The sequence below is a fragment of the Aeromonas sp. FDAARGOS 1416 genome, assembly GCF_019048085.1.
Classification (GTDB): domain Bacteria; phylum Pseudomonadota; class Gammaproteobacteria; order Enterobacterales; family Aeromonadaceae; genus Aeromonas; species Aeromonas veronii.
This window is the reverse complement of record NZ_CP077301.1, coordinates 3,397,114-3,453,212: the sequence shown is the minus strand read 5'-3', so window position 1 is coordinate 3,453,212 and position 56,099 is coordinate 3,397,114. Positions and strand designations below refer to the sequence as shown.

Below are 56,099 nucleotides of genomic sequence, written 5' to 3'. Positions count from 1 at the left end.
CGGAGAAGGATATCTACTGGGGATCGGAGAAAGAGTGGCTGGCGCCCAGCGGCAAGCCGGGTGGTCGTTACTCCGGCGAGCGGGATCTGGAAAACCCGCTGGCGGCGGTGATGATGGGGCTTATCTACGTCAACCCGGAAGGGGTGGATGGCCAGCCAGATCCGCTGAAAACCGCGCAAGATATGCGGGTCACCTTCGCCCGCATGGCGATGGATGACGAAGAGACGGTGGCGCTGACCGCCGGTGGCCACACCGTCGGCAAGGCCCACGGCAACGGCGACGCCAAACAGCTTGGGCCCGAGCCGGAAGGGGCCAGCCTCGAGGAGCAGGGGCTGGGCTGGATCAATCACCACAGCCGCGGCATCGGCCGCAACACTGTGACCAGTGGCATCGAAGGGGCCTGGACCACCCACCCGACCCAATGGGACAACGGCTACTTCGATCTGCTGTTCAAGTACGACTGGTGGTTGCAAAAATCACCGGCGGGGGCCCATCAGTGGGAACCGATCAATATCGCTGAAGAGGATATGCCGGTGGATGTGGAGGATCCGTCGATCCGCTGCAAACCCATGATGACGGATGCCGACATGGCGCTCAAATTCGACCCCGAGTACCGCAAGATTGCCGAGCGCTTCCGTGATGATCCGGCGGCCTTCTCCGACGCCTTTGCCCGCGCCTGGTTCAAGCTGACCCACAGGGATATGGGGCCGAAGAGCCGCTATGTCGGCCCCTATGTGCCGACAGAAGATCTGATTTGGCAGGATCCGGTGCCTGCCGGACGTACCGATTATGACGTGGCGGCGGTGAAGGCCAGGATTGCCGCCAGCGGCCTCTCCATCAGCGAGCGGGCCACTACCGCCTGGGATAGCGCCCGTACCTTCCGTGGCTCCGACAAGCGGGGCGGAGCCAACGGCGCCCGCATCCGGCTGGCGCCGCAGAAGGATTGGCCGGGCAACGAACCGGCGAAGTTGGCGAAGGTGCTGGCGGTCTATGACAAGCTGGCGGCCGAGTGTGGCGTCAGCGTCGCGGATCTCATCGTGCTGGGGGGCAACCTCGCCATCGAGCAGGCAGCCCAGGCCGCCGGGGTGACGGTGAGCGTGCCGTTTGCGCCGGGCCGGGGGGACGCCACTCAGGCTCAGACCGATGTGGCCTCGTTCGAGGTGCTGGAACCGTTGGCCGATGGCTTCCGCAACTGGCTGAAGCAGGACTATGTGGTGACGGCGGAGGAGCTGCTGCTGGATCGCGCTCAGCTGATGGGGCTCACCGCTTGCGAGATGACGGCGCTGGTCGGCGGGATGCGGGTGCTCGGCACCAACCACGGCGGTACCGGGCACGGGGTCTTTACCGACCAAGTCGGGGTGCTCAGCAACGACTTCTTCGTCAACCTGACCGACATGGGCTACCAGTGGTTGCCGAAAGCGAGCAATCTCTACGAGATCCGCGATCGCCACAGCGGCGCCCTGAAGTGGACGGCCACCCGGGTGGATCTGGTGTTCGGCTCCAACTCTGTGCTGCGCGCCTATGCCGAGGTCTATGCCCAGGATGACAACAAGGAGAAGTTTGTCTGTGACTTCATCACCGCCTGGAACAAGGTGATGAATGCGGATCGCTTCGATCTGCTTGGCTAGTCCCCGAGCCGTTTGGTTATCTGCACCAGCCCCGCACAGCCAAGATGTGCGGGGCTTTTTACTGCCCGCTTTTCTGTGCAGCCCTACAATCCGCCGCGCTGCGACACCCGCTGGCCGGTCGCGCAGGGTCGTGGGCATCCCTGTGCTTGGGCCAGCAGTATCATGTAACATGCTGATCCGCTGGTGATGCCCGGCTGCCACCCCATTGGCCACTGATGTCCAATCAACAGGACAAGGACAGAAACAAAGAGACAAGGAGTCAACTCATGCTGGAAATGCAGATCCAACCCCGCTTTCAGGAGACGGATGCCCTCGGCCATATCAACAATACGGTGCCGGCGGTCTGGTTCGAATCGGCGCGGGATCCCCTGTTCCGGATCTTCTCCCCCGATCTGGATGTGCATAACTGGCATCTGATCATCGCGGGCTACACAGTGCAGTTCAAACGGGAGCTGTTCTACGGCCAGCCGGTCACCATCAAGACCGGCGTGCGCCGCATCGGCACCAGTTCCTTTACGGTCTGGCAGGAGGCCTGGCAGGGCGGCGAACTGGCCGTCACCGCCGAAACGACCCTGATCCATTTTGACTACCGGGCCCGCCAATCCCTGCCCCTGAGCGATGCTCACCGGGAAGGGCTGCGGGCCTGGCTGACAGAGAGTTAACCACGGGCCGGATGGCCCATCACAGGAGTGTTATGTACAACTCAATGCGCAACACAGCGATCGCGCTGACCTTGGGATTCTGCTCCCTCCCTTCTCTGGCCGCTTCTCTCGCCGAGCAGTTTACCCTGATGGAGAAGGGGGCCGAGAGCGCCCTCGATACCCGCCAATTCAGCCATGACGGCGTCGATATCAAGGCCTGGATCGATGGCGCCCCGGTCATCATCGCCGTGCCCATCATGAACGAGCTGGGCAAGCTGGAAGGGGAGAGCCGCTACTACTTCAAGGGCGGCAAGCTGTTCGGGGTCAAAGAGCCCGCCGCCCAGTTTGCCTTTGATGACAGCGGCAAGCTGACCCAATGGCTGGACGAGAAGGGGCAGCCCGCCGAGTTCGTCAGCAAGATGAGCATGCAGCAGCGTCAGGAGTGGCTCACCAAGCGGGCCGCCGAGCTGAGCAAGCTGTTTGTGGTGAGCGCGGCCGAACAGAAGGCGGCCAAGGGGGGCGTCAAGCTGAAGGGGGCGGATCTCGCTCACTGGCTCTGCAACGGCAAACTGATGGATCTCGCCTATGGCGACAAGGTGATCTTCGAGCAGGATAAGCTGAAGATTGGCGAGCAGGGGATCGAAGGGGAGGTCTCCCTGCGTCAGGATAAGGGGTGGCAGGAGCTGAGCCTCAAGTGCGAGGTGCAGGGCACCCAAGTGACCCGCCTCACCTGGCAGCCGCTGCCGGGTGCCAACAAGCCGCAATAAGCGCAGTAGCAAGGGGGCCCATCACGGGCCCCCTTCTCATTCGGTGTGTGGCTCCCCCAGCTTGAGCCGGGTGAGTGCCTCGACCCGGCGCCACTGTCTGGGTTCGAACCAGCGTGCCAGCAGTTCCTGCTGCTGTTCGGCCCGGGCCTCGTTCGGCAGTTGTCTGAGCTCGGCCAGAAAGCCGCTGAGCTGCTCCTCGAACCCTTGCCGGTTCTGCTCCAGCTGGCGCATCCGATCCACCGCTTCCGGCCCCCCCGTCTCCAGCAGCAGAGCCTCCCGTTTGGCCGGGTCCATCTGCGCCAGCCCTTGCAACTCCTCAAGCAGGCGGCTGTTGGCCTCCGCCTCGCGAAACCAGCCCGGTTGCTCCGCCAGCCAGAGATCCAGCTCGCTGGCCAGCTGCGACTTGTCGCTGTCTCTTGCTTCCGCCAGCGCCCTGCGGCGCAGGGTCAGCTGCTCCATCAGCCGATCCTCGGCAAACAGCTGGGCCTGCTCGGCCGGAGTAAAGCTCTGCTGGCGCAGCTGCTCCCGCTCGTCAAACAGGATCTGCAAGCTGGCGAGGGAGATCTCGGTGGGCACCGTCAGGCTGCTCTGGGCGGAGACAAAGGTGCGATAGCGCGCCTGCAGGGCATCGGCGGCCTCCTGCTCGGGATCGTGCGGGTGGCTCTGTGCATGCTGATTGGTTTGAGCCTGTGATGAGTCTGCCGTCGGTGCCGTGGGCCAGAGCAACACCCCGCCAAGCAGCAGGGTGATGGCGCAGGGTACGACGAGCAGGGTGGCGATCTTCATAGTCCCAGCTCCTTGAGACGGTTGGCATGCTGGCGATAGAGGGTGACCGGATCGGTCTCGAACAGATGGTGGATGCCGAAGGACTGGTTCACTTCGTCCAGATGGTTCATCCGGTAGTCGGTGCCGATCACCTTGCCGAGGTGGCTGCTGCAAACCCCGACCAGTCCATCATTGGGCTCCTTGAAGAAGGCGCCGGTCAGCGCCAGCGCAGGATCCACCGGATCCAGCAGATTGGTCAGGTTGCCGCGTCCGCTCCAGGAGAAGTAGTAGACGCCGTTGGTCGCCTGCATCGGCCCCTCACCGCAATAGCGGCTGGGCAGCCCCTCCGGGTAGCGCTGGTTGAACTGGCTGGCCCCCTTGCTGGTGAGGGCATCGAGGGCGGCGACCGGATCTTGCGGCAGCTGACTCCCGCCCGAGAGCAGTGAAATCATGCCGGAGAGGGCGTGGGCCGCGGCGGCAGCCAGCTTCTCGGCGGCGCTGCCGGGGGCGGCATTGGCCCGCACCAGATCGGCAATCTCGGAGCCATAGTTGACCCCGCCGATGCTGGTGGCGGAGGCGACCAGCTCGGGGGCGACCGAGGCGACATAGCGGATGGTAGGGCCGCCATGGGAGTGGCCGATCAGGTTGACCTTCTCGGCGCCGGTGGCTGCCAGCAGCAGCTCAACCTGGGCGAGCAGTTGTTCGCCCCGTTGCTCCGAACTGGCGGTGGCCGATACCTGAGCCACGTAGACTTTGGCACCATCCCGGCTCAGGGCCTGGGGAATGCCGTAGAAATAATCGACCCCGAGCAGCTTGTCGAAGCCGAACAGGCCGTGCACCAGCACTATGGGGTAGCGGGTCTGGGTGTATCCGCTGGCGTGTGCCAGCATGGGCAGGGTGCAGAGCAGCACCAGAAGCCATCTCTTCATCATCAGCATCCTTGTTGATTCGTGAGGAACAGATTGTGTGGCGTACTCCATGTTCGCCGGTGCCAGTATGGTGGCTGCTGACGGGAGAGGCTGTGAGGGGGATCGCAACTCGGGATTCAAAAGGGATTCAGGGTGCGGGCGGGGAGGCTGAACTCCCCGCCCTGCGGCTTATTGCCACTCCACCAGGTGATACTGCTTCTTGCCCCGGCGCAGCAGCAGGTAGCGACCAAACAGCCGATCAGTAGCGCTCAGCTGTTCATCCTGCTTGATCACACCATTGAGGCTGATGGCCCCCGCCGCCAGCAGCTCGCGGGCGATGCGTTTGGAGTTCGCCAGACCGCAGCTGACCAGCAGGCTGACCAGATCGGTCTCGCCGCTGACGGTGCTGCTCGGCATGCCATCCTGCGCCAGCTGGGCCAGATCGCTCTCGCCGAGGCGGGCCACGTCGCCGCTAAACAGCAACTCGCTGATGCGCTGCACCGCCGCCAGCGCCGCCTTGCCGTGTACCAGCTCGGTCAGCTCATCGGCCAGCACCTGCTGGGCCTGCTTGCGCCCCTGCCGCTTCGCGTCTTCCGCCTCCAGTGCATCAATCTCGCTCAGCGGCATAAAGCTGTAGTAGCGCAGGAAGCGGTAGACATCTTCATCCGCGGTGCCGAGCCAGAACTGGTAGAAGGCGTAAGGGGAGGTGAGCGCCGGATCGAGCCAGACCGCGCCCCCTTCGGTCTTGCCGAACTTGGTGCCGTCTGCCTTGGTGATAAGGGGCAGGGTCATGCCGTGCACCTGCGCCTGATGGAGGCGACGGGTGAGATCCATGCCGCTGGTGATATTGCCCCACTGGTCGTTGCCGCCAATCTGCAGGGTGCAACCGAGCCGCTGGTGCAGCACCGCAAAGTCGTAGGATTGCAGCAGAGCGTAGGAGAACTCGGTGAACGAGATGCCCTGATCCGGACGGGCCAGCCGCTGGCGCACCGATTCCCGCGCCAGCATGGCATTGACCGAGAAGTGCTTGCCGATATCCCGCAGAAAATCGAGGGCGGACATCTGCCCCATCCAGTCGCCATTGTTGACCAGTTGCGGGGCCGACAGGCCCTCATCGGCGGGCAGCAGCGCCCTGATTTGGGCCGACAGGCTGGCGACCCAACCCTGCACGGTATCGGCACTGTTGAGGCTGCGCTCGGTCGCCTTGAAGCTGGGATCGCCAATAAGGCCGGTTGCCCCGCCCACCAGTGCCACCGGGGTGTGGCCCGCCAGCTGGAAGCGGCGCAGCATCAAGAGTGGCACCAGATGACCGATATGCAGGCTGCCGGCGGTGGGATCGAACCCGCAATAGACGGTGCGCGGGGTGGCAAGATGATCGGCCAGGGCCGCCGGGTCGGAATTCTGGGCCACAAGGCCGCGCTCGGTCAGCTCATCGAGCAGGTGGGGGTTGATCATGGGTGCTCCAACAACAGGGGAAAAGCCGTCATCCTCGCCGTTCTGGCCGGTGGCGGATATGTCCCCTGAGGGACAGTTTTGCCACTCTCGTGTTAGCATTCAGCCATAGCGGGGAATCGCTCCCCGTCACCGGAAACGTGCCACCATGACCCAGCCATTCACCACAGATGCCTTGACCCGCAGCATGACCGAGGTGGTCGATGCCCTGCACAGCAGCGCCTTTCCGGCGGCGCTGGTGCGGCTGATCCAGCAACAGGTGGCGTTTGATTGCGCCCTGCTGCTCGGGGTGGGGCAGCGCCCCGTCTACCTCTACGACAACCTCAATCATCAGCGGGCTCTGTTGTTTGACCGCTACCTCACCAGCCACTTCAGTCAGGATCCCTTTATGCAGGCGCTGGAGCAGGGCTTGCCTGCCGGCGTCTGGACGCTGGCGCAGGTCTCCCAAGGGCGGCTCGATCCCGAATATCGCCACCACTTCTATCAGGCCACCGGCTGGCAGGAGGAGGTGGGGCTGATCCTGCCGGTGCGGGATGGGCTGACGCTGATGCTGTTTCTGGGGCGACTCGACAAGCGCAGTACCCTCAGCCGTGACGAGCAGGCAAGGCTGGAGCAGCTGTTCCCGCTGGTGCATTCGCTCTGTCGTCAGCAGTGGCGGCAGAGCCAGCCGCTGTTGGCCCAGAGCACTGCGCTGCCAGACAGCGCCAGCCTCCGGAGTGCGGTGGAGCAGGCGATGGCGAGTGTCGGGGGGGATCTGCTCACCCGGCGCGAGCGGCAGGTGGCGGAGTTGCTGCTGCAGGGGCTGGATACGGAGGGGATTGCCGCGGAGCTCGGGATTGGCAGCGGCACGGTGAAGAATCACCGCAAGCATCTCTATGGCAAACTGCGGCTCGGCTCGCGGGCCGAGCTGTTCAATCTCTTTCTGAACCACCTCATTACGGCGCCGGTGGAGGCATCCCCCGTTTCATCGATGGGGGATACAACGAGCCCGCCATAGGGCGGGCCGGGGTTACTCGAGGCGCGGGATGGTGGGAGTGGTTTCGGGCAGGATACTGAGCAACTGGTAGCGCTTCATCAGCTGCTTGTATTCATTCCCCTGTCTGACCTTGTCCAGCGCCTGTTGCAGGCGGGCAACCTGTTGCTTGTCTGCCCTCAGGTTGAAGGCGAAGCAGTTATCCTGCTCTTCAATAATCGCGACGGTGACAAAATCCTCGCTGGGGAAACCCAGCTCTTTGGCCTGATGGCGCAGCATCACCTCGTTGCCCGCCACCAGATCGGTGCGTGCCATGATGAGTTGGCGCACCACCTGATCCATGCGCTCTACCGACATCATATTGCCCGGGCTGATCCCGCGGTTGAGCAGCAACTGCTCCCCGACATCCGCCTGCATCACACCAATCTGCAGCTTGGCGAGATCCGCTTTGCTGGCCACTTTGGGGGCATCCTGCTTGCGGCCGACCAGCGCGACCCTGGAGTGGCTGATGGGGCAGACCCAGAGGAAGTGGGGATCCCGCTCCTTGGTGTGCGCCGTGGTAAAGAGCACGGCCTCTTGCTGCTGGGTCAGCAGATACCAGCCGCGGGCCCAGGGCAGAAAGTGGATGGGTTGCTCCGGCTCCCCCATTTCGCGCCACATCAGGCGCAGCAACTCGACCGCCAACCCCACAGGCTGACCATTTTTATCCTGGCCATTGAGCGGCATGTTCTGTTCCGAATAGTAGATAAGTGCCGGAGCCGGGAGCGCGATAAACAGGGCGAGAGAAGCGAGAGCAGGGAGCAGACGACGCATGATGCACTCCTTGTGCGGGTAGTTACCTAACAGTCTATGTGGCCTTTTCCATAACGTCATGATCCGGTAGCGGGATAAAAAACAGGCCACCTTGCGGTGGCCTGTCGGTTTATTTGAGCAGGGCTTCCATCTCCGCCTCTGCCTTGGCGCGAGCCTTGGCCTCCGCCGCTCTGGCGGCATCGGCAATGCTCTCTCCGGCCGTATGGGATGCGGCACTGACGGCGTGCCGGGCTGGTTCTGCAACGGCCTTGGTCGCTTCTTGTGTCACGGTAGCTGTGGCACTGCTGACTGCCTGTTTGGCAGGAGCTGTAACAGCCTTGGTGGCTTCCTGTGTCACGGTCGCCGCGGCACTGCTGACAGCCTGTTTGGCAGGCGCGGCAACAGCCTTGGTGGCTTCTTGCGTTGCGGTTGCAGCGGCGCTGCTGACTGCCTGTTTGGCCGGAGCGGCAACGGCCTTGGTAGCTTCTTGCGTTGCGGTCGCAGCAGCGCTGCTGACGGCTTGCTTGGCAGGAGCGGCAACGGCTTTGGCCGCTTCTTGCGTTGCGGTCGCAGCGGTGCTGCTGACGGCCTGTTTGGCGGGAGCGGCCACAGCTTTGGTGGCTTCCTGCGTCACGGTGGCAGCTGCGCTGCTGGCTGCTTGCTTGGCAGGAGTGGCAACAGCCTTGGTCGCTTCTTGCGTCGCGGCCGCAGCGGCGCTACTGACGGCTTGCTTGGCAGGAACGGCAACGGCCTTGGTGGCCTCTTGCGTCACGGTGGCGGTGGTGCTGCTCACCGCCTGTTTGGCGGGGGCAGTGACTGCGGTGGTTGCAGTGCGGGTAAGTGCGGTCGTGCTTTGGCTCACCGCTTGAGTTGCCTGTCCTGTGACGTTGGCGGCTGCGCCGCTGATGGCCTGGCTGGCGCTGTTGGTCAGCGAGCCGGTGACGCCGCTGGTCACGGTGCCCAGAGCGCTGCCAAGGGAGAAGGGGGAGGCGCCACTCTGACTGGTCGCCGCCCCGGTCAGGGTATTGGCCGCCGAAGTGAGCTGGCTGGTGGGGGTCTGCCAGCCCTGCATGGCGGTTGGCCATGTCGGTGCCGTGCCCGCCAGATTTTCGCCGAAGGTCAGGGTGGTGCCATCCCCTTTTTGCAGCAATACCGACATCTGGTTGGTTTGCGAGTTCCACACCATCCCCGCCTGCTTGGCGATATCCGGCACCGGCGCATACTCGGAGACCACATAGAAAAGCGGCCCCTCCTGCTGTAACTTGTCGGCAGTCTTGAGCAACTGCATGGTGCTGTCGTAGTTGGGGCCAAGGATGGCGGTCATCCGATCTTTGATCAGGGGTTGTTCGAACAGATTGACCTCGTTCGGGTCAAAGCCGACCAGCGGCTTGAGCAGGGCCCACATCAGCTGGCTGGTGGGGCTCATCATCAGCAATGGGGCAACGCAGGCGGACAACATCAGGCTCAGGCAGGCCGCCTGAAGCAACGGCATGATACGCATTGGGATAATATCCAAATAACGATTTGATAAATAAGGTTATATTTTGTCAGGATGTGACAAATTCACCGGAAGTTTGCGCGTGGCAGCGAGAGACTGCCCGCAGGCGCTGGCAGGCTACCATATTGGTTCCACAATGCCAGCAGGCAGTATGATTGTCAGTCAAGTAAACCCCGGGACTGGTCGACTCTTCGAGATTGCCCCTATCGAAACAGGATCCCTCTCATGAAAAATGTACTGCTCTGCCTGCTGGCCTCCCTCTGGCTCGCCCCCGCTCTGGCCGCGTCCAAAACCACTGTGGTGAGCGAGTCTGCCAGTCCCGAGCTGGTGTTGCCGCTGGGCTCATTGCCCGAGCGGGTCTGCTGGTTTGCGGATCAGAAATATTCCGAAGGGGCCCGCATTCTGCAGGGAGATATCTGGCTGGAGTGCGGCCCGCAGAACGACCTCGAGAGCAATGGCGCGCTGGCCTGGCGCTCTCCTGCGGTGGTGTTGCCTGCCACCCGTGGTGCGAAAGCTCAGAAGACGATTTCCGTGGGTCAGTGAGGCTTTTCTTGATCCAGCTAAAGACATGGACGTGATCCCTGTCGCATAATGCAGCTCCTTTCTTCTCTTGGCTGGAACCTAAGAAATGGCTCGTCGCTCTTCCAATGCACAACGTCGTCGCAGTAGCTGGTGGTACAAACGCTTGTTGGCAAGGGAGCGCGAAGAGCGCGAAGCGCGTTCCGTAAGGGATTGATACTGCATTAAAAAACGGAGCCTCTGGCTCCGTTTTTGCGTTTATTACTCTTAGCAGAATAACAACGGGGGCCATCAGGCCCCCGTTTTGCTTTTGCAGATGTTGCCTGCTTGCGGCTTAGCGCTGCAAGGCGGCCAGTGCCAGTTCGACCCGTTTGGCATACTCGGGGTCGGCCTGCTCGAAGTGTTTGAGCTGGGCCGCGACGATGGCGTCATCCTCCACATTGACAAGGGATCGGGCCAGGTTGGCGGCGAGCCGTGAACGCTGCCCCTCGTCCATGATGCGGAACAGGTTGCCCGGCTGGCTGTAGTAGTCGCTGTCGTAGTCACGGAAGTCGTAGTGCAGGGCGGCCCCTTCCAGACTCAGCGCCGGTTCGTGCTGTTCGCTCGGCTGCTGGGTACCGAAACGGTTCGGCTGATAGTTGGGGCTGGCGCCGCCATTGCTGTCCGCCCGCATGGCACCGTCACGATGGGCGCCGTGATGGAACGGGCAGCGTGGGGCGTTGACCGGCAGCAGACCGTGGTTGACGCCGAGGCGATAGCGCTGGGTGTCGCCGTAGGAGAAGAGTCGCCCTTGCAGCATGCGATCCGGCGAGAAGCCGATACCGGGCACCACGTTGGCCGGGGTAAAGGCGGCCTGCTCCACATGGGCGAAGTAGTTGTCCGGGTTCTGGTTGAGCTCCAGCACGCCCACCGGGATCAGCGGGTAGTCGCTGTGCGGCCACACCTTGGTGAGGTCGAACGGGTGGATGTTGTAAGTCTGGGCTTCGGCCTCCGGCATCACCTGCACATAGACCTTCCAGCGCGGGAAGTCGCCCCGCTCGATGGCGTTGAACAGGTCCGCCTGACTGGTCTCCCGATCCTGCCCGACGGCGGTGGCGGCCTCTTCATCGGTGTAGAAGCTGTGGCCCTGCTCGGTCTTGAAGTGGAACTTGACCCAGAAGCGCTCGTTGGCGTCGTTGATAAAGCTGAAGGTGTGGCTGCCGTAGCCATTCATCTCCCGCAGGCTCTTGGGGATGCCGCGATCGCTGAACAGTATGGTGACCTGATGCAGGGATTCCGGATGGCGTGACCAGAAGTCCCAGGCGGCGGTAGCGCTGCGCAGGTTGGTGCGCGGATCCCGCTTCTGGGTGTGGATGAAGTCAGGGAATTTCAGCGGATCGCGGATGAAAAAGACCGGGGTGTTGTTACCCACCAGATCCCAGTTGCCCTGCTCGGTATAGAACTTGAGGGCGAAGCCGCGCACGTCGCGCTCGGCATCGGCGGCGCCCTTCTCACCGGCCACGGTGGAGAAGCGCAGGAATACAGGAGTCTGCTTGCCGATGGCGCTGAACAGATCGGCCTTGCTGAACTGGCTGATGTCGTGGGTCACGGTAAAGGTGCCGTAGGCGCCCGAGCCCTTAGCGTGAACCACCCGCTCGGGAATGCGCTCGCGGTCGAAGTGGGCGAGTTTCTCCATCAACCAGATGTCTTGCATCAGGATGGGGCCGCGCGGACCGGCGGTGAGGCTGTTATTGTTGTCGACGACGGGGGCGCCGTTGGCGCTGTGCAGGGTCTTGTCAGTCATGGCTTCTCTCCTTGTTGATATGGGGTCAGCCTACGGATCTGCGCCGTGCTCGGCCAATGGGCCTTTCCTCGCCCTTTGATAGGCAAGACAAATGGGTGCGGGTAGGGGATGTGTAACCGCGCCGGATATTGCATGATGGAGGTTTCGAGAAGGAGCCTCATATGCAGATTACTATCCGTCATGCCGAACCCGCCGATGCCCCCGCCTTGCGGGATCTTTACTCCATGCCCAATGCCCAGGCGGGCACTTTGCACCTGCCTATGCCACCCCTTAGCCAGTGGCAAAAACGGTTGGAGAACGGAGATGTGGTCGCCTTGGTGGCGGAGGCCGATGGGAGGCTGGTGGGTCAGATCTCATTGCATGTGGAGCCCAATCCCAGACGCAAGCATGTGGCCGGGATTGGCATGGGTGTGCGGGATGACTGGGCTGGCAAGGGGGTTGGCTCTACCCTGATGGCCGCGGCGCTGGATCTGGCCGATAACTGGCTCAACCTGCACCGGATTGAGCTGACCGTCTATACCGACAATGAGGCCGCACAGGCGCTTTATCGCAAGTTCGGTTTTACCGAGGAGGGGCGAGCCCGTGACTATGCCTTCCGCCAAGGGCGTTATGTGGATGCGCTCTATATGGCCAGAGTCGTGGGGGGCGCCAGTCGCTAACGGTATGGTCGATTATCAGGCCAGATTGCGCCCGGTGATCCGGGCGCTGGAGCAGAATCCCGATCTCTCCATTGAAACGCTGGCAAGCCGTGCCTGCTTGTCTTTCTACCATTTTCACCGAGTGTTTACGGCTGTGGCGGGGGAGACGCCCGGGGAGATGTGTCGTCGTCTGCGCATCCAGCGGGCTGCTTGGCAGCTCTGCTATTCCGATGCCAGTGTCACGGCCATTGCGTTGGGGGCGGGGCTCGCCAGCTCCCAGGCGTTTGCCAAGGTATTTCGCCGTTACTATGGTTGCACGCCGGGAGAGTTTCGCCGCGACAAGAGCAAGAATGGACACTTGATGAGCAAGGATGGACACGCACTTGTGCAGCCTAATCCTTATGCTGAGGGTCACTCATCAGCAAGGAGCAATACCATGAAAACCATCGAGATGGACGCCCGCACTCTGGCTTATATACGTGTCACCGGCCCCTATGGCGAGGGGTATGGTCCCGTTTGTAGTCAGCTGCATCAGTGGGCCAGCGCCCGCGGTCTGGAAGGTGGGGAGTGGATCTTCATCTATCACGATAACCCCGAGGTGACTCCGCCAGCCCAGTGTCGCACTGACATCGGGGTGACGGTGCCTGCGGGGACGGTGGGGATGGGAGCGGTCGAGATCCAGCTTATTCCCGCCGGTCGTTATGCCCAGTCCCGTTATCTTATTACCGACCGCAGCCAGTATGGCCCGCGTTGGCAGGAACATATCGGCGACATCGTTGCTGCCGGGCTGGAGTTTGGCAATGGTCCCTGCTTCGAGCTCTATCACAGCATGAGCGATGATCCGGTGCAGGACGATGTCAGCTTTTGCTCCAGCCTAAAGGGGTAGGGCACAACAAGACGCAAGGGATGGTACAGCGCGTCGTGCAGAAACGAGAGAGCCGGACAATGTCCGGCTCTTTTGCATCTGGCGGTTGGGCGGCGGTTAGCGCTGGAACCCCTTCTGGGCGAACTTGGGTCTGGCATTCATGATCTGCTCCACCTGCTCGTCGCTCATCTTGCCGCGCGACAGTCCCAGCACCTTGTAGGTGAGCAGCGGTCGGGCGGGTAGGGCGATCATCAGAGCGCGGATCTGGTTCTCGTCATCCTTCTCCCGGGTCGGCTTGCCGTAGGCGTAGGTGAGGACGCCGGCATCCATCAGGTTTTTGACGGCGGGCTCGGTGATCGGCAAGTTTATGACGCTTTTACGCTGCAGCACGAACTCGCGCAGCACCGCCTTCTCGTTGAAGTCGAGGAAGCCGATCATCTGGGCCAGCTGGTCCTGCTGACGGCGCGCCTGCCACTCTTCGCACGCCCACTCCCAGGCGATCAGGAAGCCCTGACTGCAGAAGTAGGAGATGGCGATCAGCATGCCGACCCCCAGCCAGGCCGCATGATCCGCAGCCCACTGGCTGACGGCCCCTTTCATCAGCCCGGCCGGAAACAGCAGAATGATGCTGCAGCAGAGCAACAACCAGACCATCAGCCAATTGAGGCGGTTCAGTTGATAAAAATGTTGGATCCACCGTTTCATTGTTCATCCTTCCCAAACTGTTGTGGATAGTGAGCTATCTACAGCAATCGGTGTGCCAACAGCGCAATGGCGGCGGAGAGGAAGGGCTGGCGAGGTTACATTCCCTTACAACTTATTGAATGAGTTGTCATTAATTTGCCTTGTGAGGCGGCGGTCGAGTTGCTAAAACGTCCACTCAGTCATTGGGGAGTAGCAACCCGCCCGCATTCCGGGCCGGGCCCATGTCAACACTCTTGGATCCTCGTATCCATGGCATGGGCGGCGATAGGCACTATCGCTCTGCAAGACCTTTGGCCTCGATATGCACGCCAGCCGGGCGAGCCATATCGGGTCCATCGGTTATTCTGCTCGCCTGGCGGTATCTATTATGTTGATTACCCTGCTGTTATTTCTCGTCTCTGCGGTCACCATCTACCTTGCCTGCGAATACTTCGTCAACGGCATCGAATGGACCGGACACCACTTCAAACTCTCGCAAAGTGCCACTGGTTCGCTGCTGGCTGCACTGGGTACGGCGCTGCCCGAATGCATCGTCACCCTGACCGCCCTGCTGATGGGTAACACGACCGCCCAGCAAGAGATTGGCATCGGTGCCGCCCTCGGCGGGCCGCTGGTGCTGGCTACCATCGGCTACGCGGCGGTCGGCCTCACCCTGCTGCTTTGCATGGGGCGTACCGAACGGGCCATCGATGGCGAGGTACAGCGCGAGATTGGCCGGGATCAGCGCTGGTTTATGGGAATCTTTCTGGTGGCCACTGTACTGGGTCTGGTCGCCTTTACCGGCAAGAGCTGGCTGGCCCCGCTCTTCCTGCTGGTCTACCTCGTCTATGTCAGGCGCGAGCTGAAGCAGAGCGACAGCCATGAGGTCGAGTTGCCTGAGCCTCTCAAGCTGGCTCCAAATGCCGGGATCCCGCCTCTTGGCAAGGTGCTGCTGCAGACGCTGGCTGCACTGGTGGTGGTAGCGCTGGCGGCCCAGCTGTTTGTCCATCAGCTGGAGAGCATGGGCGAGCTGTTTGGCCTCTCGCCGGTGCTAGCGGCCCTGCTGCTGAGCCCGGTGGCGACCGAGATGCCGGAGCTGATGAACGTGCTGATCTGGGTGCGGCAGGGCAAGAACCGGCTGGCGCTGGCCAATATCTCCGGAGCCATGATGATCCAGGGCACTATCCCCAAGGCGTTCTGTTTGCTCTTCACCCCCTGGTTGCTGGATGGCGCCATGATGGCCTCCTCGCTGGTGACGCTGCTGGCGGTGGGGTTGCTCTGGTGGGGGTTCAGAAAGGGGGCCATGACCGCCGGACGGCTGGCACTGGTCGGTCTGCTCTATCTCGGTTTTTGCGGCTGGTTGCTGGTGAGCTGAAGCGGGAAGCGCGGATATGAAAAAGCCCCCTTGGCAGGGGGCTTTGTTGTATCGGTTGGGGCGGTGCTTACAGCGCGGCGATCTCGGCCTGCTGGGCTTCCAGCTTGGTCAGCTGGAGACGGTAATCTTCCAGCTTCTCGCGCTCTTTGGCGATGACCGCTTCCGGCGCCTTGGCGACGAAGGCTTCGTTGCCAAGTTTGCCTTCGATACGGCCGCACTCGCCCACCAGACGGGCAACCTCTTTGGCCAGACGGGCCAATTCGGCATCCTTGTCGATGAGACCGGCCATCGGGATCATCAGCTCGGTAGCGCCGATCAGCTTCTTCACTGACAGCGGAGCGGTTTCACCGTCCGCCAGTACGCGGATGGATTCCAGACGGGCCAGCGACTTGAGGAAGGCCTCGTTGTCAGCGGCGCGCTGGGCATCCTTGGCATCGCACTGGAGCAGCACGTTCAGGGGCACGCTCGGCGCCACGTTCATCTCGGCGCGGATGTTGCGGATGCTGACGATGAACTCCTTCACCCACTCCTGATCCGCCATCGCGGCTTCGTCTACCTTGGCGGCGTCGAACTCCGGGAAGGCCTGAATCATGATGGTGTCGGCGTGTACGCCAGCCAGCGGAGCGACCGATTTCCAGATGGTCTCGGTGATGAAAGGGATGATCGGGTGTGCCAGACGCAGCAGGGTTTCCAGCACGGTCACCAGGGTATGGCGGGCAGCGCGCTGCTCGGCCTCGGAACCCTTGGTCAGCACCGGCTTGGTCAGCTCCAGATACCAGTCACAGAACTGGTTCCAGATAAATTCGTACAGCACGCCAGCCGCGATGTCGAAGCGATAGGTATCGAGGGCGGTACGGAAGTCACGGATAGCCACCTGCAGCTGGGACTGGATCCAGCGATCCGCCAGACTGAACTGCATCTCGCCGCCGTTGAAGCCACAATCCTGATCTTCGGTGTTCATCAGCACATAGCGGGAGGCGTTCCACAGCTTGTTGCAGAAGTTGTTGTAGCCGTCCAGGCGCTTCATGTCCCAGTTGATGTCACGACCGGTAGAGGCCAGCGCTGCCAGAGTGAAGCGCAGGGCGTCGGTGCCGTGGGCATCGATCCCTTCCGGGAACTGCTTGGCGGTACGCTTGGCGATCTTCTCGGCCATCTGCGGCTGCATCATGTTGCCGGTGCGCTTCTCCAGCAGATCTTCCAGCGAGATGCCGTCGATCATGTCGAGCGGGTCCAGCACGTTGCCCTTGGACTTGGACATCTTCTGGCCCTCTTCGTCACGGATAAGGCCAGTGATGTAGACGGTCTTGAACGGGACTTGCGGCTGGCCGTTTTCGTCCTTGATAAAGTGCATGGTCATCATGATCATCCGGGCAATCCAGAAGAAGATGATGTCGAAGCCGCTCATCAGCACGTCGGTCGGGTGGAAGGTCTTGAGTGCCTCGGTGTTGTTCGGCCAGCCCAGGGTGGAGAAGGTCCACAGGGCGGAGCTGAACCAGGTGTCGAGCACGTCTTCGTCCTGACGCAGGGTAGTCACGGACGGGATGCTGTGCTTGGCGCGCACTTCATCTTCGCTGCGGCCAACGTAGACGTTGCCGGCATCGTCATACCATGCCGGGATGCGGTGACCCCACCACAGTTGACGGGAGACGCACCAGTCCTGAATGTCGCGCATCCAGGAGAAGTACATGTTTTCGTACTGCTTCGGCACGAACTGGATGCGGCCATCTTCCACCGCCTCGATGGCGGTCTTGGCCATCGGTGCCACGCGCACGTACCACTGGTCGGTCAGCATCGGCTCGATGGGCACGCCACCGCGATCGCCGTAAGGCTGTTGCAGCACGTGATCCTTGATCTCGTCCAGCAGACCCAGCTCTTCCAGCTTGGCCAGAATCGCTTTACGGGCGGCGAAGCGCTCCAGACCGGCGAACTCGGCCGGCAGGGCCGCGTCATAGGCGGTGCTCGGGTTGCCGTTGGTATCGACTACTTCGGCCTCGGCACGCACGTGGGCGTCCAGAGTGAAGATGTTGATCATCGGCAGGCTGTGGCGCTTGCCCACTTCGTTATCGTTGAAGTCGTGGGCCGGGGTGATCTTCACGCAACCGGTGCCCTTCTCCATGTCGGCGTGTTCATCGGCAACGATGGGGATCAGACGGTTCACCAGCGGCAGCAGGATGTGCTGGCCGATCAGCGCCTTGTAGCGCGGGTCTTCCGGGTTCACGGCCACGGCGGTATCGCCCAGCATGGTCTCCGGACGGGTGGTGGCGACGATCAGGTAATCCTTGCCTTCGGCAGTCTTGGCGCCGTTGGCCAGCGGATAGCGCAGGTGCCACATGTGGCCCTTGATCTCGCGGTTCTCCACTTCCAGATCGGAGATGGCGGTGTTGAGTTTCGGATCCCAGTTCACCAGACGCTTGCCGCGGTACATCAGACCATCTTCGTAAAGACGGACAAACACTTCCTGCACGGCGGCGGAGAGACCCTCATCCATGGTAAAGCGCTCGCGCTCCCAATCCACGGAGTCGCCCAGACGGCGCATCTGGCGGGTGATGGTGCCACCGGACTCTTCCTTCCACTGCCAAATCTTGTCGATGAAGGCATCACGGCCGTAATCGTGGCGAGTCTTGCCCTCTTCTGCGGCGATCTTGCGCTCAACCACCATCTGGGTGGCGATACCGGCGTGGTCGGTACCTGCCTGCCACAGGGTGTTCTTGCCCTGCATGCGGTTGTAGCGGATCAGGGTATCCATCAGGGTCTGCTGGAAGGCGTGACCCATGTGCAGGCTGCCGGTGACGTTCGGCGGCGGGATCATGATGCAGAAGGAGTCTTTGCTGGTATCGCCGTGGGGCTTGAAGTAGCCCTGAGCTTCCCAGTGCTGGTAGAGCGCCTGTTCGATGGCGTTGTGATTAAAAGTCTTTTCCATGGTCTCGCCGTAATCTGGATGGATGGATTCTGGTGTTGATTCGTCGTGGATCACAGGCGGCGCAGTCAGGGCTGCGCCGGATCCGGTGCGGCAAGGACGGGCTGATCCCTCATCTCGAGGGCATGGCCTGCCTGGCGATAGTGCTTGTAGCGCTCGCGGGCTTGCTGCTTTTGTGTTTCGTCAGTGGGGACAAAATCTACCACTTGAGCGAAGTGTCCTGCAAACAAAGGTGTCTGTTTGGCCAGATTGATGAGGCGGGCGTAGCGCCGGCGTGGCGGCTGGTGGCCGATCTCCACCGGTGCCTGACCGCTTTCGCCCTGCAGCTGGTGCGGCACGAAGCGCTCCGGCGGCAGTTGCCACAGCAGTTCGTCGAGGCGCAGAGCCTGAGCCTCGTCGTTGCAGAACAGGTAGATATGGCCCGCGCCCCACGACTCGGCCGCAAGAGTGCAGGCCAGTCGCTCGACCGCAGAGGCCTGCGCGTCATCCTGTTCGCTCATCAGGTAAAAGGTCACTTGGCTCATCAGGTTGATCCCGTTTTGCGGTGACGGACTGTTGACCGCCTCATGAGGCTGACGGGGCGTTTACCGTCCGCAGCTCACTGATTCAAGAATGAAACAAGGAAGAGGCGGGCCTCTTCCTTGTGGTTCAGGGTAACGCCAACCCTTCCGATGCAGCCATCGGCAGGGGCCGGAGAGTTACTCTTTCTCTTCGATATCCACGCCAGCCCGGTTCAGCAGGAACTGGGTCAGCAGGGGCACCGGACGACCGGTAGAGCCTTTGTCCTTGCCACTCTTCCAGGCGGTCCCGGCGATATCCAGGTGGGCCCAGTTGTACTTCTTGGTGAAGCGTGACAGGAAGGCGGCTGCGGTGATGGTGCCGGCCGGACGACCGCCGATGTTGGCCATGTCGGCGAACGGGCTGTCGATCTGCTCCTGATACTCGTCAAACAGCGGCAGACGCCAGGCGCGATCACCCGCCTGCTCGGAGGCGTTGAGCAGCTCGTGGGCCAGCGGGTTGTGGTTGGCCAGCAGACCCGAGGTGTGGTGACCCAGCGCGATGACGCAGGCACCGGTCAGGGTCGCCACGTCGATCACGGTTTCCGGATCGAAGCGGTCCACATAGGTCAGCGCATCACACAGCACCAGACGACCTTCCGCATCGGTGTTGAGCACTTCGATGGTCTGGCCGGACATGGAGGTGAGGATGTCACCCGGACGATAGGCGTTGCCACCCGGCATGTTCTCGCAGCCAGCCAGTACGCCGATGACGTTGATCGGCAGTTGCAGCTGGGCCAGCGCATGCATGGTACCGAGCACGGAGGCGGCGCCACCCATGTCGTACTTCATCTCGTCCATGCCGTCGGCCGGTTTGATGGAGATGCCGCCGGAGTCAAAGGTCAGACCCTTGCCGACCAGCACGATGGGCTTGGCATCCGGATGACCCTTGTATTCGATGATGGCCATCATGGCTTCGTTGTCGGAGCCGCGAGCCACCGCCAGATAGGAGTTCATGCCGAGTTCGGCCATCTCCTGCTCGCCCACCACCTTGGTGGTGATGTTGTCGTAGGCATCGGCCAGACGACGGGCCTGGGAGGCCAGATAGGCCGGGTTGCAGACATTGGGCGGCATGTTGGCCACGTCGCGACAGACTCGCACACCCTTGGCCACGGCCAGACCGTGAGCGATGGCTTTTTCACCAATGGTCAGTTCCCGACGCGTCGGCACGTTGAATACCAGCTTGCGCAGCGGGCGACGTGGCTCGGCCTTGTTGGTCTTGAACTGATCAAAGCTGTAGAGGCCCGCCTTGGTGGTTTCTACCGCCTGGCGCACCTTCCAATAGGTATCCCGACCCTTGACGTGCAGCTCGGTGAGGAAGCAGACCGCTTCCATGGAGCCGGTTTCGTTCAGGGTGGTGATGGTCTTGTTGATGATCTGCTTGTACTGGCGTTCGTCGAGTTCCCGCTCCTTGCCGCATCCGACCAGCAGTACGCGCTCGCTGAGCACGCCCGGTACTTGATGCAGCAGCAGCATCTGGCCTGGTTTCCCTTCCAGGTCGCCACGGCGCAGCAGCGAACTGATATAGCCATCGCTGATCTTGTCCAGTTGTTCGGCAACCGGAGAGAGGCGACGAGGCTCAAATACGCCGACTACGACGCAGGCGCTCCGTTGCTTCTCTGGACTGCCACTCTTTACACTGAACTCCATGGAATCTCCTACATCCTAAAGACAAAAGGCACCTTTTATTGAATAATGCGGTGCTTGTTGGGGTATCAGAGGCGGAGCGAACAGCCACAGGCTCCGCAGTTCAAACTGGTAAAAATCCAATATACGGCCCTATTTTTCAGGCATTCGACTAAAAACACAAGTTTACTTGGGAATGACTGTGATCGTTTTCCGATATTTGTTCAGGGAAACCCTGAAAACCCAGCTGGCAGTGTTATTCGTATTGCTGCTTATCTTTGTCAGCCAACAATTTATCAAGATCCTCGGTGATGCCGCCGATGGCCAGGTGCCGACACGTCTGGTCTCTACCCTGCTGCTGCTCAACTTGCCCAATATGGCGCTGTTGATGCTGCCAATCAGCCTGTTTTTGGCCATCTTGTTCGCTCACGGACGCCTCTATGCCGAAAGCGAGATGACGGTGATGCATGCGGTTGGTTTCAGCCACCGTTTCGTGATGCGCAGCGCCATGTTGCTAGCCTTGCTGACTGCCGCAGTCGCAGCGTTCAACACCGGCTGGATCGCTCCGCAGGCCAAGGAGCGCGAGTCGCAGGTGATCGACCAGTTCAAAGCCGATCCGGGTATCTCCTTCCTGCAGCCTGGCCGCTTTATGGAGCTAGACAAGGGGCGTCTGGTTGCCTATATCCAGGATTTGAACGACAACGGCTCAAAACTGCAAAAGATCTTCGTGCTGCAGCGGGCGGAGGGGAACAATCCTCCCTCGGTGGTGGTGGCGACCGAAGGGGTGGTGACGGTCGATGAGAACGGTCTGCAGTGGCTGACCCTGATGGATGGCTCCCGCTACGAGGGGAACTTCTCCGGCAAGCAGTTCCAGATCTCCGATTTTCGCGAATATGGTCTGGTGATCCGCCAGCAAGAGATGGAGCGTTCCAACCGCAAGGCGGCGGCCAAGCCGACCATGGAACTGTTCGGTACCCAGGACAACGCCATGATGGCGGAATTGCAGTGGCGTATCTCGCTGCCCCTATCCATTCCGGTTCTGACCCTGCTGGTGGTACCGCTGGCGCGGGTCAATCCCCGTCAGGGGCGCTACGCCAAGCTGCTGCCGGCCATCATGCTCTATCTCTCCTACTTCCTGCTGCTCAGCGCCGCCCGTTCGGCCATCGACAGCGGTCGGCTGCCCTACTGGCCGGGGATGTTCCTGGTGCCGCTCGGTTACCTGCTGTTTATCGGCCTGCCCCTCAATCTGCAGGGAACCAGCTGGTGGAACGGGGTGAAAGGGCGCTATTTCAACAGAAAATCAGCATGATGCTGCAACATAGGAACTTCTGCTGATGTTTGGCATTCTCGATAGGTATATCGGTAGGGTCATCTTTATGTCGATCCTGCTGTGTGAAATCACGCTCGTTGGCCTTGCAGCGCTCATCAAGTATGTGGAGCAGCTCAAGTCGGTCGGTGACGGCAACTACGACATGATCAACGCCCTCTACTATGTGCTGCTCTCCATGCCCAAGGAGGCGGTGCTCTTCTTCCCGCTGGCCGCGCTGCTGGGTGGCCTGATTGGTCTGGGTCAGCTGGCTACCAGCTCCGAGCTGGTGGTGATGCAGGCTGCGGGTCGCTCCAAGATCAGTATCGTGATGGCGGCGCTCAAGACGGCGATCCCGCTGATGATCATGGTAGGGCTGATGGGGGAATATGTGGCCCCCGCCGCCAAGCGGATAGCTGATGACATCAAGGCGGGCGCGCTCTCCGAAGGTCGTCTGACGGTTTCCGCCTACGGGGTGTGGGCTCGCGATGGCAACAACTTCGTCAATATCAATGGTGTGCGTAATGATGGCGCCCTCACCGGCATCACCCTCTATCGCTTCACCCCCGAGCGCAAGCTGATCGACGTGGTGCAGGCGCAGGAGGGTGTGTTCGAGCGCCACCACTGGCTGCTCAAGCAGACCCAGGTTACCCGCTTCGACGACCCGGCGCAGATCCGCAGCGAACAGCATGACAACATGGAGTGGAGCTCGGAGTTGACACCCAAACAGCTGGGGGTGGTGAGTATCGACCCCGAGAACCTCTCGGTCTCCGGTCTGCTCGATTACATCGGCTATCTCGATGCCAACAAGCAGGATGCCGGTCGCTACAAGCTGGAGATGTGGCGCAAACTGCTGTCACCGCTCTCGGTGGTGGCGATGATCCTGCTGGCCTCCTCCTTCATCTTCGGCCCGCTACGCTCGGTGAGCATGGGGGCACGGATGCTGATGGGGATCATGACCGGCTTTGCCGTCTATGTGAGCGATCGGGTGTTTGGTCCCATCAGTCTGGTCTATGCGGTACCGCCGATTCTGGCGGCTATCGCGCCCAGCCTGCTGTTTGGCGGCATCTCCTTCTACATCCTAAGCCGCAAGCAGTAATCCGCACGAGGTTATGAGTGTCTAGTCCTGAAATAGGTTTACACATTTTCAACTAGCATTTCTCTACTCAGAACCCCCTATGTACCGCATCGGGGGTTCTGTATTTCAACGCATGATGCGGCCGCTCCGCGTTGTAAATATCTACTGCTTCACGCACCATCTCCCGCGCTTGCGCCAAATCCTGCGGGCTTTGCAACAATAACTCTCCTTTCAAAATCCCGTTCACCCGCTCCGCCAACGCATTCTGATAACAGTCATACCCATCCGTCATCGAGCATTTCACCCCGTACCGTTCATGTAATGATTGATACAGTCCCGAGCAATACTGCACGCCGCGGTCTGAGTGATGGATTAGCTCCCCGCCGCCACGCCGTTGCTTCAGCGCTTTCTTGAACGCCATCGCCACCGATTCGGCATGCATCCCTTCGTGCACGTGATGGCCCACTATCTTGCGTGAGTACGCATCCGTCACCAGGCTCAGGTACAGCGGTCCGCTCCTGGCTGGCAGATAGGTGATATCTGCAACCCAGACCTGCTCCGGGGCCACCGGCGTAACCTGCTCTGGCCCCGCCTTGAGCAAGTTGGGATGACGGTAGAAACGGTGAAAACTGTGGGTGGTCTTGTGATACGCCCGTCTGGGTGGCACCAGCAGGCGGTGCTCGGTCAATATCCGAAACAGCCTGTCCCGCCCGACCTTGAGCCCGTCATCATCCTGACCCTGCAGCAGATAATGCAGCTTGCGAGTGCCCACCCGCGGTTGTCGCAGTCGAACCTGACGCACGAAGCGCACCACCTGCAATCCCTGTGCATGGCGCTCGTCGGCGACCCGATTGCGCTTGTAGTAAGCCTGCCGGCTTATCCCGAGAAACAGGCAAGCCCTGACAATGGTCAGCCTCTCGACTTGCCGCTGCGAGAGGACTTGCCGGGTCGCTTTTTTACGATGGAGACGCCGTAGTCATTCTTCAGTACATCGACGACGGCCTCAAAGAACTGGGCTTTCTGACTCATCAGCGCCAGCTGCTGCTCGAGTTCCTTGATACGCTGTTCGGGCGTCTGGTTGTCGGGGTCAGGCATGGTGATGCTCCTGCCGGCGCGTACAGAAGCCCCCTGGCTCCAATCTTGCCGACCATGTTTACGCAACCATACCAGAACGGTGGAGCGGCCCTGAATGCCATAACGCACCTGAGCCTGTTTGTAGGTGAGCTCGCCTTTTTCAATCTGCTCGACCAGTGCCAGTTTAAAAGTCAGCGAGTAATCGCGCTGTGTCCGTTTCACACCTTGTCCCATCGGGTTCTCCATTTATTGGGGGGAAAGGTGTAAACCATATTCAGGACGGCACAGAGGAAATGCAAAGAGGGCACCTGTTGGTGCCCTCTTTCGTTGCTGCATTGCTTCGGTATTACTTGTTAAGCAATTCCAGATTTTCCTGCTTGCTCAGCACGATCACTTCGCACTCGGCCCAGATATCCTGAAACGCCCGCGGACGTTGGCGGTTGAACAGGCACATCAGGTTGCCCAGACCAAAGGCGGCGGTGGCGAGACGGATCAGCGCCTGGGTAACGCGGATGTGGCTGCCATCCTCGTTCTGAATGCGCAGCCGCCAGGCGCGCATGCCGACGGTTTGGCCAGCACGGGTCCAGAACCAGGTGTAGAAACCGCAGATGACGAAGGCGAGCCACAGGGTGTAGATCAGGCTCAGGTGGTGGCGGGTCAGCAACCAGACGGTATCTTCACCCGCCGGTACGCTGGCCATGCCGGTGACCAGCAACAGCTTGGCGACACCCATGCCGATGAAGCCAGCGATGATCAGCAGCGAAGTCACCACCAGCGCATCATAGATGAGGGCGCCGAGGCGACGCAGCAGACCCGCTGACGGGTATGGCTGAGTGGCGGGAGAGGGGGATTTTTGTTGGACTTTTTTAGGCTTGGCCATCGTTTTTATTCCATTAAGATGATGGCGGCATTCTATGTAACTGGCCCCGCATCGGCAAGGCGTTGAATAAATGAACAAACGGGAGTGTTCAATCGAAAAACACCTTGCATGGCATCGCGCCATTCGTATAATCCCTCGCAGTTGCCCGGGTGGCGAAATCGGTAGACGCAGCGGATTCAAAATCCGCCGGTGAATAACCGTGTCGGTTCGAGTCCGACCCCGGGCACCATCAAATTCATGACAAAAGGCCATCAGCAATGATGGCCTTTTGTTTTTTAGCGTTCCTGCACATTGGAGCGTTACTGTTGAGCTGGCAGTACTTCCCGTTACCTCTTGGTATCCCTTCTCTTTTCCCTCTCTCCGTTGTTTCCTTTTCTTGATATAGCCGCTGACGGCATCACCGCCAGCGGCCTGTTTCTATTGCGGTTTTCTTTCCAAACCTTGCTGCATCAGATCATGGTTGCTGCGTTACCCCAGCAGGGCAAACAGCAGGGTCCCGAGGCTACCAGCGAGCGTCAGCGCTATGATGGCTCTGGGTGTGCCATGCAGCTTGGTCCACATAAACAGGCTGGTGAGGGCGAGCAGCAGCAGGGCCAGGGCGGCGATATCGCCAAACAGCTGCCAGCCGAGGCCGGTACCCATGCCGCGGTGCAGCCGGTTGAGGCTGGCGGCAAAGTTGGCTTGCTGCAGGTCGGTACGTACCAGCAAGGTACCCTCGACATAGCTGGCGGCCACGCTTTGGCTGAGGGTGACGCCGCGCATTTCCCACTTGGCGGGCAGGGTGAGCGGGCCGTTCGGGGTGGGCAGGGTCTGGGCCGGGGTGATCATGGTTCGCCCGTCGGCAAAGGTATCGGGATAGCGCTGTTGCAGCAGGTTTTTCAGCTGCTCCGGGCTGGCGAGTGGCGCCTCCAGCACTATCTCTTCACTCGATTTGTCGGTGTGGGGGCCGGGGATGGGCAACACGGCACGGTGTTGCAGCCAGAGACCGGTGATGCCGTACATCAGCATCAGGGCGAGGGTAAAAAAACCGGCCCAGGCATGGAGGCGGCGTACCCATTTGTTGTTGTGAAGGGGAACTCTTCTGCGTTTCATCGTGGTTGCTTCATAAAAAACTGGCCAGCAGGGGCTGGCCAGTTGGGGTGGTTGTCACTGGATCAAAAACGGTAGGACGTAGTCAAATTAACCTGCCGTGGGGAGCCGGGCATGATCTGAGAGGCGCCGGTAGCACTTACGTAGTAGTGAGTGTCAAACAGGTTCTCCATACCGAACTGCGTTTCCCAATGTTGCCAGCGATAGCCCGCTCTGGCATCAACGCGTGCATAGCCGGGGAGCACCGTGGTATTGGCATTGTCAGCAAAGCGATCACCCACAGCGGTAACACCGCTCTCGCCGAACCAGCCGAGCTTTCCTTGCTGATAACCGGCAAACAGTTCGCCATTTAGGCGTGATACGCTGCTTGGGCGATTGCCCTTATTGATGGAGTCTTCCACCATTTCTGCATCTTGCAGAGCTATGCCGCCGCGGAGATAAACCTCGTCGTTCAGCTGAGCTCGTGTACTGAGTTCGATACCGTCGGTACGTTGCAGGCCAGTGAGGAGTATTTTGCTGGGATCGAGCGGATCTTTGGTTCGTTTGTTATACATCTCCAGCCGGTAGATGGAGAGGGTGGTTGCCAGTTTGCCATCTAGCCAGTCGCTCTTGACGCCGGTTTCATATTGACGGGTCAGTTCTGGGTCTAGCGTGTTGTTTTTATCACCGATCTGGTTAAGGCCTGTCACGCCACCACCATTGGGCATAAAGCTTTTGCTGTAAGAGAGATAGAAAGCGTGTTCTTCTATCGGATTCCATACCAATCCTGCGCGCGGGCTCAGGCTGTGGTTGGAGATTGTCTCCTCAGCCGGGTTTTTATTGTCACGACTGTTGACCTCGAATTGGTCATAACGCAGGCCTAGCAGCAGTGTCCAGTCGCCCATTGAGAGCTGATCTTGTACATAAGTCCCGATACTGCGGATTTTATGTTGCTTGTCAGAGAAGAGAGGCATCTTGCCGTCATAGGTAGGAAGGCTGTCTGGGGTGTAGATATCACCCTCAAGCATGGCTGACTTGGGGCTGTTCCACAGTTTCGGGCTGCGCTCTTGCCACCCCTGTTCAATGCCTATCAATAGAGTGTGGGCTATTTGACCGCTTTGCAGTTGACCTTCCGCCTCTAGGTTGGAGGCGAGGTTGCGGGTCTGCAAGTCTTGTTGCCAACGGGAACGTTTCACCGTCGCTTTGCTGGTTACTTCAGTGACGTATGTGTTATCGAACTGGCTCGAGAGATCGATCAGGCTCAGTTGCTGGCGCACCTGCCAGTCGTCGTTTACATCCCAAGTGAAGCGAGAGCGTGCCGACTGTGCCAGATCGTTGATGTAGTCACGCCGTAAATCGCTATAGACGGCGTCACGTGGCACATCTGCTGGGCGACCGTTAAGGCCGGGGATACCGCGGTCCGGCGTGCGGTGAGATTCATTGCGTTCGTATTGCAGGAGCCAGCTCAATCGATCAGTGATATCCCAGTTCATGGCTGGTGCCACCATAGTACGTCTGCCGTGCACGCCATTACGGAAGCTGTCGTTGTCTTCCTGAGCGACGTTGAGCCGTAGTTGCACCGCCTCGCTCGGCTCGGCGCTCAGGTCTGCGGCCATGCGTTGGTAATCGTAACTGCCCACGCGTACTGTGACGCTGGACTCCTGCCCTTTCTGCGGTTTTTTGCTGATGCGGTTGATGATGCCGCCGCTGCTACCACGTCCGTAGAGTACTGCTGCCGGGCCCTTTAGCACTTCTACCCGTTCGATATTGCCGAGATCCCGGGTGTACTGCATGTCGTCGCGGAATCCGTCGAGATAGAAATCCGTGCCTGCGCTAAAGCCGCGGATTGTGACGCCGTCGAAGCGGGTATCACCGCTTGCATCAACACCTGGAATGCCGACCAGAGCTTCGCTCAATGTGGGTTGGCCAAAGGCGGTCAGCTCGCTGACCTTGACGCTGTCGATGGTCTGGGGCACCAGCTTGGCTGGCGTATTGGTACGGGTTGCGGTGGCAACTTCCTGATGCTGGGATCGTTTGCCAACCACTGTCATGGTTTCATCGGCGGCTTGGGCAGTGAAGCCGGTGCCCAACAGTGCCAGCGAGACCAGCGTTCTGCGAAAGTGAGGGTGCTGCATATTCAATATTGACTCTTTGGATGTCGACCTGACGGCTCGAACATATTGATTTAATTATAATTAGCCTGCCCCGCCAAAGCGGGATGCCAATGATATTGATTTTCATTTGTCTGGCAAGGTGAAAATGGAGGGGGTATTGGGGACGGGTTGTGCGGTCGGGGGAGCTCGGCTGAAAAGCAGAGCCATTACAGCAAACCGCGAGAACGAAGCGAGGGAAAAGGGCGTTGCGGAAGAGAAAGAGACGAAACGTGAAGAGGTATCCGGCCCGATAGGACGGGCCGGATATCGGACTCAGCGAGTACGCAGCAGTCGGCGGGCGAGGGGCAGGGCCACCATCAGGCGATAGGCCAGCAGAGATGATCCCAGCAGCAGCGGCACCTTGGCGATCTCCCACAGGATGGATGCGCCCTGCGGGCCGAACACGAAGAGCCAGACCACCAGCATCATGTGCAGGCAGTAGATCCCGAGCACTTTGGGGGCCTGGCGCTCAAGCCAGCTGCCCTTGCCCAACTCGGGGTTGGCCAGCAGCAGGCCAAACAGGCCGATAGCCCAGGGAAGAGAGCCAAGCAGGAAGTCGTGGCGGGTGAGTGGCACCCCGGCGAAGTGCTGCAGCGCCCAGGCTTCACAGCCATAGAGCGCCACGCCCACCAGCAGCAGTCGCCAGCCGGTGCGGGCATCGGGCTGCCACTGACGCTGGCGCAGCAGGGCGCCAAGCGCCACAAACAGCAGGGAGAAGAAGGGGCCGTTACGGGTGAGCAGTGGCCACTCGGCGCCCAGCAGCGGCTTGGCATAGGAGCCCCCCAGCAGCGCCAGCAGGTAAAGGCCAAGACCCAGCCAGAGGGCGAGCGATGGTCTGCCAAGCCGATAGCAGAGTGCCAGCAGGGCCACCGCCATCACCAGGGCTGGCAGAAACCAGAGGTGGATCATGCCGCCCACCAGCCAGCCATTGAGGGGGGCGCCGAGCTGGAATTGCCACTGCCCGCGCAGGGAGGCCAGATAGCCTTGCTGCACGGCATCCAGCGGATTGAACGGCACCAGCAGGTAGACCAGACTCCATACCAGCCAGAGCAGCAGCAAGGGGTGGCAGTAGCGCCAGGCAACGGTCAGCGGCGCTTCGCGGCTCAGCCTCGGCTGCAGAAAGTAACCGGCACAGAGGAAAAACAGCGGCACGGCAAAGCGGCATAACTGGTTGATGGTGCCGCTCAGCCAGAGCCAGGATCCACTTCCCCACAGGGCGGGATTGAACGGATTGGCGAAGGGGGATACGTGAATGGTCATCACGGCCAGAATAGCCAGTACCCGCCCGCACTCGATACTGGAAATACGCATGGTGGCTCGTCGTTACAGGGGTTGTGATGGCACGCTAAAATTCTCGCTGCTAGGTTACAACCAATTGATTCTATTAGTGTGAATCACGCTGTTGGGTAGTTACATTTTGTAACGGGATGGTGGAAGGTGTTACCTGTAACGGGAGCGGGCTCCCGTTTTTTGGGCGCGCTCATGCAGATAAAAAAAGCGAGGCGGGCGCCTCGCTTGGTTGGGGATCTCGAGCTTACTGGTGAGTCAGCATGCTGCTCTGGTTGGCGGCCAGGGTGGTTCTGCCCGAGCTCTCCAGCCATGTTTTGATCCGCTTGGCGTCGGCGACCCGATCGTTGGTGGTCTCGGCATTGAGCAACACCATGATCACCGGCTCACGATTGACCTTGGTGCCCAGCACCAGACAGCGGCCCGCTTCGCGGATATAGCCGGTCTTGGAGAGGGTGAACTCCCATTGCCCTTCGCGGATCAACCGGTTGGAGTTGAGGTAGTGCAGCTGGCGTTTGTTGGTGCGCACATAGCTCTGCTCGTCGGTGGAGTACTGGCGGATCAGCGGATAGGAGGCCGCTGCGGCGGCGAGCTTGGCGAGATCCTGCGCGGTGGAGACGTTGCGCGGGTTGAGCCCTGTGCTGTCGGCGTAGCGGGTATTCCACATCCCCAGCATGCGGGCCTTGGCATTCATCGCCTCGACGAAGGCACGCTGGCCGCCGGGATAGTGGCGGGCCAGCGCTGAGGCGGCGCGGTTTTCAGAGGACATCAGGGCGATATGGAGCATTTCGGCGCGGCTGAGCCTGGAGCCGATGGCCAGTCGTGAACCGGTTCCCTTGATGCGGTCGATGTCGGCATTGGTCACGGTGAGCATTTCGTTGAGGCGCAGGTTGGCATCCAGCACCACCAGCGCCGTCATCAGCTTGGTGAGTGAGGCGATGGGCATTACCCGGTTGCCGTTGCGCTCGGAGATCACCTCGCCGGTTCTGTGGTTGGCCACCACGAAGGCAGCCGAGCTGAGGTTGGGCACATCCCGTCGCTCGAGAAAGCCGCTGCTGCTCTTGCTGCTGGCGGCAAAGGGGTTGGCATGGGCACTGTCCATAGTGGCCGGCAGCATTACTGCGCCAAGCAACAGGGGAAGAAGGGAACGCATCATCATGATCAGCTCTACCAGACGAAATACAGGGATATCTCGCTAAGTTATATGTCGTGAACTGGCGCTTCACAATCATTCTCACCTTGATATTGATAATTTACGGCGTTGAGCGCGCTCTGACGGCGAGGAGAGCGTAAAACAGGTCTCCATAGAGTCTTTTTTTACATTGAAACTATGGGCTGGCCGTGATGGCGAGCGGAAGCCAGCGCTAAAAAAATCGGGACCAGAACGGTCCCGATTGGCATGGAGCATTGCTTACCGTTTAGTGGGTATCTTCCTGCTTGATCTTGAAGCGCATGGCGATCACCACGAACAGCAGCGGGCCAATGATGGTCCAGACGCCGGTGGATATATCGCCAGAGATAAAGGGGGCGACCACGGTAAAGACGTTGCCGAAGGCGACCAGGATCAGGCTGATGATGGTAGCCAGCAGTACCGAGCCTGCGCTCTTGAAGAAGATCAGATCCTTGTCCAGCGCCGGGTTGTTGCGATAGCGATACCAGGCGTAGATGAGGAACATGTAGGGCAGGGTCATGCCGACGTTGGTCATGGTGATGATCAGCTCATAGAGGGCGGCGGCCCCTTCCGGGTTGATCAGGGTAAAGATGGACTTGGCGGCAATGAACAGACAGACCACCCAGGCTTGCACCTTGAGGGCTTCAATCCGTACGCCATTCTCGTTCTCGCGCTGGAAACGCTCCGGCCAGAAGTAGCTCGGGGTGCCGGTGATGAACTGGCGCAGCGGTGCGTAGGAGAGGGCGATAAAGGCACCCAGATAGCTCAGGAACATGCCCAATCCGGCAAAGCGCATGAACACCTGTCCCAGCCACTCGCCACCGAGATGGCGCCCCAGCTCCAGCATGATGATGAAGAGGGCGGAGAGAGAGGTGATCCCCTCGGCCGGGAAGTCGCTCCAGCGCATGATGGAGCCGACCGCCAGAAAGCCTATGATGTAACAGAGCACGATGAAGGCGCCGGAGAGGAAGATGCCGCGCTTGAGGTCGCGCTCGGGATCTTCCAGCTCGTCAGCCACCCCGGCCATCGCCTCGACCCCGCCGTAGGCGAAGATGGCGAACACCATAAAGCCGAGGAAGGGGATGATGTCGTTGAAAGCGGCATTTGGAGAGGCCGTCAGCGATGCCTGGGTGAAGGGCTCCTGCAGGGTCATGCCGCTCACCGCGAAGGTGAAGACTCCACCGACCAGCAGCAACACGTTGAGTGCCACCACGGAGAGACCGCCGATGGCCGCCACTTTGGCGAAGCGGGCGCTACCCAGGGTGATGAGCTTGGTGACGGTGGCAACCAGCGCGATGGCGACAACTCCCAGAATAAAGGGGCCGAAGTCGATGCCGGTGCCCAGGGTGACCGGGATGACGGTGATGTCGCGGCCAAACAGCATGAAGGAGAGGGGCACCCACATGGAGAGCGCCTTGCCAAACATCCAGATGACGTAGGAAGCGAACCACATGGTCAGACCGATAAAGGCGAATCGGGTCGAGACCGAGTGGCGCATCCAGGTAAAGATGCCGCCCGCCTCTTTACGAAAGCCGGTGCCGAATTCGATCATCATCAAAATGAACGGGATGAAGAAAAACAGACCGCCAATGACGAACATCGGAATGGCGGCATATCCCATTCGGTAAAAACCGATCCCGATATTAGTGACGCCAAATACCGATGTTAATATCATCAATATAAAGGCGCCCAACTTCAGCTTTTTTGCTGACATATTAAAAACTCCCTGATGGTGCTGGATTTAAAATAATCAAAAATTAAACAGACGAAACCGGACCCATTAATAACGCAGTAGCGCCATGCCATCCTGCTGTGGCGGGCGCGATCAGGTCATCTCTGACCGGGCTGGCTTACCCGTCAGGCGGTCAATGAATGTATGGGCGGAGCGGCATGGTCTGTGCCATGCGCGATATTGGTCAGCGTTGCCGAAAATTAACTGTGAACGATTTTATCATTAATGTTGCTGGGCAGGTAAGTTTCCCGAATGAAGCTGTGGTTGAAATAAACAGACCTGCCAGTTAATTGATACGTTGCGGATGTAAACATTTACGCCCGGGCCGACACTTATTTCCACTATTGGTATTCGGCATATTTGGCGGAGTGAATTACGCCATCCTGCCTGATAAATACGCACCAATGGCGACAGCGCTTATCCTCCCAGCCGGGTCAGCAGCACGCCGCCAGTGATAATGGCCGCCGCCGTCAGCCGCATGCGCCCGAGCGGCTCTTTCAGCAGCCAGACCGAGAGCAGCATGGCAAACAGCACACTGCTTTCGCGCAGAGCCGCGACCACGCCAATGGGGGCTTGGGTCATGGCCCAGATAACAATCCCGTAGGCGAGCAGTGACATGGCACCTCCTGCCATTCCCGCCATCGCATGGCGACGGATCTGGCGCCATGCGTTGCGTTTCTGGTGGACGAGCAACACCAGCAGCATCGCCAGCCCGGTGCAGGCAAAGAGCCAGAGGGTGTAGCGTACCGGTTCACCCCCTGCGCGTGCGCCGGCTCCATCCGAGAGGGTATAGGTCGCCGTGAACATGGCCGTGATCAGTGCTGCCCGAACCGCTTTGCTGTCAAGGCGCTGCTGCCCACCTCGCCAGGCCATCAGCAAGACCCCCATGATCAGCACGCAGGCGCCGATGATGCCGCCGTAACCGGGGTAGTCCCCCAGCAGCAGGGCACTTAACGCCATGGCGAGCAGTGGGGCACTGCCACGGGCCAGCGGATAGATCTGGCCAAAATCGCCCTGATTGTAGGCATGGCTGAGAAACAGGCAGTAACCGATATGGAGCAGGACTGAGAGGCCGAGCCAGGGCAGCTCGGCAGCAGAGGGAAGCCCCATGGGCAGCAGCGCCACGGCGGCGATAAGCCCTGAGAAGATCGCCACCAGTGACACGCCCACCAGCCGCTCTTCGCCAATTTTGACCAGCGCATTCCAGCTGGCGTGAAGCAGGGCTGCCAGCAGAACGGCAAAAAAGACGGTGGTGCTCATGGGAAAGGGCTCTCGGGCGATGGGGGTCAACAGCATACCCGCCCGGAGCCTGATTGGCTGAGATCTTTATCAAGGCTTCGGCTTTTCGGGGCTCGCCTCCTGCGTGGTGGCGTTACCCAGCTGCCCCAGCACCAGTTTGGGATGGGGATCGGTCTGTAGCGGTATATCCTGCAGTGCTGTTCCCTGCTGGTGGCGGTGGATGATCCCGGCGGCCATCTTGCCCAGCGCCTCGTAGCTGCTGATGGTGCCAACGCTGCAGCCGTGTTCAACGAACAGCTCGGCACTGCAGATGGTAGGGATGGCCGCTTCGTTGAGCGCATTCAGCAGGCGGGGGGCGATGGAGAGCAGATAGCTGTCTGCGGCCAGAAAGACGATGTCGTTTTTGGCATCCTGTTGCAGCCGCTTCAGTTCGTTGTCCAGCCGCCGTGGGTCAGGGGCCATTCGCCAAGTGACCATCTGCCACTGGTAGCGTTTCGCTTCATTGAGCAACATATCGGCCACCAGCAGGGTGTTCTGCTCACGGGGGTTGAAGGGTAGCAGCAGCCGTTTGCCGGTGGCCAGATGCTCGCTGGCGTTGGCCAGTTGCAGTGCCATCGGCACCATGTTGCTTACCCCGGCCACCATGCTGTTCTGGGCTTTGTCTTCCGAGAGGATGTCTGCCCCGACCGGGTCGGATACCACATTGAAAATCAGAGGCTTGCGGTTGGCTACCAGACTCTTTGTCATGGTGGTGGCGGTGGTGCCAAAGGTGTAGATGTAGTCGTATTCGGCCAGTTTCGGCAGCATCTGCTGGCGCAGCATGGTTGCCAGCGCTGTGCGATCCTGATCGGCGTTATAGGTGGTGATGGTGGCCTGATAGCCAAGGCGGGTCAGCTCTGCCCGAAAGCCCGCCTCGGCGGCGGTTTCACCGCGCCACAGCACCATGGCGATAGAGAGGGCGTGAGCGGGAAGAGCCAGCAGCAACAGCAGGACGAAAGGCAGCCTGACCATGATCATCTCTCCGGCGATACATCTACTGTTGAGCCTAGGCCACTTTCTCCGGTCGTGAGCGACGCTCAGCAAAAAGCGCGATGGCAAGCCATCGCGCTTTGGGGATCCGCAAAACCTCGATTAGAAGTCGTAGCGGGCAGCCAGCTGGAAGTCATCCTTGACGTTGAGCTTGCCGCTCTCCTTGCTGTCCAGATTGTTGATACGGTATTCGCCAATCACCCGCAGGTTCTTGTTGAATTTGTACTGGGCACCCAGGGTGTAGTAATCCACGTTGTCTTTCTTGATGCCAGCCTTGTCCTGTTCCTGCTTGTTCCACAGGGCCATCAGACCGAAGCCGTTCTCGAAGTTGTAGCCCAGCGCGGCTTCCCAACCGGTGTGATCAGTGCCGGTCGCCAGGAAGTCGCTGCCATCGGCATAGCTCAGGGCGGCGTAGGCGGCCTTGTTGTCGAACTTGGCGGAGATCAGCCACAGCTTGGCATCTTCTTCACCGCTCTTGTCGCGGATACCGACGTTGTACGCGGTACCCAGAGACAGGTTGAACGGGAAGGTATAGGCCACGGCAGCACCGTAGGCGGCGTCGCTATCCTTGCTGGTGGTCTCTTCGGTGTCACCACCGTCGAACTTGTAGCTGGTGTCGAGCTGGAAGCCATTGAACAGGCCGGAGTATTTCAGCACGGAACCGGCGCGGTTGGTGGCGAAGGTGTCGGTCTTGGCGCCCAGCGCGTCGTTGCCGTAGCCGTCGGAGAGGGAGACATCAGTCCAGTCGGCCAGGAAACCCGGGGCCCCCTTCTGGCGACCGAAGGTCACGGTGCCCCAGTCAGCGCCGACACCGGCGAACGCCAGACGGGTGCGCAGGTTGTCGGAGTTCTCGCTGATGGTCTTCTCGCTGTCATTGATATACATCTGTACTTCGTACTGAGCCAGAGCCTTCAGACCGCTCTGGATCTGGGTCTCGGCCTTGGCGCCGAAACGGACAAACTGGTTGGCACCCTGTTTGTCGCTGTATTCGCTTTTCGGTTTGCCGCTGGCATCCAGTTCCTTCTTGTCACCAAAGAAGTGGCCAGCGTAGATACGGCCATAGAGATCCAGCATGGAGGTGTCATTTTTGTACACTTCAACGGCTTGAGCCTGGAAGGCTGCGGTGAGAGCCAGTGCCACTACAGTCAGCTTTTTCATCTTAATCCCTTGTGGTGTTGCAAGCTTTTGTTTTGAAAACGGGGTCATGCTAGGCAGCGGGGATGACAGCGGGGTGACAGTTGGATGAAGAGTCGATGGCAATTGGGTTGCAATTGGATGAATTGGCTACATTCTTGCTCGCAGCGGCTACTTTTGTGCGCAAAGGTTTGCCCTTGTGGTAGAATGCCGCCCGTTTTCGAGCTCCATAGGTTGGATATGCGATGAGACGTGAACTGGCAATCGAGTTTTCCCGAGTGACGGAAGCGGCTGCACTGGCTGGCTACAAGTGGCTCGGACGTGGTGACAAGAATATCGCTGATGGGGCGGCCGTAGCGGCCATGCGCCACATTCTCAACCAGATCGAGATCGATGGTGAGATTGTGATCGGCGAAGGTGAAATTGATGAAGCGCCGATGCTCTATATCGGTGAGAAGGTCGGTACCGGGCATGGCGACGCGGTGGATATCGCGGTCGATCCCATCGAGGGTACCCGCATGACTGCCATGGGTCAGGCCAACGCGCTGGCCGTGCTGGCGGTGGGCGACAAGGGTTCTTTCCTGAAAGCGCCTGACATGTACATGGAAAAGCTGATCGTCGGGCCCAAGGCCAAAGGCGCCATCGACCTGGATCAGGCTCTCGAGCTGAACCTGAAGTCCGTGGCCAAGGCGCTGGGCAAGCCGCTCTCCCGTCTGACCGTCATTACTCTGGCCAAGCCGCGTCATGACAAGGCAATCAAGGAGATGCAGGGTCTGGGCGTGCGGGTGTTCGCCATTCCTGATGGTGACGTTGCCGCCTCCATCCTCACCTGTCTGCCGGACAGCGAAGTCGACATGCTGTATGGCATCGGCGGCGCACCGGAAGGGGTGATCTCCGCTGCGGTGATCCGCGCGCTGGATGGCGACATGCAGGCCCGTCTGGTGCCGCGCCACCGCGTCAAGGGCGATAGCCCGGAAGTGCGTGCGCTGGGCGAGCAGGAAATTGCCCGCTGCGAAGCGCTGGGCATCGATGTCAACAAGGTGCTCAAGCTGGAAGACATGGCGAAGAATGACAACGTCATCTTCTCCGCCACCGGCATCACCAAGGGTGATCTGCTGGATGGTATCACCAGCGATGGCGTGATGGCGACCACCGAGACCCTGCTGATTCGTGGTAAATCCCGTACCATTCGTCGTATCAAGTCGATCCATTATCTTGAGCGCAAAGACAGCGTGGTTCGCGATATCATCCTGTGATGATGGCTCGCTGAACCGGCTGTGTCTGAAGCCCGATCGCCCGTGCGGTCGGGCTTTTTGTTGTGTGCCAGCTACGTTTGTGCCGCCGCTTCGGCTATGGTGGCTCAGACCGTCCCAAAGGAGTGGAGTCTATGGAGTGTCGTAGCGGCTGCGCTGCCTGTTGCATCGCCCCCAGTATCAGCAGTGCCATTCCCGGTATGCCAGATGGCAAACCGGCTGGCGTCCCCTGTATCCAGCTCGATAGCGCCCTTGGCTGCAAGATCTTCGGTCAACCGGAGCGGCCGGCAGTGTGCGGCGGTTTTCGCCCCATGATGGATGTGTGCGGCAGCCACCGTGCCGAGGCCATCTGGCTGATCGGCGAGCTGGAGCGGCTCACCACCTGACGAGGGCAGGGCGAAGAGATAAAAAAAGAGGCCGCATCATGCGGCCTCTCGCGTTTCTGTTTGCCGGGGATCAGACTCCCGCCAGTTCCAGTGCCTGACGATAGTACTCGTTGGCCTTGTTGGTGAGGCGGCGCTTGTCCATCAGCTGGCCGAGGGCGTGGTAGGCGGCGGCGCTCGGCGCCCGCTCCACCTCCTGCTCCAGCAGCTTCTGGGCGTCGTCCAGTTGACCTGCCAGCAGATAGATCTGGGCCAGTGCGGTGTCCACCTCCGGTTGCCCCTGCTGTTTTTGCAGCAGTGCCAGCAGCGGCTGGTAGCTGTCGAGTTTCAGCTTGGGCAGGCGAGCCAGCAACTGCGGCATCGGCTGTTTTCGCAGTGCCTCCTGCCACAGGGTGGCGGCCTCGCCATCGGCGCCCAGCTGGCGCAGCAGATCGCCGTAGCAGGCCAGCAGTTCCGGCTCGAGGCGCAGCTTGCGCGGCAGATCCTGCCATACCGCCTTGAGGGGCTCGAGGCTGCCGGCAGCCTGTTGCAGACGACCACACCAGGCCTGTTGCAGCAGATCTTCTTCCTGTTTCGGGGTCAGCTTGCCCACCTTGTGCAGCGCCGGGATCAGGTCGCACAGGGCGCTCCAGTCCTGACGGGCCAGATGCACCTGACGCAGCTGATCCAGCACCATGGCGTGGCGCGGGTTGAGGGCGTAGACCGACTCTAGCATCGCCAGCGCGGTATCGTACTGGCCCTGCTCGATTTGCAATTGGGTCTGGGTCAGGGTGAGCGCCAGCTCGGCCTTGGGATTCTCCTCCTGCGCTTTTTGCAGGTATTGATCCCGGCGGGCGTCGTCACCACGGGCCTGTGCCGCCTTGGCGGCGCTCAGGTAGTTGAGCAGCGGGGTGTCGCTGTTGCTGGCCCCCTTGATCAGCAGCTTTTCAGCCTGACTGTAGTGCCCTTCGGCCATCGCCAGGGTGGCGGCGACGGTCTGTTGATTGGCCTTGCGGCGGCGGCGCGAGCCGTACCAGCCGAGGGTCTTGCGGCGCAGGCCGAATACCCGTCCCAGCAGCCACTCGACGATCAGCAGGGCGCCGTAGAACAGCACGGCCAGGATCACCGCGCTGGTGACGGAGGATTCGATGATGTAATTGCCAAGGGCAATCAGCACATAGCCCTTGTTACCGGAGGCTTGCGGGCCAAAGATCAGCCCTGCGACCATCACGGCAACCAGAATGATTATACGGATCATGGTGCCCTCCTCAGCTGCTTGCCAGAATGCGTTGCAGGCGTTCGGTCAGCACCTGCTCCAGCATGGCCTGGGTCTTGAACTGGGCCGGATAGTCTATCTGGATCTGCTCACCCTTGAGCTTGTCGATCTCGCCCTGCATGTAGCGGGTGGCACTGTTGTCGGTGTCGAAATACTGGGTCAGCCAGCGCTGGGCCTTGTCCAGGCTGTCTTCGTAGAGCGCCTGCTGCTCGCGATAGACGGAGAGCTGGGCCTGCAACAGCTTGGTTTTGAGGTTTTCACGCAGGAAGATCTCCTGCTGCGGCGAGAGCAGTGCCTCGACCGCGCCATCGCGGCGACGGATGGTGACGAAGTTCTCGGTGAACTTGACCCAGTTTTTCTTCAGGTTGCTCTCCCACTCGTCGGGATTGGTGCTGACCGCCTGATCCGGCTCGGCCTTGGCTTCCGGCATGCTGACGGTGGAGAGAGGCAGTAGCTCGATCTGGTCGGACAGTGCAGCCAGCTTGAGGGTCAGCCCCTCGCGGTCGATGCGCGGCATCCCCTTGAGCTTGGCGATATCCTCGGCCAGCGCCTTGCGGATCGGCATCAGGCTGGGGTCGTTGAGGGCGGCGATGCGCTCGTCGGCATTGCCGAGCAAGGTGATGGCGGAGACGAGGTCATGCTCCAGCCACAGCTTGCGGCCCGCCATTCGTACCAGATATTCGGATTCGGCCAGCATCCAGTCGTTGGGGCGCTTGTCATTCAGGTCTAGTACCCGGTTCTGCAGACCCTGCATCTCCCCTTGCAGCCGCTGCTGGGTTTGATCCAGCGCGGCCAGCTGCTCGGCATCCTTGCTGCTGGTCTGGTCTATCTTGCTCAGGGCGCTCGCCAGCTGCTGCTTGAGCTGGGCCAGTTCGGCCTGCTGGGCCACGGCGTTCTTGTGACCGTGCAGATAGAGACCGCCGGTCAGGCCAAGGGCCAGCAGGATGGCGACCCCTCCCAGTACGGCACCGGAGCGGCTCTTGCTGCCATTGACCACAGCGGTCGGCTGGGGTTTGACCTGGGATTCTTGTTGTTCTGTCATTCCATCTTCCTCAGTTCCAGTGCGGCCGTCAGGGCCTGGTTGGATGCACCTTGGGCAATCGTGATATGGATAAAGCCCGCGGAGTGGGCCATCTCGGCCACGCGCGGGCTGGGGACCACCAGCAGGCGGTCAAAAAGCCAGGGCCTCTGGTGGTCGGGAACCAGCTCCAGCAGCCGTTGCAGCAGTTCACCACTGGTAATGAGCAGGCTGTCCAGCCCCGCTGCCTGCCAGTGGTGGGTTAATGTATCCCCGTCCAGCTCGGGGTAGTGGCGCTCATAGGCCGCACAATAGTGCACCAGAGCACCGCGTGAGGCCAGTGTGCTGGCGATGAGATCCCGCCCGCCATTGCCCCGCAGGATCAGTACCCGTTTGCCTGCTACCTGCTGCAGGGCGGGCAGGGCGAGCAGCCCTTCGCTGCGCGGGTCATCCGGGCAGCTTGCCGTGATGCCGATGGCGGCAAACGCATCTGCGCTGGCCTGCCCCACCGCAAAGTACTCAATATGTGGCCAGGTCTGACCAGTTTGCAACAGAAAATCGTGTGCAAAATGAACGGCATGGATGCTGACGGCGATAACCGCGTCAGCACTGCGCAACAGGTCGGGCAGGAGAGGGAGTTCGCTGCCCGCCACGGTTTCCAGCAGCGGGCAGCAGAGTGGTGCATGACCGTGCTGGCGCAGCAACTGCACCAGCTCGGCGGCCTGGGCGGCCGGACGCACCACCAGCGGGATCATGTGCGGTAGACCTCGGCCAGGATCTCGTCGGCACCGGCGGCCAGCAGGCGCTGGGCCAGTTGCTCGCCGAGGGCCTCACCATCGGCCAGCGGACCGCGGATCTCGTCACGGATCACCTGGCTGCCATCCGGGCTACCCACCAGACCGCGCAGCCAGATCTGCTCGCCTTCGACCAGTGCGTAGGCTCCGATAGGCACCTGACATCCCCCTTGCAGGGCGCGGTTCATGGCGCGCTCGGTCAGTACCCGGGCGCGGGTCTCGGCGTGCTCCAGCGGCGCCAGCAGGGCGTGCAGCTCAACATCGTCGAGGCGGCATTCGATGCCGACAGCCCCCTGACCGTTGGCAGGCAGGCTCTGCTCCGGCTCGATAAAGGCGGTGATGCGGTGCGCCATCTCCAGTCGTTTCAGACCGGCGGCGGCGAGGATGATGGCGTCGTATTCACCGGCATCCAGCTTGGCGAGGCGAGTGTTGACGTTGCCGCGCAGGTCGCGGATCACCAGATCCGGGCGGGCGGCGCGCAGCTGGCACTGGCGGCGCAGGCTGGAGGTGCCGACAACGGCCCCTTGCGGCAGTTCGGCAATGGCCTTGACGCGGTTGGAAACGAAGGCATCACGGGGATCTTCCCGTTCGCAGATGGTGTGCAGGCCGAGTCCCTCGGGGAACTCCACCGGCACATCTTTCATGGAGTGAACGGCGATATCGGCCCGGCCTTCCAGCATGGCGGTCTCCAGCTCCTTGACGAACAACCCCTTGCCACCGACCTTGGCCAGCGGGGTATCGAGGATCTTGTCACCCTGAGTGCTCATGGGCACCAGTTCGACCTGCAACTGCGGGTGCAGGGCTTCGAGCCGGTCTTTGACAAAGTTGGCCTGCCACAGGGCCAGCGGGCTCTTGCGAGTGGCAATTTTCAGGGTTCGGGCTGCCATATCAATCAGTTGTTTCATTTTTAGAAGGAAATCGATATTACCACCCTTTGCCCGGGCTTTCATGGCGGAGCCGGCAAAAGCGGGGCCAAGCTCAAAAATGCATGCTGAAAATGATTTTCATTAAGCAAGTAGTGTTGATTAATTCATTGAATGTATTGGAATTTAATGATTTCCCCTGATACTTGATGTGGTCATACCAGAAATAATCTGGCGTTTAGCTGAAGGCTTGTTTACCACCGCGGTTTGCATTGTTAACATGATCACACTTTTTTGACGTATCCCCCTTTTGGTGCGTCATTTTCACTTAGGTGATAGGCAGGGCATTGCAGGAACACATCGATACGCTGGTTGCGCGTTATGACGACATTACCCGTCTCAAGACGCAACGGGCGTTAGGCCTCATGAGTCGCTATGGGCAGCAGGTATTCCAACTGCTGCCTGTCATGCTGCACTTCAATCATCCCCTGCTGCCCGGTTATGTCTCCGGTGATGTCCCTCATGGCATCTGGAGCTTCAGCGCTACCGCCGAGCAGCAAGCCTTTATCGATGACCTCTGCCGCAACGCCAACTGCCAGAGTGGTCTTGCCACCCATGATCGAGCTATTCAGGGGCTCTACTCCATGGGCAGCACCTCCTCCATCGGTCAATGCTGTCACTCCGATCTTGATATCTGGGTCTGCCACGTGGCCGGTTTGTCGCAGGAGCGGCTCGATCTGCTGGAGCTGAAGTGCCAGCAACTCTCCAAGTGGGCCGAACAGCGCGGGGTCGATCTCAACTTCTTCCTGATCCCGGAAGACAAGTTCCGCCAGACCAACGATGCCCAGATGCAGGGGGAGAGCTGCGGCAGTGCCCAGCACCTGCTGCTGCTCGACGAGTTCTACCGCAGTGCCATGCGTATCGCGGGCAAACGCTTGATCTGGTATCTGGTGCCCACCGAGTGTGATGATCACTACGATGCGTATGTGAACGAGCTGTTCGAGAGCGGCAAGCTCAAGCAGGAAGACTGGCTCGATCTCGGCAGTTTTGACCGTATTCCGGCTGAAGAGTATTTCGGTTCCGCCCTGTGGCAGCTCTACAAGGGGATCGACTCCCCCTACAAGGCGGTGCTCAAGTCGGTGCTGATGGAAGCCTACTCCCACGAGTATCCCAACACCCGTCTGCTGTCGATGATTGGTCGCGACTGGTTCCAGCACAACGAGGGGATGCACTACCGGCTCGACAACTACTGTCTGATGCTGGACAAGGTGACCAACTACCTCAAGTCCATCGGCGACATGGCGCGGCTCGATCTGGTGCGCCGCTGCTTCTACCTCAAGGTGTGCGACGGTCTCAGCCATCCCAAGGATGATCACTCCCCCGAGTGGCGTCGCGAGCAGATGAGCCAGCTGGTCTCCTACTGGGGCTGGAGTCAGGACAAACTCTATCAACTCGATCATCGCCACGAGTGGAAGATCGAAGAGGTGAAGATCGCTCACGCCGAGTTGCTGGAAGCCCTGATGCAGAGTTACCGCAACCTGATCCAGTTCGCCCGCCGCAACAACATCAGCGAGTCGATCAACCCGGAAGATATCGGCATCCTGTCGCGTAAACTATACGCCGCGTTCGAGAGCCTGCCGGGCAAGGTGCAGCGGGTGAACCTCAAGATAGCGCCAGATCTGAGCGAGCCGGATCTCAGCTTCGTGCAGGTGCCCCACGGTCGCCTCAACCGCGCCGGTTGGTATCTATACAAACATTCGCTGGAGCCGGTGGACATCATTGGTCGCGCGCCGCTCGAGTTCAACGGCTACATCAGCAAGCTGGTCTCCTGGGCCTACTTCAACGATCTGCTGACCCCCCAGTCGCGGGTGCACCTGTTCAATCAGGGGTCGGATCTGCACATCGACAATCTGCACCAGTTCTGCCGCGATCTCTCCGGCTGCTTCCCCGAGAAGTACCCGCTGGCCACCAACCTGGCCCTCAGCCGACCGTGCGAGATCCGTCAGCTCTCCATCTTCCTCAACCTGGAGATGGACCCGACCAGCCACTGGGTCGGTCAGGTGATCGAATTTGACGCCAATACAGTGGATGTCTTCTCGTTCGGTCGCAATCAGGAGTGTCTGGTCGGCTCGGTGGATCTGGTCTATCGCAACTCCTGGAGCGAGATCCGTACCCTGCACTTCCAGGGGGATGAAGCCGTGGTCGATGCCCTCACCACTATCCTCGGCAAGATGCATCAGGATGCTGCCGCCCCCGAGATGATCGAGGTGTTCTGCTACAGCCAGCACTTCCGTTCTCTGGTGCGCTCCCGCTTCCAGACGCTGGTGGCGGAGTGTATCGACCTGCGCCTTGCACGCGACAAGCAACAGCTGGTCAAGACCATGGCCCTTGGCCGCGAGAAGTACGGCATCTTCTTCGAGCGGCGCGGGGTGTCGGTGAAGAAGCTGGAGAACGCCATCGATTTTTACCGTCACATCTCCCACAACAAGCTGGATCACCTGCCGCTGCGGCTCGACAAGACCCACAGCCAGCATCTGCCGAGCATCGTCGATGCCTACGCCAGCGAAGGGTTGGTGCAGTTCTTCTTCGATACCCGGGATGCGGGCACCAACATCTACATCCTCGATGAGGCGAACCGGGTGGAGATCTACCAGCACTTTGCCGGCAACAAGGATGAGCTGGTGGCGGGGGTCAACCGCTTCTACACCTCCAATCACGAGCGGTTCAGCGATGATGGGCAGTTCATCAACTTCAACCTGCCCCAGTACTACGAGATAGTACAAGTGAATGGCGAGCTGGATGTGATCCCCTATCGCAGTCAGGGCACTCTGCGCGAACAGGTTCCGCCCGCTCGAGAAGTGGGCTGACCCGCCAGTTGGAATCGTCATAAAAAACGGCCTGCAGATGCAGGCCGTTTGCTTTATCGGAAGGGCTCACGCGCCGAGACGGGCCAGCAGCCAACTGCGAATGTCGCCCAGCTGCGGACGGCAGATCTCGTGACGCATCGGGTACTCGTGCCACTCGGGGTCGAGCCCGGCAGCTTCCAGCCGGTTCTTGGCATCCCAACCGAGCGACAGGCTCACCACATCGTCGTAGATGCCGTGCATGTAGCAGATGGGCAGGGCGCGAGCAGCCTCGCTCATCTCGCCGAGCAGCTTGTCGGGGGCAGCCAGATAGGTGGACATGCAGAGCAGGCCCGCCAGCGTTGCCTGATAGCGCAGCGCGGTGAAGGAGGCAATCACCCCGCCCTGAGAGAAGCCCGCCAGTACGATGCGCTCGGGGGCAAACCCGTCGGCCACCAGTTGATCGAGCAGGGCTGCAATCTGGTCGGCCGAGTCACGGACATGGGACTCCACGGCGCGCTCGGCGGGATCCTCGAAGCTCTTGATGTCGTACCAGCCGCGCATCTTGTAGCCCATGTTGATGGTGATGGGGCGCTCGGGGGCATCCGGCAGCAGGTGACGCACCGGTAGCTCGGCGGGCAGGTCCAGCGCGTCCACCAGCGGGGCGAGACCGGCGCCGGAATCACCCAGCCCGTGTAGCCAGATCACCGCATGACGGGCGCCCTGCGGGTGCAGGTCGATCATGGGAACACCACATCTTCGCCCGCCTGGGCGGTGCAGGATTGGCTCAGCAGCGCCTTGAGCTCGTGGCCGAAGCGGTTGTCGATCCAGGTGTCACCCTGCAGTTCGAAGTGGAAGCCGTTCTCGCGGGTGGCGACCCAAATCTGGTGCAGTGGCTCCTGCTTGTTGATGATGACCTTGGTCTTGTTCTCGAAAGAGAGGGTCAATACGCCGCCGTTGCGTTCGCAGTCGATATCCGGATACCCCTCGTCGAGCGTGTCTTCCACATATTGGAAAAAGGCGTCGGTCAGGGCGTGATACTCGTGATCCTTCATCGGTTTATCCTGTTGCTTTTAACAATGTGAGTGCGATTATAGAGGGCCAAAAATTTTTTCGCAGCGAACCATTATGATCACCCAGTTCACCAAGTGTCTGCTTGCCACTCTTCTGTCCCTCGGGTTGGCCGCGTGCGGTCTGAAGGGGCCGCTCTATATGCCGCCCCCCGAGCAGCCACAGAGCCAGAGTACACCGCAAGCAGTACCGCCTGCGACCTCCGAGGCTGCCACCGAGGCCGCGCCGCACTAATGCCGCACCCATTCTAGGAAGGAACCGCCCCCTTGGATCACTTTAACTACGACGCCGACGGCCAGCTTCAGGCCGAGCAAACCTCGCTGCAACAGCTTGCCGAGCAGTACGGTACCCCGCTTTACGTCTACTCCCGTGCGACCCTCGAGCGCCACTGGCATGCCTTCGACAAGGCCGCTGGCGATATTCCCCATCTGATCTGCTATGCGGTGAAGGCCAACTCCAACCTGGCGCTGCTCAACCTGCTGGCCCGACTGGGCTCGGGGTTTGACATCGTCTCCGGTGGCGAGCTGTCGCGGGTACTGGCGGCGGGCGGTGATCCGGCCAAGGTGGTCTTCTCCGGCGTGGCCAAGAGCGAAGCGGAGATGCGCCTCGCGCTGGATAAAGAGATCCTCTGTTTCAATCTGGAGTCGGAAGCAGAGCTGGAGCGCCTCAATCGGGTGGCGGGCAGCATGGGCAAGAAGGCTCGCGTCTCGGTTCGGGTCAATCCGGATATCGATGCCGGTACTCACCCCTATATCTCCACTGGCCTCAAGCAGAACAAGTTCGGCATTCCCATCGAGCTGGCGCCCGCCATCTATCGCAAGGCGGCCGCGATGGCGAACATCGAGATCGTCGGGGTGGATTGCCATATCGGCTCGCAACTCACTGAATTGAATCCCTTTATGGAAGCGGCTGACAAGCTGCTGCGGCTGATCGACGGTCTGGCAGCGGAAGGCATTCATATCCATCATCTGGACGTAGGCGGCGGCCTTGGGGTCAACTATGGTTCCGAGCAGCCACCTCATCCGACCGAGTATGCCGAAGCGCTGAAGCAGAAGCTGGCGGGTCGGGATTTGACCCTGCTGTTCGAGCCGGGCCGCGCCATCGTCGCCAATGCCGGTGTTCTGCTGACCCGGGTTGAGTACCTGAAACCGGGCGAGACCCGCAACTTCGCGCTGATCGATGCCGGTATGAACGACATGCTGCGCCCTTCGCTCTACGGTGCCTGGATGAACATCATCGAGGTGGATAGCCGTGCCGGCCATGCTCCCGCGATCTATGACGTGGTGGGCCCGGTGTGCGAGACCGGCGACTTCCTCGGCAAGGAGCGCACCCTGGCCATTGCCGAGGGCTCCCTGCTTGCGGTGCGTTCGGCCGGAGCCTACGGCTTTACCATGTCATCCAACTACAACACCCGTCCGCGCGCAGCCGAAGTGCTGGTGGATGGTGCCAAGGCGCACCTGATCCGCGAGCGTGAGCAGTTGGCCGATCTCTGGCGCGGTGAGCACCTGCTGCCCTGATGGCGCAGGCTGGGACAATGATTTCATAACGGTTGACGGTGAGTTTTTACAGCCCTAACAGCACAGGAATGCACGATGTGGATAGATTATTCCAGGATGCATGGGGCTTTGGACAACGACTTCATGGCGCTTGGCGACCCTTGGTTCGGTGAATTTTTACAGCCCTAACAGCACAGGAATGCACGATGTTGATAGATTTTTCCAAGATGCATGGCTTGGGCAACGACTTCATGGTGGTGGATGGCGTCACCCAGAAGGTATTTTTCAGCAATGACGTCATCAAGAAGCTGGCAGATCGCCACTTCGGGATCGGCTTTGACCAGCTGCTGCTGGTGGAGCCGCCCTATGACCCTGAACTCGACTTTCACTATCGCATTTTCAATGCCGATGGCAGCGAGGTGGAGCAGTGCGGCAACGGCGCCCGCTGTTTTGCCCGTTTCGTGCGTCTCAAGGGGCTGATCAACCGGGATCGCATCGCGGTCAGTACCGCCCGGGGTCGCATCGTGTTGCAGCTGGAGGGGGAGAACCAGGTCACGGTCAACATGGGTGTGCCCCAGTTTGAGCCGGGCAAGATCCCGTTCCGGGCCCAGAAGGCAGAGAAAACCTATCTGCTGCGGGCGCAGGAGCATACCGTGATGTGTGGCGTGGTCTCCATGGGCAATCCCCACTGCGTCATCGAGGTGCCTTCGGTCGCCGATGCACCGGTCGAGACGCTCGGTGCCATCATGGAGCGCCACGAGCGTTTTCCCGAGCGGGTCAACGTTGGATTCATGGAGATGGTCAATGCCACCGAGATCAAGCTGCGTGTATTCGAGCGGGGCTGTGGCGAGACCCTGGCCTGCGGCACCGGTGCCTGTGCGGCGGCGGTGATTGGCATCAGTCAGGGCAAGCTCAAGGAGCGGGTCACCGTCAGTCTGCCGGGCGGCAAGCTGACCATCGCCTGGAAGGGGCCAGGCCAGCCGGTCTACATGACAGGCCCCGCCGAGCATGTGTTTGACGGCCAGATAGAGGTTTAGCCGATAAAGGTTCAGGTACGGGGGGCGCTGGCCCCCTTTGCCCATGATGTCGGGGCAGCGAGCCCCATTTCTCTGATGGATCAACCAATTTATGAGCGAACTCAAACGGCAGGAGCAATCGGTGGATGAAGCCACTGTGCTGGAGTACCTGGCCCGTTATCCCGAGTTTTTCCAACGCCATGCCGCCGTGCTGGACCGGATCCGCATTCCCCATGAACGCAAAGGCTCGGTCTCGCTGGTCGAGCGCCAGCTGGAGCGTCAGCGCGAGCGGATCGAACAGCTGGAGCAGGAGATCACCGAATTGATGGGGATCGCCAGCGAGAACGAACGGATCTTCCGGGTCTATGCCGATCTCTACGGCGAGCTGTACGGTTGCCAAACTCTGTTCGAAGTGAGTGCCGTGATGGGCAAGGCCTTTGTCCAGCGGCTGCGCCTGACCGGGTTGCGACTCTGGCTCAACCCCAAGAAGTTTGCCCTGAGCGGGCCCGAGCAGCGCTTTCTGGCACAAGGCAAGCAGCTCGAATCCCTGCTGGGTCAGCGTCTGCCGGGGCAGGATTACTACTTTGGCCGCTTGAGCCAGAGCGAGAAGCAGGCACTGTTTGGCCATGATGTGCTGGTCAACTCGGTGGCCCTGATGCGGCTCGGTGATCTCGGCGTGCTGGCCTTCGCCAGCTCGGATCCCGGCCACTTTACTCCCCACAACGACACCCTGCTGCTGGGCCAACTGGGGCGCCTGCTGCAACTGCGTCTGCCCGAATTGACTCATGGCTAGAACACCGGCCAGGGCGCCAGCCAAAGCACCCGTCGTCGCACCGCCACTGCCCGCGGCACTGGCGGACGAGCTGGCGGCCTTTATCGAATACCTGAGGGTCGAGCGTCAGCTCAGCCCTCATACCCGCAATAACTATCAAGCCCATCTGGAGGCGATGACCGCCGAGCTGGTGGCCCTGGGGCTCACTGATTGGGGTCGGCTCGAGGCGAGTCAGGTACGCACTCTGGTGACCCGGATGCACAAGGGGGGCCTTGCTCCTCGTTCCCTTGCCACCAAGGTCTCGGCCCTGCGCAGCTTTTGCGACTGGCAGGTGCGGCAGGGTCGGCTGACAGCCAATCCGGCCCGTGGCATCGTCACCCCCAAACAGGGGCGGCCGCTGCCGAAAAACCTCGATGTGGACGAGATGCACCAGCTGCTCAACATCACCGACGAGCAGGATCCGCTGGCGGTGCGGGATCGCGCCATCATGGAGCTGATGTACTCTTCAGGGCTGCGTCTGGCTGAGCTGGTGGGGATCAATCTGGTGGATCTGAAGCTCGACGACCGCCAGCTCAAGGTGACCGGCAAGGGCTCGCGGGAGCGGGTGCTGCCCATCGGCCGGATGGCGGTCGAGTGGCTGCAGAAGTGGCTCAAGGTGCGCCCGCTGCTGGCCGGGGATGAGAGCGAGGCGTTGTTTGTCTCCAGCCGCAAGCAGCGGCTGTCGGCCCGCTCGGTGCAGGCCCGCCTCGATGGCTGGGGCAACAAGCAGGCGCTCAACGCCCACGTCCATCCCCACAAGCTGCGCCACAGCTTCGCCACCCATATGCTGGAGTCCTCCGGCGATCTGCGGGCAGTGCAGGAGCTGCTGGGACATGCCGACCTCTCCACCACCCAGATCTATACCCACCTCGACTTCCAGCATCTGGCCAAGGTCTACGACAGCGCCCACCCCAGGGCCAAGCGTGACCCGGATGCGCAGGACGATGAATAACGGGCCCTGAGCCCCGTTGCAGAGGAGAGTCCATGCACTTCTATCGCCGCTGGCAGCCGGTTGCTGCTATCTCGTTTGACCTCGATGACACCCTCTATGACAACGGCCCCGCCATCGTGCGGGCCGAGCAGTGGATGCTGAGCCATCTGCGCAGCGAATATCTGGCCACCGCCATGCTTGACAAGCCGCGTTGGCTGGAGCTAAAACGCGCCGTGTTGCTGGCCTGGCCCGAGCTGCGCCACGATGTCAGCCTGGCGCGCCAGCAGACCATCCGCGCCGCCATGGTCGAGGGGGGGATGGCCGACCAGCTGGCCAGCCGCGAGGCGGAGCAGGTCTTTGCTGCGTTTCTGGCAGAGCGCTCGAAGATCGAGGTGAGCGAGTCCACTCATCAGCTGCTGGCCAGACTGGCCGACCGCTATCCGCTGGTAGTCATCACCAATGGCAATCTGGATCTGGCGCAGGCAGGGCTGGATCGCTACTTCAGGCTGGTCTGCAAGGCGGGGGCAGGCGCCAGAATGAAACCGGCACCGGATATGTTTGAGCAGACCCGCAGCGCCCTCAAGCTGCCAGCGGAGCGGATCCTCCATGTGGGGGATCATCCCGAGACCGATGTGCTGGGTGCCCGTTTGCACGGCTTTCGCGCCGCCTGGCTCAACGAGCGGCAGCAACCGTGGCAACAGCTGCAACTGTTGCCGGACGTGGAGCTGACGGCACTGGAGGAGCTGGCCGAGCTGCTGCTCTGATGGCGCTGGCGGATGGCCTGGCTCAGGCGGTAATGGCTGTCAGCGAATAGCGATATATGGCAAGGGATTACGCCCGCTATTTGCGGCAAACCAACCCGAGCAGGGTGTAGCGGTCGCGCTGGTTGACGCGGCAGTAACTGATGCCGACGGGCAGCGCCTGCTGCAGGGTGATGGCGCTGTTCTGATAGTGGCAGACCAGATAGAGCGGGCGCAGGCTGCTATCGAGCTGGCTCCAGTAGTGGATCTCGTCGCTGTCGCCATTATCCGGTTTGAGTTGGGCCAGCTCGGCAGGATCTCCGTCGAACAGGGCCAGATTATCGAGCCGGTGGCTGAGGGTTTCGTCCGGTTTGCCATCGTCATTGCGGGTGAACGCCTGCCAGCCCTGCTGCGGGGTCAGCAGCTGCTGGCGAGTCTCGATGGTGGCGGGACAATCAAATTGCAGGTTGGCGGCAAGGGCCAGGGTGGTCAGTAACATGGCTGCGGTTCTCTCTTCATGTCCTCAATACTATGCCATGCTACGTCATCTTCCGCCGAACAGCTTCATCAGTTTATCAAGCAGATCAAGCTGTTGTGGTGGTTGCTTCATGGCTTCCGCCTCCCGCTCCAGCAGCGCCCGCTGCTCCTGCTGGCGGTCGCTCAGCACCCGGTAGAGGGGCTCGACCAGCGCCTCGCGCTGCATCACCAACTCCTGAAACATTGCCTGATTGATGCGATAGGTTTCGACGGTGGCCACCGCCCGTACCGTGAAGGAGCTGGGCTCGCCGGTGAGCAGGCTCAGTTCGCCAAAGAAGTCTCCCGCGTTGAGCGTACCGAGTTTCAGCTCTCGTCCCTCGACATTGACCACCATCTCGGCTTCCCCTTTGACCAGCACGAACAGCCAGCTGGAGACATCCCCCTGCTCCAGCATGATGTCGCCGCTGACGAAGGGGGCGAACTTCACCTGATCGGCCAGCTGGAGCAGCTCGTTCTCCTGCAACATGGCAAACAGCGGCAGCTTGCGCAGGGTATCGGTTCGTTCGGCTGTGTGGCGCTTGTGGCGGGCATCCAGATGCTGCTTCTCCTTGGCCATAAAGACATTGAAGATCGGCGGGGTGAGGCGGCGATCGTTGCGGCGCAGGGCGGCATCGATCAGGCTGCGCACCATGGAGTCGGTCGGATCGTCGCGAGCCAGGTCAGTGAGCCAGTAGCGCACCGCATAGCGGGCAATCCCACCTTCGACGTTCATCAACAGGCAGTCCGGTTGCGGATGCTTGGCGACGCAGGGGAGCTTGGTCTCCCGCAGGGATTTCTCGATCAGCGCGATGATCTGGGTCGGCAGGGTATCCAGGGTCAGATCGAACCAGACCCAGCGCCGCCACTGCAAGGGTTCGCCACGACGGCGCCCGAGCACGGTGAAGCGCTGTTTGAGCAGGTGGCTGTTGGGGATGACGACTGTCTCCCAGTTGCGGGTCTCGATGGTGGTGGCACGCCAGTTGATCTCCACCACCCGGCCCTGGGTGGTGTCGACTTGCAGCCAGTCACCGATGGCGATGGAGTTGTCGAGCTGAATGGAGACCCCGGCCAACAGGTTGCCAAGGGTGTCCTGCATGGCGAAGGCGATGACCGCGGTGATGACCGCCGAGGTGGTGACTATCTCCCCGAGCGCCATGCCGGAGGCGTAGAGGCGAAACAGACCCCAGCCGATATAGCCGATGGTGATGACGATATCGGCGATGATCCGCGGGATCCGCACATGGCAGAGGGGGAGCAGAAATTCGAACAGCAGGATCCCCCATATCTTGACCAGTATCAGGCCAGCCAGCAGGGTGGAGATCTCGATCAGCAATTGATGGGGCAGCGGCAGTCTGAACCAGCCCCCTTCCAGCTGGATCAGCAGGATCACCACCGCGCTAATCATCACGAAACTGAGCTCGGAGAGCAGCTCCCGTCGCTGTCCCGGACGGCGCCAGAAGTGGATCAGCATCAGGGAGAGGGTGAGCAGGGTCCAGAACGGGTGTTCGCCAATCCAGATCAGCGTCGGTAGCGCGGTGAGGTTTTCGCCAGCCATAGCAGCACCTTATTGTGGTTTTATTTCCAGCATAGCTGCTGCGGCGCGGGGAAATGGTGCGTTGGGGCGGCAATTTATTTATCCTGTGCAGAACTAGGCAAAGGAGTGCGATTGAGTGAAATTTTCAAAGAAAATCATCTGTTTGATGGCTCTGTTGCCATTGGCGGGCTGCGACCTGCTGGCCGAGAAATATCGGGTCGAATTCCGGGATGGCTCCTGGCGTGAAATAGCCATTACCCCCTTCTCCAGCGAGGCGCGCTGGCGTGAGGGGTGTGCTACCGGCGAGGTGCTGAGCGATATGAAGGTGCCCATCAAGCGGGGTGACACGGTCAATGGCCGCGAGCAGTTGCTGATTGGCGGCGAGAAGTTCGAGCTGGATGACAACAACCTCTACCGCAGCAACGGTATGGTGTTTGGCCATTCGCCTGACCATATCCAGCGCGGGCTCAAGGGGATGGATATCTGCCGCACCTTGCGCCCCGAGCGGGGTGGACTGCCCAAGCTCAAGGCGCGCGGGTTTGGCGACTGAATCGATGAGGGGTTAACTCGCTGCCATCAATGCACAACGCTGGCGGCAGGCATCGCCAAAGGCTTGAAAGATCTTGATGGAGTGGGGGTTTTCATTGGCTTTCCACTCCGGATGCCACTGCACTGCCAGCAAAAAGGGTGACAGTGCGGGAGCATGAAGTGCCTCTATCAGCCCATCTTCGGCGTGGGCCAACGGCTCCAGACCCTTCCCCAACCGGTTAATGCCCTGTCCATGCAGGGAGTTGACCGGAATCTGTTCTTCCCCCATCAGTTCGGCAAACCAGCTGCCCGGCAGCAGTTTGATCTGATGGCTCGGCCCATACTGCTCGTCGACCGGATCGTCGGCATCCTCCCGGTGATCGTCATAACCCGGCTCGTTATAGACCTTCTGATGAATGTCTCCCCCCAGCGCCACGTTGATCTCCTGCATGCCGCGGCAGATCCCGAGGATCGGCAAACCACGGGCGAGCGCTCCCTTGATGAGGGGCAGGTCGAACAAATCGCGATCCCTGTCTTGCTGTTTTTCCGGCGTGAGGTTCTCCTGGCCGTAGAGGGCCGGATCGATATTGGAACCTGCACCACTCAGATAGACCCCATCGGCGAGATCCAGATACTGCTCCAGATCGGTGGTGCCGCAGCAGGTGGGCACCAGCAGCGGGACGCAGCCGCTTATCTCCACCAGCGGCATGATGTATTTGTGGGTCATCACCTGATAGGCGTGGCCGTTGCGGGGCTGGGCGCCCATGGTCATCAGTACGACAGGTTTACGGGGAGCGGGAGGCAGGGGATTTGGCATAGGGCACCTTGATTATCCTTGGCGTTGAAGTCTCATCCTGCGCCTTGGGCAGGCCCTTGCAAACCGGCAGGGCAAGGGCATGCCTCAAGGCATGGTCATGGGATCCCGCGTCGGGCCGGGTGGCAGAATCGTTGGTCAGCCTGGGCTGCGACGGCATGGCTCCTCTCTTCAGTCTGCCAAGGCCGTTCAATATGTCAAACAAAATGAGGCCAAGTTGTTAACGGATTTGTCTTGAACTGCTCTTAAGCGGCGATTTAACGGGGCTGTTGAGATGAGCCGTTATGGCTGGGGTAGTAAAATGGTGGATATATTAAACGCGCAGGGCTGGCGGGGGATGTTGAGAGGAAAAGGCATCAATAGAAACACGCCTCCCCGAGGGGAGGCGTGTTCCGGGGATCACAGCAGGTCTTCGATCTCGCCGCGCAGATACTGGTACATCTCGCGGTAGGCGACCGGCGGCTTGTTCAGCTCCCGCTCCTTGTTGGCGGAGCGGATCAGCTGGCGCAGCTTTTGGCGATCCAGCTCGTGGAACTGGGACATCAGCTCATTGAGGGCGCTGTCACCTTCGGTGATCAGGCGTTCGCGCCACTGCTCCAGCCGATGCAGGCGTGCATTCACGGTGGAGTGACGGTTCTTGATGATGGAGAGTGCTTCGGCAATCGGCTCGATATCGCGGCTGCGCATCAGGCGGCCGATGAACTGCAGATGGCGACGGAAGGACTCATCCTTCTTCGGCTTGAGTTTGCGACCCAGCTCAACAGCTTCTGCAAGTTCTTCATCCAACGGGATTTTTTCCAGCTCGCTGTGGCTGAGGGAGACGATCTCTTCCCCCATTTTCTGCAATGCTTCGGCATCGCGCTTGAGCTGGCTCTTGCTGGGGCCCCAGTCTTCGAACTCGTTGTCGTCTTGATATTGACTCATCGGTCTCTTGATTCCTGTCATTCACGTTTGGCGGATATGTTACCAGCTTCTCCCGCTGGGCGCAGGGGTCTGATATGCTTACCCCCTTTCCTTCTTTCATACAGATGTGAGTTATGGATCAGCAAGACCAAATCCGCCAGGATCAAGCCCATCTCGAGGCCGTGGTTGCCGAAGCCCTGGAGATAGCCAAAGGACTGGGCGCCTCGCTGGCCGAAGTCTCCATCAGCAAGCAGACCGGGTTGTCGGTGAACACCCGGGGTTGTGAACTGGAAAGCATTGAATTCAATAAGGATGGCGCCCTCGGTATCGCCGTCTATCGCGATGGTTGCAAGGGATCTTCCTCGACCACCGATCTGAGCAAACCCGCTATTCGTGCCGCCGTTGAAGCGGCCATCGAGATTGCCCGCCACACCTCGGCCGATGATTGCGCAGGTCTGGCGGACACCGAGCTGCTGGCCTGGGATGCCCCCGATCTGCAACTGTGCCACCAAATCGAACTGGATCCCCAGCGCGGCATCGAACTGGCCATCGAGTGCGAGCGGCTGGCGCTTGGTCGCGATGCCCGTATCAAGCACTCCGACGGCGCCGGTTTCTCCAGCCATCTCGGCATCAAGGTCTACGGCAACAGCCATGGCTTCGTCAAAGGCTACGCGGCGTCGCGCAACTCGCTGAGCTGCGTGCTGATCGGCGAGCAGGATGGCGATATGCAGCGGGATTACGGCTACTCCTCCAGCCGTACCCTCGACGGGCTCTGGAGTCCGCAGCGCATTGCCGACGAAGCCGTTGAGCGTACCGTCTCCCGCCTCGGCGCCCGCAAGATCTCTACCCGTCACGCGCCTGTGCTGTTCCACCCAGACACTGCCTCCGGCCTGTGGGGCCATCTGGTGATGGCCATCAGTGGCGGCAACCTCTATCGCAAGTCGAGCTTCCTGCTCGACAAATTGGGCAAGCAGATCCTGCCCGAGTGGCTCACCATTCAGGAGTTCCCCCACCTGCTGGGCGGGCTTGCCAGTACCCCGTTCGATGGCGAAGGGGTGCGTACCCGCGACATGGATATCATCCGTAACGGCGAGCTGATGAGCTGGCTGCTTACCTCCTACTCCGCTCGCAAGCTGGGGTTGACCACTACGGGTCATGCCGGTGGCATCCACAACTGGCAGGTCTCCAATACTGGCCAGGATTTTCAAGGCATGCTGAAAGAGATGGGCACCGGTCTGCTGGTGACCGAGCTGATGGGGCAGGGGGTCAATATCGTCAATGGTGACTACTCCCGCGGCGCCGCCGGCTTCTGGGTCGAGAATGGCGAGATAGCCTATCCGGTCGAGGAGATCACCATCGCCGGCAATCTGGCCGAGATGTTCAGCCATATCGTGGCGGTGGGCTGTGACGAAGATGAGCGCTCCAGCCTCAAGACCGGCTCGGTGCTGGTAGAGAATATGAAGCTGGCGGGTCACTGATCACGGTTTCAACAGAACCGAAACCATGAAAAAGGCCCCCTCGCCAACGCGAGGGGGCCTTTTTATCGGCCTGCGATCAGGGGGCGATCAGCCCTTGATACGCTCGATGCGACCGCCCAGACCCTGCAGCTTCTGCTCGATGTCTTCGTAGCCACGGTCGATGTGATAGATACGGTCGACGATGGTGGAGCCTTCGGCCACGAAGCCGGCCAGCACCAGACTGGCGGAGGCGCGCAGATCGGTCGCCATCACCTGGGCACCCTTGAGCTGCTCGGTGTCACGACAGATAGCCACATTGCCCTGCAGTTCGATG

The 56,099-nt window shown here is 60.6% G+C and carries 52 protein-coding genes, 1 tRNA gene and 1 riboswitch (2 of these 54 only partly in view); of the genes, 22 read left to right on the top strand and 31 right to left on the bottom strand.

What is annotated here, in order from left to right; genetic code table 11:
* The 3 genes from katG to I6L46_RS15600 form a co-directional block, all read left to right on the top strand.
* Positions 1-1,628, top strand: the 3' portion of a protein-coding gene (gene katG / locus I6L46_RS15610) for a catalase/peroxidase HPI (protein WP_216976254.1). 550 nt of this gene lie to the left of the window's left edge; the window shows 1,628 of its 2,178 coding nt (coding positions 551-2,178); the start codon falls outside the window, past its left edge; it ends in the stop codon at positions 1,626-1,628.
* A gap of 266 nt (positions 1,629-1,894) precedes the next feature.
* Positions 1,895-2,290: a thioesterase family protein gene (locus tag I6L46_RS15605; RefSeq protein WP_005336457.1), complete on the top strand. Its 396-nt coding sequence runs from the start codon at positions 1,895-1,897 to the stop codon at positions 2,288-2,290.
* 44 nt (positions 2,291-2,334) lie between these two features.
* Complete coding sequence (locus I6L46_RS15600) at positions 2,335-3,036, top strand: hypothetical protein (protein ID WP_216978064.1); 702 nt, start codon at positions 2,335-2,337, stop codon at positions 3,034-3,036.
* Positions 3,037-3,072: 36 nt separating this feature from the next.
* Here the strand turns inward: I6L46_RS15600 and I6L46_RS15595 are convergent, their stop codons facing one another.
* The 3 genes from I6L46_RS15595 to tyrS form a co-directional block, all read right to left on the bottom strand.
* The gene (locus I6L46_RS15595; RefSeq protein ID WP_216976252.1) at positions 3,073-3,822 is read right to left on the bottom strand and encodes a lipase secretion chaperone; all 750 of its coding nucleotides are present in this window, start codon (positions 3,820-3,822) and stop codon (positions 3,073-3,075) included.
* Complete coding sequence (locus I6L46_RS15590) at positions 3,819-4,730, bottom strand: triacylglycerol lipase (protein ID WP_216976250.1); 912 nt, start codon at positions 4,728-4,730, stop codon at positions 3,819-3,821. Before I6L46_RS15590 ends, I6L46_RS15595 begins: the two co-directional genes overlap by 4 nt.
* Before the next feature lie 168 nt (positions 4,731-4,898).
* The gene (gene tyrS, locus I6L46_RS15585) at positions 4,899-6,164 is read right to left on the bottom strand and encodes a tyrosine--tRNA ligase (RefSeq protein WP_216976248.1); all 1,266 of its coding nucleotides are present in this window, start codon (positions 6,162-6,164) and stop codon (positions 4,899-4,901) included.
* Between the two features lie 145 nt (positions 6,165-6,309).
* On the opposite strand from tyrS, the gene I6L46_RS15580 reads away from it, so the two are divergent.
* Positions 6,310-7,158: a helix-turn-helix transcriptional regulator gene (locus I6L46_RS15580; protein ID WP_216976247.1), complete on the top strand. Its 849-nt coding sequence runs from the start codon at positions 6,310-6,312 to the stop codon at positions 7,156-7,158.
* 12 nt (positions 7,159-7,170) lie between these two features.
* On the opposite strand, the gene I6L46_RS15575 is transcribed toward I6L46_RS15580, so the two are convergent.
* Together I6L46_RS15575 and I6L46_RS15570 are read right to left on the bottom strand one after the other, a co-directional pair.
* The gene (locus tag I6L46_RS15575) at positions 7,171-7,947 is read right to left on the bottom strand and encodes an ABC transporter substrate-binding protein (RefSeq protein ID WP_194495676.1); all 777 of its coding nucleotides are present in this window, start codon (positions 7,945-7,947) and stop codon (positions 7,171-7,173) included.
* Positions 7,948-8,056: 109 nt separating this feature from the next.
* Entirely contained in the window at positions 8,057-9,427 is a 1,371-nt protein-coding gene (locus I6L46_RS15570) for a hypothetical protein (RefSeq protein WP_216976244.1), read from the bottom strand.
* Between the two features lie 222 nt (positions 9,428-9,649).
* On the opposite strand from I6L46_RS15570, the gene I6L46_RS15565 reads away from it, so the two are divergent.
* Positions 9,650-9,967, top strand: coding sequence for a DUF1496 domain-containing protein (locus I6L46_RS15565; protein ID WP_158110426.1), 318 nt, complete (start codon positions 9,650-9,652; stop codon positions 9,965-9,967).
* Positions 9,968-10,277: 310 nt separating this feature from the next.
* On the opposite strand, the gene I6L46_RS15560 is transcribed toward I6L46_RS15565, so the two are convergent.
* Positions 10,278-11,726: a catalase gene (locus tag I6L46_RS15560; RefSeq protein ID WP_069528518.1), complete on the bottom strand. Its 1,449-nt coding sequence runs from the start codon at positions 11,724-11,726 to the stop codon at positions 10,278-10,280.
* A 161-nt stretch (positions 11,727-11,887) separates the two neighbouring features.
* On the opposite strand from I6L46_RS15560, the gene I6L46_RS15555 reads away from it, so the two are divergent.
* Together I6L46_RS15555 and I6L46_RS15550 are read left to right on the top strand one after the other, a co-directional pair.
* Complete coding sequence (locus I6L46_RS15555; protein ID WP_216976242.1) at positions 11,888-12,385, top strand: GNAT family N-acetyltransferase; 498 nt, start codon at positions 11,888-11,890, stop codon at positions 12,383-12,385.
* A gap of 4 nt (positions 12,386-12,389) precedes the next feature.
* Positions 12,390-13,250, top strand: coding sequence for a GyrI-like domain-containing protein (locus I6L46_RS15550; protein WP_216978063.1), 861 nt, complete (start codon positions 12,390-12,392; stop codon positions 13,248-13,250).
* A gap of 96 nt (positions 13,251-13,346) precedes the next feature.
* Here the strand turns inward: I6L46_RS15550 and I6L46_RS15545 are convergent, their stop codons facing one another.
* Entirely contained in the window at positions 13,347-13,934 is a 588-nt protein-coding gene (locus I6L46_RS15545) for a superinfection exclusion B family protein (protein ID WP_005336432.1), read from the bottom strand.
* Positions 13,935-14,106: 172 nt separating this feature from the next.
* Positions 14,107-14,213: riboswitch (yybP-ykoY riboswitch) on the top strand.
* A gap of 88 nt (positions 14,214-14,301) precedes the next feature.
* Here I6L46_RS15545 and I6L46_RS15540 point away from each other — a divergent pair.
* Entirely contained in the window at positions 14,302-15,288 is a 987-nt protein-coding gene (locus I6L46_RS15540; RefSeq protein WP_216976240.1) for a sodium:calcium antiporter, read from the top strand.
* Between the two features lie 67 nt (positions 15,289-15,355).
* On the opposite strand, the gene I6L46_RS15535 is transcribed toward I6L46_RS15540, so the two are convergent.
* From I6L46_RS15535 to pepA, 3 genes are all read right to left on the bottom strand, one after another.
* On the bottom strand, positions 15,356-18,208 hold the full coding sequence (locus I6L46_RS15535) for a valine--tRNA ligase (protein ID WP_041210087.1): 2,853 nt from the start codon (positions 18,206-18,208) through the stop codon (positions 15,356-15,358).
* A 65-nt stretch (positions 18,209-18,273) separates the two neighbouring features.
* The gene (locus I6L46_RS15530; RefSeq protein ID WP_005355220.1) at positions 18,274-18,729 is read right to left on the bottom strand and encodes a DNA polymerase III subunit chi; all 456 of its coding nucleotides are present in this window, start codon (positions 18,727-18,729) and stop codon (positions 18,274-18,276) included.
* A 174-nt stretch (positions 18,730-18,903) separates the two neighbouring features.
* The gene (gene pepA, locus I6L46_RS15525) at positions 18,904-20,412 is read right to left on the bottom strand and encodes a leucyl aminopeptidase (RefSeq protein WP_005336423.1); all 1,509 of its coding nucleotides are present in this window, start codon (positions 20,410-20,412) and stop codon (positions 18,904-18,906) included.
* 172 nt (positions 20,413-20,584) lie between these two features.
* Between pepA and lptF the strand changes: the two genes are divergently transcribed.
* Positions 20,585-21,697, top strand: coding sequence for an LPS export ABC transporter permease LptF (gene lptF, locus I6L46_RS15520; protein WP_216976237.1), 1,113 nt, complete (start codon positions 20,585-20,587; stop codon positions 21,695-21,697).
* A gap of 25 nt (positions 21,698-21,722) precedes the next feature.
* Positions 21,723-22,793, top strand: coding sequence for an LPS export ABC transporter permease LptG (gene lptG, locus I6L46_RS15515; protein WP_216976235.1), 1,071 nt, complete (start codon positions 21,723-21,725; stop codon positions 22,791-22,793).
* A gap of 67 nt (positions 22,794-22,860) precedes the next feature.
* Here lptG and I6L46_RS15510 read toward each other — a convergent pair.
* Both I6L46_RS15510 and I6L46_RS15505 read right to left on the bottom strand, forming a co-directional pair.
* Positions 22,861-24,080 (bottom strand): IS3-like element ISAs31 family transposase gene (locus I6L46_RS15510; RefSeq protein ID WP_216976233.1). Its coding sequence is split into 2 segments (ribosomal slippage): positions 22,861-23,732 and positions 23,732-24,080, totalling 1,221 coding nucleotides; the frame shifts between segments, so codons are not numbered across the junction.
* A gap of 112 nt (positions 24,081-24,192) precedes the next feature.
* On the bottom strand, positions 24,193-24,726 hold the full coding sequence (locus I6L46_RS15505) for an RDD family protein (RefSeq protein WP_005336420.1): 534 nt from the start codon (positions 24,724-24,726) through the stop codon (positions 24,193-24,195).
* 143 nt (positions 24,727-24,869) lie between these two features.
* Here I6L46_RS15505 and I6L46_RS15500 point away from each other — a divergent pair.
* Positions 24,870-24,955: transfer RNA gene (locus I6L46_RS15500), tRNA-Leu, on the top strand.
* Between the two features lie 239 nt (positions 24,956-25,194).
* Here I6L46_RS15500 and I6L46_RS15495 read toward each other — a convergent pair.
* From I6L46_RS15495 to I6L46_RS15460, 8 genes are all read right to left on the bottom strand, one after another.
* A complete protein-coding gene (locus tag I6L46_RS15495) occupies positions 25,195-25,860 on the bottom strand; it encodes a PepSY-associated TM helix domain-containing protein (protein ID WP_323930503.1) in 666 nt (221 codons plus the stop codon).
* Positions 25,861-25,880: 20 nt separating this feature from the next.
* On the bottom strand, positions 25,881-27,929 hold the full coding sequence (locus tag I6L46_RS15490; RefSeq protein WP_216978062.1) for a TonB-dependent siderophore receptor: 2,049 nt from the start codon (positions 27,927-27,929) through the stop codon (positions 25,881-25,883).
* Positions 27,930-28,220: 291 nt separating this feature from the next.
* Positions 28,221-29,258, bottom strand: a complete 1,038-nt coding sequence (locus I6L46_RS15485; protein WP_216976231.1) for an acyltransferase — start codon at positions 29,256-29,258, stop codon at positions 28,221-28,223.
* Between the two features lie 223 nt (positions 29,259-29,481).
* Positions 29,482-30,393 (bottom strand): D-alanyl-D-alanine endopeptidase, encoded by a 912-nt coding sequence (gene pbpG, locus I6L46_RS15480; protein WP_019444871.1) that lies wholly within the window; start codon positions 30,391-30,393, stop codon positions 29,482-29,484.
* A gap of 259 nt (positions 30,394-30,652) precedes the next feature.
* Positions 30,653-32,119: a glutamate/gamma-aminobutyrate family transporter YjeM gene (gene yjeM / locus I6L46_RS15475; RefSeq protein WP_120416097.1), complete on the bottom strand. Its 1,467-nt coding sequence runs from the start codon at positions 32,117-32,119 to the stop codon at positions 30,653-30,655.
* A gap of 435 nt (positions 32,120-32,554) precedes the next feature.
* On the bottom strand, positions 32,555-33,433 hold the full coding sequence (locus I6L46_RS15470) for a DMT family transporter (RefSeq protein ID WP_205759564.1): 879 nt from the start codon (positions 33,431-33,433) through the stop codon (positions 32,555-32,557).
* 33 nt (positions 33,434-33,466) lie between these two features.
* On the bottom strand, positions 33,467-34,387 hold the full coding sequence (locus I6L46_RS15465) for an ABC transporter substrate-binding protein (protein WP_128834413.1): 921 nt from the start codon (positions 34,385-34,387) through the stop codon (positions 33,467-33,469).
* A 120-nt stretch (positions 34,388-34,507) separates the two neighbouring features.
* Complete coding sequence (locus I6L46_RS15460; RefSeq protein ID WP_021231817.1) at positions 34,508-35,563, bottom strand: porin; 1,056 nt, start codon at positions 35,561-35,563, stop codon at positions 34,508-34,510.
* A gap of 221 nt (positions 35,564-35,784) precedes the next feature.
* Here I6L46_RS15460 and glpX point away from each other — a divergent pair, with 221 nt between their 5' ends.
* Both glpX and I6L46_RS15450 read left to right on the top strand, forming a co-directional pair.
* The gene (glpX, locus tag I6L46_RS15455) at positions 35,785-36,795 is read left to right on the top strand and encodes a class II fructose-bisphosphatase (protein ID WP_005336386.1); all 1,011 of its coding nucleotides are present in this window, start codon (positions 35,785-35,787) and stop codon (positions 36,793-36,795) included.
* A 131-nt stretch (positions 36,796-36,926) separates the two neighbouring features.
* The gene (locus tag I6L46_RS15450; RefSeq protein ID WP_005336384.1) at positions 36,927-37,178 is read left to right on the top strand and encodes a YkgJ family cysteine cluster protein; all 252 of its coding nucleotides are present in this window, start codon (positions 36,927-36,929) and stop codon (positions 37,176-37,178) included.
* A gap of 70 nt (positions 37,179-37,248) precedes the next feature.
* Here the strand turns inward: I6L46_RS15450 and I6L46_RS15445 are convergent, their stop codons facing one another.
* From I6L46_RS15445 to hemC, 4 genes are read right to left on the bottom strand one after another with little or no spacing between them, the layout of a single operon-like run.
* A complete protein-coding gene (locus I6L46_RS15445) occupies positions 37,249-38,412 on the bottom strand; it encodes a heme biosynthesis HemY N-terminal domain-containing protein (RefSeq protein WP_216976229.1) in 1,164 nt (387 codons plus the stop codon).
* A 10-nt stretch (positions 38,413-38,422) separates the two neighbouring features.
* A complete protein-coding gene (locus I6L46_RS15440) occupies positions 38,423-39,472 on the bottom strand; it encodes a uroporphyrinogen-III C-methyltransferase (RefSeq protein ID WP_076495577.1) in 1,050 nt (349 codons plus the stop codon).
* Positions 39,469-40,203, bottom strand: a complete 735-nt coding sequence (locus I6L46_RS15435) for a uroporphyrinogen-III synthase (protein ID WP_204384934.1) — start codon at positions 40,201-40,203, stop codon at positions 39,469-39,471. Before I6L46_RS15435 ends, I6L46_RS15440 begins: the two co-directional genes overlap by 4 nt.
* Entirely contained in the window at positions 40,200-41,129 is a 930-nt protein-coding gene (gene hemC / locus I6L46_RS15430; RefSeq protein ID WP_216978061.1) for a hydroxymethylbilane synthase, read from the bottom strand. Before hemC ends, I6L46_RS15435 begins: the two co-directional genes overlap by 4 nt.
* A gap of 323 nt (positions 41,130-41,452) precedes the next feature.
* On the opposite strand from hemC, the gene I6L46_RS15425 reads away from it, so the two are divergent.
* Positions 41,453-43,972 carry a class I adenylate cyclase gene (locus I6L46_RS15425; RefSeq protein WP_064335258.1) on the top strand — a complete coding sequence of 840 codons (2,520 nt, stop codon included), beginning with the start codon at positions 41,453-41,455 and terminating at the stop codon, positions 43,970-43,972.
* Between the two features lie 66 nt (positions 43,973-44,038).
* On the opposite strand, the gene I6L46_RS15420 is transcribed toward I6L46_RS15425, so the two are convergent.
* Positions 44,039-44,692, bottom strand: a complete 654-nt coding sequence (locus I6L46_RS15420; RefSeq protein ID WP_216976227.1) for an alpha/beta hydrolase — start codon at positions 44,690-44,692, stop codon at positions 44,039-44,041.
* Positions 44,689-45,003, bottom strand: coding sequence for an iron donor protein CyaY (gene cyaY / locus I6L46_RS15415; protein WP_021231825.1), 315 nt, complete (start codon positions 45,001-45,003; stop codon positions 44,689-44,691). Before cyaY ends, I6L46_RS15420 begins: the two co-directional genes overlap by 4 nt.
* Positions 45,004-45,076: 73 nt before the next feature.
* Between cyaY and I6L46_RS15410 the strand changes: the two genes are divergently transcribed.
* From I6L46_RS15410 to I6L46_RS15385, 6 genes are all read left to right on the top strand, one after another.
* On the top strand, positions 45,077-45,253 hold the full coding sequence (locus tag I6L46_RS15410; RefSeq protein ID WP_081990731.1) for a lipoprotein: 177 nt from the start codon (positions 45,077-45,079) through the stop codon (positions 45,251-45,253).
* Between the two features lie 32 nt (positions 45,254-45,285).
* Positions 45,286-46,536: a diaminopimelate decarboxylase gene (gene lysA, locus I6L46_RS15405; protein ID WP_216976225.1), complete on the top strand. Its 1,251-nt coding sequence runs from the start codon at positions 45,286-45,288 to the stop codon at positions 46,534-46,536.
* A 185-nt stretch (positions 46,537-46,721) separates the two neighbouring features.
* Positions 46,722-47,552: a diaminopimelate epimerase gene (gene dapF, locus I6L46_RS15400; protein WP_005336371.1), complete on the top strand. Its 831-nt coding sequence runs from the start codon at positions 46,722-46,724 to the stop codon at positions 47,550-47,552.
* A gap of 91 nt (positions 47,553-47,643) precedes the next feature.
* The gene (locus I6L46_RS15395; protein WP_005336370.1) at positions 47,644-48,324 is read left to right on the top strand and encodes a DUF484 family protein; all 681 of its coding nucleotides are present in this window, start codon (positions 47,644-47,646) and stop codon (positions 48,322-48,324) included.
* Complete coding sequence (gene xerC / locus I6L46_RS15390) at positions 48,317-49,294, top strand: tyrosine recombinase XerC (protein WP_075115817.1); 978 nt, start codon at positions 48,317-48,319, stop codon at positions 49,292-49,294. The genes I6L46_RS15395 and xerC overlap by 8 nt, the downstream gene beginning before the upstream one ends.
* A gap of 32 nt (positions 49,295-49,326) precedes the next feature.
* Entirely contained in the window at positions 49,327-50,037 is a 711-nt protein-coding gene (locus I6L46_RS15385; RefSeq protein WP_216976223.1) for an HAD-IA family hydrolase, read from the top strand.
* Positions 50,038-50,113: 76 nt separating this feature from the next.
* Here the strand turns inward: I6L46_RS15385 and I6L46_RS15380 are convergent, their stop codons facing one another.
* The gene (locus I6L46_RS15380; protein ID WP_216976221.1) at positions 50,114-50,512 is read right to left on the bottom strand and encodes an STY0301 family protein; all 399 of its coding nucleotides are present in this window, start codon (positions 50,510-50,512) and stop codon (positions 50,114-50,116) included.
* Positions 50,513-50,557: 45 nt separating this feature from the next.
* Positions 50,558-52,084: a cyclic nucleotide-binding domain-containing protein gene (locus tag I6L46_RS15375; protein ID WP_216976219.1), complete on the bottom strand. Its 1,527-nt coding sequence runs from the start codon at positions 52,082-52,084 to the stop codon at positions 50,558-50,560.
* Positions 52,085-52,229: 145 nt separating this feature from the next.
* Between I6L46_RS15375 and I6L46_RS15370 the strand changes: the two genes are divergently transcribed.
* Positions 52,230-52,613: a hypothetical protein gene (locus I6L46_RS15370; RefSeq protein ID WP_040069030.1), complete on the top strand. Its 384-nt coding sequence runs from the start codon at positions 52,230-52,232 to the stop codon at positions 52,611-52,613.
* 12 nt (positions 52,614-52,625) lie between these two features.
* Here I6L46_RS15370 and I6L46_RS15365 read toward each other — a convergent pair whose 3' ends face one another.
* Entirely contained in the window at positions 52,626-53,408 is a 783-nt protein-coding gene (locus I6L46_RS15365; RefSeq protein WP_201938909.1) for a gamma-glutamyl-gamma-aminobutyrate hydrolase family protein, read from the bottom strand.
* Positions 53,409-53,804: 396 nt separating this feature from the next.
* Entirely contained in the window at positions 53,805-54,329 is a 525-nt protein-coding gene (gene yjgA / locus I6L46_RS15360; RefSeq protein ID WP_005336359.1) for a ribosome biogenesis factor YjgA, read from the bottom strand.
* Positions 54,330-54,442: 113 nt separating this feature from the next.
* On the opposite strand from yjgA, the gene pmbA reads away from it, so the two are divergent.
* Positions 54,443-55,786 carry a metalloprotease PmbA gene (gene pmbA, locus I6L46_RS15355; protein ID WP_216976217.1) on the top strand — a complete coding sequence of 448 codons (1,344 nt, stop codon included), beginning with the start codon at positions 54,443-54,445 and terminating at the stop codon, positions 55,784-55,786.
* Between the two features lie 87 nt (positions 55,787-55,873).
* Here the strand turns inward: pmbA and murA are convergent, their stop codons facing one another.
* Positions 55,874-56,099, bottom strand: partial view of a UDP-N-acetylglucosamine 1-carboxyvinyltransferase gene (murA, locus tag I6L46_RS15350; protein ID WP_005336355.1) — the end only. Its footprint extends 1,031 nt past the window's final position; the window shows 226 of its 1,257 coding nt (coding positions 1,032-1,257); the start codon falls outside the window, past its right edge; its stop codon occupies positions 55,874-55,876.

What these genes read in the sequence shown, in the direction of transcription:
- I6L46_RS15605 (WP_005336457.1), top strand. Translation starts at nt 1,895, where the DNA reads ATGCTGGAAATGCAGATCCAACCCCGCTTTCAGGAGACGGATGCCCTC.
- I6L46_RS15600 (WP_216978064.1), top strand. Translation starts at nt 2,335, where the DNA reads ATGCGCAACACAGCGATCGCGCTGACCTTGGGATTCTGCTCCCTCCCT.
- I6L46_RS15595 (WP_216976252.1), bottom strand. Translation starts at nt 3,822, where the DNA reads ATGAAGATCGCCACCCTGCTCGTCGTACCCTGCGCCATCACCCTGCTG.
- I6L46_RS15590 (WP_216976250.1), bottom strand. Translation starts at nt 4,730, where the DNA reads ATGAAGAGATGGCTTCTGGTGCTGCTCTGCACCCTGCCCATGCTGGCA.
- tyrS (WP_216976248.1), bottom strand. Translation starts at nt 6,164, where the DNA reads ATGATCAACCCCCACCTGCTCGATGAGCTGACCGAGCGCGGCCTTGTG.
- I6L46_RS15580 (WP_216976247.1), top strand. Translation starts at nt 6,310, where the DNA reads ATGACCCAGCCATTCACCACAGATGCCTTGACCCGCAGCATGACCGAG.
- I6L46_RS15575 (WP_194495676.1), bottom strand. Translation starts at nt 7,947, where the DNA reads ATGCGTCGTCTGCTCCCTGCTCTCGCTTCTCTCGCCCTGTTTATCGCG.
- I6L46_RS15570 (WP_216976244.1), bottom strand. Translation starts at nt 9,427, where the DNA reads ATGCGTATCATGCCGTTGCTTCAGGCGGCCTGCCTGAGCCTGATGTTG.
- I6L46_RS15565 (WP_158110426.1), top strand. Translation starts at nt 9,650, where the DNA reads ATGAAAAATGTACTGCTCTGCCTGCTGGCCTCCCTCTGGCTCGCCCCC.
- I6L46_RS15560 (WP_069528518.1), bottom strand. Translation starts at nt 11,726, where the DNA reads ATGACTGACAAGACCCTGCACAGCGCCAACGGCGCCCCCGTCGTCGAC.
- I6L46_RS15555 (WP_216976242.1), top strand. Translation starts at nt 11,888, where the DNA reads ATGCAGATTACTATCCGTCATGCCGAACCCGCCGATGCCCCCGCCTTG.
- I6L46_RS15550 (WP_216978063.1), top strand. Translation starts at nt 12,390, where the DNA reads ATGGTCGATTATCAGGCCAGATTGCGCCCGGTGATCCGGGCGCTGGAG.
- I6L46_RS15545 (WP_005336432.1), bottom strand. Translation starts at nt 13,934, where the DNA reads ATGAAACGGTGGATCCAACATTTTTATCAACTGAACCGCCTCAATTGG.
- I6L46_RS15540 (WP_216976240.1), top strand. Translation starts at nt 14,302, where the DNA reads ATGTTGATTACCCTGCTGTTATTTCTCGTCTCTGCGGTCACCATCTAC.
- I6L46_RS15535 (WP_041210087.1), bottom strand. Translation starts at nt 18,208, where the DNA reads ATGGAAAAGACTTTTAATCACAACGCCATCGAACAGGCGCTCTACCAG.
- I6L46_RS15530 (WP_005355220.1), bottom strand. Translation starts at nt 18,729, where the DNA reads ATGAGCCAAGTGACCTTTTACCTGATGAGCGAACAGGATGACGCGCAG.
- pepA (WP_005336423.1), bottom strand. Translation starts at nt 20,412, where the DNA reads ATGGAGTTCAGTGTAAAGAGTGGCAGTCCAGAGAAGCAACGGAGCGCC.
- lptF (WP_216976237.1), top strand. Translation starts at nt 20,585, where the DNA reads ATGACTGTGATCGTTTTCCGATATTTGTTCAGGGAAACCCTGAAAACC.
- lptG (WP_216976235.1), top strand. Translation starts at nt 21,723, where the DNA reads ATGTTTGGCATTCTCGATAGGTATATCGGTAGGGTCATCTTTATGTCG.
- I6L46_RS15505 (WP_005336420.1), bottom strand. Translation starts at nt 24,726, where the DNA reads ATGGCCAAGCCTAAAAAAGTCCAACAAAAATCCCCCTCTCCCGCCACT.
- I6L46_RS15490 (WP_216978062.1), bottom strand. Translation starts at nt 27,929, where the DNA reads ATGCAGCACCCTCACTTTCGCAGAACGCTGGTCTCGCTGGCACTGTTG.
- I6L46_RS15485 (WP_216976231.1), bottom strand. Translation starts at nt 29,258, where the DNA reads ATGCGTATTTCCAGTATCGAGTGCGGGCGGGTACTGGCTATTCTGGCC.
- pbpG (WP_019444871.1), bottom strand. Translation starts at nt 30,393, where the DNA reads ATGATGATGCGTTCCCTTCTTCCCCTGTTGCTTGGCGCAGTAATGCTG.
- yjeM (WP_120416097.1), bottom strand. Translation starts at nt 32,119, where the DNA reads ATGTCAGCAAAAAAGCTGAAGTTGGGCGCCTTTATATTGATGATATTA.
- I6L46_RS15470 (WP_205759564.1), bottom strand. Translation starts at nt 33,433, where the DNA reads ATGCTGTTGACCCCCATCGCCCGAGAGCCCTTTCCCATGAGCACCACC.
- I6L46_RS15465 (WP_128834413.1), bottom strand. Translation starts at nt 34,387, where the DNA reads ATGGTCAGGCTGCCTTTCGTCCTGCTGTTGCTGCTGGCTCTTCCCGCT.
- I6L46_RS15460 (WP_021231817.1), bottom strand. Translation starts at nt 35,563, where the DNA reads ATGAAAAAGCTGACTGTAGTGGCACTGGCTCTCACCGCAGCCTTCCAG.
- glpX (WP_005336386.1), top strand. Translation starts at nt 35,785, where the DNA reads ATGAGACGTGAACTGGCAATCGAGTTTTCCCGAGTGACGGAAGCGGCT.
- I6L46_RS15450 (WP_005336384.1), top strand. Translation starts at nt 36,927, where the DNA reads ATGGAGTGTCGTAGCGGCTGCGCTGCCTGTTGCATCGCCCCCAGTATC.
- I6L46_RS15445 (WP_216976229.1), bottom strand. Translation starts at nt 38,412, where the DNA reads ATGATCCGTATAATCATTCTGGTTGCCGTGATGGTCGCAGGGCTGATC.
- I6L46_RS15440 (WP_076495577.1), bottom strand. Translation starts at nt 39,472, where the DNA reads ATGACAGAACAACAAGAATCCCAGGTCAAACCCCAGCCGACCGCTGTG.
- I6L46_RS15435 (WP_204384934.1), bottom strand. Translation starts at nt 40,203, where the DNA reads ATGATCCCGCTGGTGGTGCGTCCGGCCGCCCAGGCCGCCGAGCTGGTG.
- hemC (WP_216978061.1), bottom strand. Translation starts at nt 41,129, where the DNA reads ATGGCAGCCCGAACCCTGAAAATTGCCACTCGCAAGAGCCCGCTGGCC.
- I6L46_RS15420 (WP_216976227.1), bottom strand. Translation starts at nt 44,692, where the DNA reads ATGATCGACCTGCACCCGCAGGGCGCCCGTCATGCGGTGATCTGGCTA.
- cyaY (WP_021231825.1), bottom strand. Translation starts at nt 45,003, where the DNA reads ATGAAGGATCACGAGTATCACGCCCTGACCGACGCCTTTTTCCAATAT.
- I6L46_RS15410 (WP_081990731.1), top strand. Translation starts at nt 45,077, where the DNA reads ATGATCACCCAGTTCACCAAGTGTCTGCTTGCCACTCTTCTGTCCCTC.
- dapF (WP_005336371.1), top strand. Translation starts at nt 46,722, where the DNA reads ATGTTGATAGATTTTTCCAAGATGCATGGCTTGGGCAACGACTTCATG.
- I6L46_RS15395 (WP_005336370.1), top strand. Translation starts at nt 47,644, where the DNA reads ATGAGCGAACTCAAACGGCAGGAGCAATCGGTGGATGAAGCCACTGTG.
- xerC (WP_075115817.1), top strand. Translation starts at nt 48,317, where the DNA reads ATGGCTAGAACACCGGCCAGGGCGCCAGCCAAAGCACCCGTCGTCGCA.
- I6L46_RS15385 (WP_216976223.1), top strand. Translation starts at nt 49,327, where the DNA reads ATGCACTTCTATCGCCGCTGGCAGCCGGTTGCTGCTATCTCGTTTGAC.
- I6L46_RS15380 (WP_216976221.1), bottom strand. Translation starts at nt 50,512, where the DNA reads ATGTTACTGACCACCCTGGCCCTTGCCGCCAACCTGCAATTTGATTGT.
- I6L46_RS15375 (WP_216976219.1), bottom strand. Translation starts at nt 52,084, where the DNA reads ATGGCTGGCGAAAACCTCACCGCGCTACCGACGCTGATCTGGATTGGC.
- I6L46_RS15370 (WP_040069030.1), top strand. Translation starts at nt 52,230, where the DNA reads ATGGCTCTGTTGCCATTGGCGGGCTGCGACCTGCTGGCCGAGAAATAT.
- I6L46_RS15365 (WP_201938909.1), bottom strand. Translation starts at nt 53,408, where the DNA reads ATGCCAAATCCCCTGCCTCCCGCTCCCCGTAAACCTGTCGTACTGATG.
- yjgA (WP_005336359.1), bottom strand. Translation starts at nt 54,329, where the DNA reads ATGAGTCAATATCAAGACGACAACGAGTTCGAAGACTGGGGCCCCAGC.
- pmbA (WP_216976217.1), top strand. Translation starts at nt 54,443, where the DNA reads ATGGATCAGCAAGACCAAATCCGCCAGGATCAAGCCCATCTCGAGGCC.